This is a genomic window from Pseudomonas sp. V88_4, from assembly GCF_029967985.1.
GTDB lineage: Bacteria > Pseudomonadota > Gammaproteobacteria > Pseudomonadales > Pseudomonadaceae > Aquipseudomonas > Aquipseudomonas glycinae.
The window spans coordinates 1-56,129 of the sequence record NZ_JASCAF010000031.1 but is presented as its reverse complement, the minus strand read 5'-3'; the positions used below and the strand labels follow the sequence as shown (position 1 = coordinate 56,129).

The 56,129-nt window shown below is 60.6% G+C and carries 53 protein-coding genes and 1 pseudogene; 28 read left to right on the top strand and 26 right to left on the bottom strand.

The features are described from left to right. The first annotated feature begins 95 nt into the window (after positions 1-95). On the top strand, positions 96-521 hold the full coding sequence (locus QLG12_RS10040) for a nuclear transport factor 2 family protein (protein WP_197871091.1): 426 nt from the start codon (positions 96-98) through the stop codon (positions 519-521). 40 nt (positions 522-561) lie between these two features. Here QLG12_RS10040 and QLG12_RS10035 read toward each other — a convergent pair whose 3' ends face one another. Beyond that, positions 562-2,175: a methyl-accepting chemotaxis protein gene (locus tag QLG12_RS10035; protein WP_282474410.1), complete on the bottom strand. Its 1,614-nt coding sequence runs from the start codon at positions 2,173-2,175 to the stop codon at positions 562-564. Positions 2,176-2,423: 248 nt separating this feature from the next. Here QLG12_RS10035 and QLG12_RS10030 point away from each other — a divergent pair, with 248 nt between their 5' ends. Both QLG12_RS10030 and QLG12_RS10025 read left to right on the top strand, forming a co-directional pair. Next, complete coding sequence (locus QLG12_RS10030; RefSeq protein WP_039770957.1) at positions 2,424-2,738, top strand: DUF2388 domain-containing protein; 315 nt, start codon at positions 2,424-2,426, stop codon at positions 2,736-2,738. A 114-nt stretch (positions 2,739-2,852) separates the two neighbouring features. Beyond that, positions 2,853-3,257, top strand: coding sequence for a hypothetical protein (locus QLG12_RS10025; RefSeq protein WP_181457918.1), 405 nt, complete (start codon positions 2,853-2,855; stop codon positions 3,255-3,257). Here the strand turns inward: QLG12_RS10025 and ligD are convergent, their stop codons facing one another. The 4 genes from ligD to QLG12_RS10005 all read right to left on the bottom strand — a co-directional run bounded on the left by ligD (position 3,258) and on the right by QLG12_RS10005 (position 9,053). Beyond that, positions 3,258-5,804: a DNA ligase D gene (ligD, locus tag QLG12_RS10020; protein WP_282474409.1), complete on the bottom strand. Its 2,547-nt coding sequence runs from the start codon at positions 5,802-5,804 to the stop codon at positions 3,258-3,260. Positions 5,805-5,821: 17 nt separating this feature from the next. Beyond that, entirely contained in the window at positions 5,822-6,775 is a 954-nt protein-coding gene (locus QLG12_RS10015; protein ID WP_282474408.1) for a methyltransferase, read from the bottom strand. An 11-nt stretch (positions 6,776-6,786) separates the two neighbouring features. After that, entirely contained in the window at positions 6,787-8,163 is a 1,377-nt protein-coding gene (locus QLG12_RS10010) for an iron-containing redox enzyme family protein (protein WP_197871083.1), read from the bottom strand. Positions 8,164-8,330: 167 nt separating this feature from the next. Beyond that, positions 8,331-9,053 (bottom strand): tellurite resistance TerB family protein, encoded by a 723-nt coding sequence (locus QLG12_RS10005; protein WP_197871081.1) that lies wholly within the window; start codon positions 9,051-9,053, stop codon positions 8,331-8,333. Positions 9,054-9,313: 260 nt separating this feature from the next. On the opposite strand from QLG12_RS10005, the gene pcsA reads away from it, so the two are divergent. Next, positions 9,314-10,036 carry a phosphatidylcholine synthase gene (gene pcsA / locus QLG12_RS10000; RefSeq protein WP_197871079.1) on the top strand — a complete coding sequence of 241 codons (723 nt, stop codon included), beginning with the start codon at positions 9,314-9,316 and terminating at the stop codon, positions 10,034-10,036. Positions 10,037-10,088: 52 nt separating this feature from the next. Here the strand turns inward: pcsA and QLG12_RS09995 are convergent, their stop codons facing one another. The 5 genes from QLG12_RS09995 to QLG12_RS09975 all read right to left on the bottom strand — a co-directional run bounded on the left by QLG12_RS09995 (position 10,089) and on the right by QLG12_RS09975 (position 13,354). Then, on the bottom strand, positions 10,089-10,901 hold the full coding sequence (locus tag QLG12_RS09995; RefSeq protein ID WP_197871077.1) for a class I SAM-dependent methyltransferase: 813 nt from the start codon (positions 10,899-10,901) through the stop codon (positions 10,089-10,091). 32 nt (positions 10,902-10,933) lie between these two features. Beyond that, positions 10,934-11,206: a DUF4242 domain-containing protein gene (locus tag QLG12_RS09990; protein WP_197871075.1), complete on the bottom strand. Its 273-nt coding sequence runs from the start codon at positions 11,204-11,206 to the stop codon at positions 10,934-10,936. Positions 11,207-11,424: 218 nt separating this feature from the next. Then, a complete protein-coding gene (locus QLG12_RS09985) occupies positions 11,425-12,639 on the bottom strand; it encodes a cytochrome c biogenesis protein DipZ (protein WP_236194532.1) in 1,215 nt (404 codons plus the stop codon). A gap of 77 nt (positions 12,640-12,716) precedes the next feature. Then, entirely contained in the window at positions 12,717-13,055 is a 339-nt protein-coding gene (locus QLG12_RS09980) for a hypothetical protein (protein ID WP_236194531.1), read from the bottom strand. 29 nt (positions 13,056-13,084) lie between these two features. Beyond that, a complete protein-coding gene (locus QLG12_RS09975) occupies positions 13,085-13,354 on the bottom strand; it encodes a DUF2790 domain-containing protein (RefSeq protein WP_282474407.1) in 270 nt (89 codons plus the stop codon). A gap of 306 nt (positions 13,355-13,660) precedes the next feature. On the opposite strand from QLG12_RS09975, the gene QLG12_RS09970 reads away from it, so the two are divergent. From QLG12_RS09970 to QLG12_RS09950, 5 genes and pseudogenes are all read left to right on the top strand, one after another. Continuing rightward, complete coding sequence (locus QLG12_RS09970) at positions 13,661-14,401, top strand: response regulator (RefSeq protein WP_007956289.1); 741 nt, start codon at positions 13,661-13,663, stop codon at positions 14,399-14,401. Beyond that, entirely contained in the window at positions 14,398-15,702 is a 1,305-nt protein-coding gene (locus QLG12_RS09965; RefSeq protein WP_197871069.1) for a HAMP domain-containing sensor histidine kinase, read from the top strand. Before QLG12_RS09970 ends, QLG12_RS09965 begins: the two co-directional genes overlap by 4 nt. Before the next feature lie 92 nt (positions 15,703-15,794). Next, complete coding sequence (locus QLG12_RS09960; protein WP_282474406.1) at positions 15,795-17,975, top strand: hypothetical protein; 2,181 nt, start codon at positions 15,795-15,797, stop codon at positions 17,973-17,975. Continuing rightward, a pseudogene (locus tag QLG12_RS09955) lies at positions 17,941-18,063 on the top strand (FAD-dependent oxidoreductase); the annotation flags it as partial. The gene QLG12_RS09960 and the pseudogene QLG12_RS09955, both read left to right, overlap by 35 nt. Positions 18,064-18,163: 100 nt before the next feature. Beyond that, positions 18,164-18,871 carry a tryptophan 7-halogenase gene (locus QLG12_RS09950; RefSeq protein WP_282474405.1) on the top strand — a complete coding sequence of 236 codons (708 nt, stop codon included), beginning with the start codon at positions 18,164-18,166 and terminating at the stop codon, positions 18,869-18,871. A 1-nt stretch (position 18,872) separates the two neighbouring features. On the opposite strand, the gene QLG12_RS09945 is transcribed toward QLG12_RS09950, so the two are convergent. From QLG12_RS09945 to QLG12_RS09935, 3 genes are all read right to left on the bottom strand, one after another. Then, a complete protein-coding gene (locus QLG12_RS09945) occupies positions 18,873-19,622 on the bottom strand; it encodes a putative DNA-binding domain-containing protein (RefSeq protein ID WP_197871063.1) in 750 nt (249 codons plus the stop codon). After that, on the bottom strand, positions 19,615-20,454 hold the full coding sequence (locus QLG12_RS09940; RefSeq protein WP_197871055.1) for a DUF692 domain-containing protein: 840 nt from the start codon (positions 20,452-20,454) through the stop codon (positions 19,615-19,617). Before QLG12_RS09940 ends, QLG12_RS09945 begins: the two co-directional genes overlap by 8 nt. 359 nt (positions 20,455-20,813) lie before the next feature. After that, a complete protein-coding gene (locus QLG12_RS09935; RefSeq protein WP_282474404.1) occupies positions 20,814-21,347 on the bottom strand; it encodes a hypothetical protein in 534 nt (177 codons plus the stop codon). 448 nt (positions 21,348-21,795) lie between these two features. On the opposite strand from QLG12_RS09935, the gene QLG12_RS09930 reads away from it, so the two are divergent. Both QLG12_RS09930 and QLG12_RS09925 read left to right on the top strand, forming a co-directional pair. After that, complete coding sequence (locus QLG12_RS09930) at positions 21,796-22,842, top strand: class I SAM-dependent methyltransferase (protein ID WP_197871051.1); 1,047 nt, start codon at positions 21,796-21,798, stop codon at positions 22,840-22,842. Positions 22,843-22,924: 82 nt separating this feature from the next. After that, on the top strand, positions 22,925-23,767 hold the full coding sequence (locus tag QLG12_RS09925) for an NAD-dependent protein deacetylase (RefSeq protein ID WP_282474403.1): 843 nt from the start codon (positions 22,925-22,927) through the stop codon (positions 23,765-23,767). 10 nt (positions 23,768-23,777) lie between these two features. Here the strand turns inward: QLG12_RS09925 and QLG12_RS09920 are convergent, their stop codons facing one another. After that, positions 23,778-24,656 (bottom strand): LysR family transcriptional regulator, encoded by an 879-nt coding sequence (locus QLG12_RS09920; RefSeq protein ID WP_197871046.1) that lies wholly within the window; start codon positions 24,654-24,656, stop codon positions 23,778-23,780. Positions 24,657-24,829: 173 nt separating this feature from the next. Here QLG12_RS09920 and QLG12_RS09915 point away from each other — a divergent pair, with 173 nt between their 5' ends. Genes QLG12_RS09915 through QLG12_RS09905 form a run of 3 tightly spaced genes read left to right on the top strand, consistent with a single transcriptional unit; the run spans position 24,830 to position 27,411 of the window. Next, on the top strand, positions 24,830-25,528 hold the full coding sequence (locus QLG12_RS09915) for a CoA transferase subunit A (RefSeq protein ID WP_007956274.1): 699 nt from the start codon (positions 24,830-24,832) through the stop codon (positions 25,526-25,528). Between the two features lie 24 nt (positions 25,529-25,552). Continuing rightward, complete coding sequence (locus QLG12_RS09910; protein WP_011333516.1) at positions 25,553-26,218, top strand: CoA transferase subunit B; 666 nt, start codon at positions 25,553-25,555, stop codon at positions 26,216-26,218. Positions 26,219-26,229: 11 nt separating this feature from the next. Then, positions 26,230-27,411, top strand: a complete 1,182-nt coding sequence (locus tag QLG12_RS09905; RefSeq protein WP_197871042.1) for an acetyl-CoA C-acetyltransferase — start codon at positions 26,230-26,232, stop codon at positions 27,409-27,411. Between the two features lie 250 nt (positions 27,412-27,661). Here the strand turns inward: QLG12_RS09905 and QLG12_RS09900 are convergent, their stop codons facing one another. Continuing rightward, the gene (locus QLG12_RS09900; protein WP_282474402.1) at positions 27,662-28,981 is read right to left on the bottom strand and encodes an Nramp family divalent metal transporter; all 1,320 of its coding nucleotides are present in this window, start codon (positions 28,979-28,981) and stop codon (positions 27,662-27,664) included. Positions 28,982-29,057: 76 nt separating this feature from the next. Further along, a complete protein-coding gene (locus QLG12_RS09895; RefSeq protein ID WP_064382372.1) occupies positions 29,058-29,597 on the bottom strand; it encodes a chalcone isomerase family protein in 540 nt (179 codons plus the stop codon). A 147-nt stretch (positions 29,598-29,744) separates the two neighbouring features. Between QLG12_RS09895 and QLG12_RS09890 the strand changes: the two genes are divergently transcribed. Continuing rightward, the gene (locus QLG12_RS09890; protein ID WP_197871038.1) at positions 29,745-30,512 is read left to right on the top strand and encodes a hypothetical protein; all 768 of its coding nucleotides are present in this window, start codon (positions 29,745-29,747) and stop codon (positions 30,510-30,512) included. Positions 30,513-30,598: 86 nt separating this feature from the next. Further along, complete coding sequence (locus tag QLG12_RS09885) at positions 30,599-31,165, top strand: hypothetical protein (RefSeq protein ID WP_064384130.1); 567 nt, start codon at positions 30,599-30,601, stop codon at positions 31,163-31,165. A gap of 3 nt (positions 31,166-31,168) precedes the next feature. On the opposite strand, the gene QLG12_RS09880 is transcribed toward QLG12_RS09885, so the two are convergent. From QLG12_RS09880 to QLG12_RS09855, 6 genes are all read right to left on the bottom strand, one after another. Then, the gene (locus QLG12_RS09880; protein WP_197871036.1) at positions 31,169-31,885 is read right to left on the bottom strand and encodes a prolyl oligopeptidase family serine peptidase; all 717 of its coding nucleotides are present in this window, start codon (positions 31,883-31,885) and stop codon (positions 31,169-31,171) included. Between the two features lie 196 nt (positions 31,886-32,081). Beyond that, positions 32,082-33,194, bottom strand: a complete 1,113-nt coding sequence (locus QLG12_RS09875; protein ID WP_197871034.1) for a succinylglutamate desuccinylase/aspartoacylase family protein — start codon at positions 33,192-33,194, stop codon at positions 32,082-32,084. Positions 33,195-33,321: 127 nt separating this feature from the next. Then, a complete protein-coding gene (locus tag QLG12_RS09870; protein ID WP_197871032.1) occupies positions 33,322-34,101 on the bottom strand; it encodes an ABC transporter substrate-binding protein in 780 nt (259 codons plus the stop codon). Positions 34,102-34,769: 668 nt separating this feature from the next. Further along, on the bottom strand, positions 34,770-35,873 hold the full coding sequence (locus QLG12_RS09865; protein WP_282474401.1) for a BsuBI/PstI family type II restriction endonuclease: 1,104 nt from the start codon (positions 35,871-35,873) through the stop codon (positions 34,770-34,772). 2 nt (positions 35,874-35,875) lie between these two features. Continuing rightward, positions 35,876-37,666: an Eco57I restriction-modification methylase domain-containing protein gene (locus QLG12_RS09860; protein ID WP_282474400.1), complete on the bottom strand. Its 1,791-nt coding sequence runs from the start codon at positions 37,664-37,666 to the stop codon at positions 35,876-35,878. Positions 37,667-38,028: 362 nt separating this feature from the next. Then, on the bottom strand, positions 38,029-38,457 hold the full coding sequence (locus QLG12_RS09855) for a rhodanese-like domain-containing protein (protein WP_282474399.1): 429 nt from the start codon (positions 38,455-38,457) through the stop codon (positions 38,029-38,031). Between the two features lie 100 nt (positions 38,458-38,557). Here QLG12_RS09855 and ftrA point away from each other — a divergent pair, with 100 nt between their 5' ends. Next, entirely contained in the window at positions 38,558-39,547 is a 990-nt protein-coding gene (gene ftrA / locus QLG12_RS09850) for a transcriptional regulator FtrA (RefSeq protein ID WP_197871028.1), read from the top strand. Here ftrA and cobF read toward each other — a convergent pair. Then, positions 39,516-40,271: a precorrin-6A synthase (deacetylating) gene (gene cobF / locus QLG12_RS09845; protein ID WP_282474398.1), complete on the bottom strand. Its 756-nt coding sequence runs from the start codon at positions 40,269-40,271 to the stop codon at positions 39,516-39,518. The two genes, ftrA and cobF, sit on opposite strands and share 32 nt — an antisense overlap. Continuing rightward, positions 40,268-40,840 carry a phosphoglycerate mutase family protein gene (locus QLG12_RS09840; RefSeq protein ID WP_282474397.1) on the bottom strand — a complete coding sequence of 191 codons (573 nt, stop codon included), beginning with the start codon at positions 40,838-40,840 and terminating at the stop codon, positions 40,268-40,270. The genes cobF and QLG12_RS09840 overlap by 4 nt, the downstream gene beginning before the upstream one ends. 320 nt (positions 40,841-41,160) lie before the next feature. On the opposite strand from QLG12_RS09840, the gene QLG12_RS09835 reads away from it, so the two are divergent. The 8 genes from QLG12_RS09835 (at position 41,161) to QLG12_RS09800 (ending at position 49,418) form a co-directional block, all read left to right on the top strand. Further along, on the top strand, positions 41,161-42,015 hold the full coding sequence (locus QLG12_RS09835) for a MurR/RpiR family transcriptional regulator (RefSeq protein ID WP_197871022.1): 855 nt from the start codon (positions 41,161-41,163) through the stop codon (positions 42,013-42,015). Between the two features lie 2 nt (positions 42,016-42,017). After that, positions 42,018-42,662, top strand: a complete 645-nt coding sequence (locus QLG12_RS09830) for an isochorismatase family cysteine hydrolase (protein ID WP_197871020.1) — start codon at positions 42,018-42,020, stop codon at positions 42,660-42,662. Further along, positions 42,659-43,990, top strand: coding sequence for a glutamine synthetase (locus QLG12_RS09825; RefSeq protein WP_282474396.1), 1,332 nt, complete (start codon positions 42,659-42,661; stop codon positions 43,988-43,990). The genes QLG12_RS09830 and QLG12_RS09825 overlap by 4 nt, the downstream gene beginning before the upstream one ends. Then, complete coding sequence (locus tag QLG12_RS09820) at positions 43,974-44,726, top strand: N-formylglutamate amidohydrolase (RefSeq protein WP_282474395.1); 753 nt, start codon at positions 43,974-43,976, stop codon at positions 44,724-44,726. Before QLG12_RS09825 ends, QLG12_RS09820 begins: the two co-directional genes overlap by 17 nt. An 87-nt stretch (positions 44,727-44,813) precedes the next feature. Continuing rightward, positions 44,814-46,163 (top strand): APC family permease, encoded by a 1,350-nt coding sequence (locus QLG12_RS09815; RefSeq protein ID WP_085686274.1) that lies wholly within the window; start codon positions 44,814-44,816, stop codon positions 46,161-46,163. A 118-nt stretch (positions 46,164-46,281) separates the two neighbouring features. Next, positions 46,282-47,298 carry an arginine N-succinyltransferase gene (locus QLG12_RS09810; protein ID WP_282474394.1) on the top strand — a complete coding sequence of 339 codons (1,017 nt, stop codon included), beginning with the start codon at positions 46,282-46,284 and terminating at the stop codon, positions 47,296-47,298. A gap of 55 nt (positions 47,299-47,353) precedes the next feature. Continuing rightward, the gene (gene astA / locus QLG12_RS09805) at positions 47,354-48,388 is read left to right on the top strand and encodes an arginine N-succinyltransferase (RefSeq protein WP_197871012.1); all 1,035 of its coding nucleotides are present in this window, start codon (positions 47,354-47,356) and stop codon (positions 48,386-48,388) included. 160 nt (positions 48,389-48,548) lie between these two features. Beyond that, positions 48,549-49,418, top strand: coding sequence for an oxaloacetate decarboxylase (locus QLG12_RS09800; protein WP_007956238.1), 870 nt, complete (start codon positions 48,549-48,551; stop codon positions 49,416-49,418). Positions 49,419-49,506: 88 nt separating this feature from the next. Here QLG12_RS09800 and QLG12_RS09795 read toward each other — a convergent pair whose 3' ends face one another. Together QLG12_RS09795 and QLG12_RS09790 are read right to left on the bottom strand one after the other, a co-directional pair. Beyond that, positions 49,507-50,733, bottom strand: a complete 1,227-nt coding sequence (locus QLG12_RS09795; RefSeq protein ID WP_282474393.1) for a M20/M25/M40 family metallo-hydrolase — start codon at positions 50,731-50,733, stop codon at positions 49,507-49,509. An 84-nt stretch (positions 50,734-50,817) separates the two neighbouring features. After that, positions 50,818-51,891: a diguanylate cyclase gene (locus tag QLG12_RS09790; RefSeq protein ID WP_282474392.1), complete on the bottom strand. Its 1,074-nt coding sequence runs from the start codon at positions 51,889-51,891 to the stop codon at positions 50,818-50,820. A 190-nt stretch (positions 51,892-52,081) separates the two neighbouring features. Between QLG12_RS09790 and QLG12_RS09785 the strand changes: the two genes are divergently transcribed. From QLG12_RS09785 to QLG12_RS09775, 3 genes are all read left to right on the top strand, one after another. Beyond that, entirely contained in the window at positions 52,082-53,536 is a 1,455-nt protein-coding gene (locus QLG12_RS09785; RefSeq protein ID WP_282474391.1) for an NAD(P)/FAD-dependent oxidoreductase, read from the top strand. A 16-nt stretch (positions 53,537-53,552) separates the two neighbouring features. Beyond that, on the top strand, positions 53,553-54,491 hold the full coding sequence (locus QLG12_RS09780) for an alpha/beta fold hydrolase (protein ID WP_011333489.1): 939 nt from the start codon (positions 53,553-53,555) through the stop codon (positions 54,489-54,491). Between the two features lie 111 nt (positions 54,492-54,602). Next, complete coding sequence (locus tag QLG12_RS09775; RefSeq protein WP_282474390.1) at positions 54,603-55,988, top strand: VOC family protein; 1,386 nt, start codon at positions 54,603-54,605, stop codon at positions 55,986-55,988. The last annotated feature ends 141 nt before the right edge of the window (positions 55,989-56,129 follow it).

Below are 56,129 nucleotides of genomic sequence, written 5' to 3'. Positions count from 1 at the left end.
CAAGCGCTTTCAAACGCCGTCCTGTTCCTGACAAGTTGTACGACGACTGACAAATACTCCAGTCGTTCCGAAACCTACAACAACAAGGAATCCTCATGAACAAAAGCAAAGTGCTGCTCGGTCTTTTCTGTGTTTTCAGTGGTTATGTCGCCGCCGCCCCGGCGGAACAGGACGTCGCCCAGGCCGTTGACCATCTGACCCAGGCGATGCTGCACAAGGACATCGCCGAGCTGAACGCCCTGACCGCCGACAACCTGACCTACGGCCACTCCAGCGGCAAGATCCAGGACAAGAAAGCCTTCATTGCCGATATTGAAACCGGCAAGAGCGCATTCAAGACGCTGGAGATGCAGAACCAGACCATCACAATGTCCGGGGACACCGCGCTGGTGCGCCATCACTTCTCGGCGCAGGCACTGAAAGGCACCGAGGTCGTGCCGACGGAAATTGAGAATTTCCAGATCTGGCAGAAGCAGTCCGGCAAATGGCTGCTGGTGGGGCGTCAGGCGTACAAGTTCTGAAGCATGAGCTCTGCCGCTGACAAGGCGGCAGAGCCTGCTCTCACAACCTGAACCGATCCACCGACTGCGCCAGCCGCCCCGCCAGACTCGACAGTTCGTCCGTGGTATTGGCCGTCTGGCCGATGACCTTGCTGTTGCCCTCCGACATGCCCGCGATCATCTCCACCTGATGGGCAATCTCGTTGCTCGCATGGCTCTGTTCGCCGATGGTGCGGGTGATGTCGTTGACCAATTGCGTAGTGCTCAGGGTGGCCTCAAGGATTTCGCGGATCGCGCGTTCGACGTCGGCGGTGACCGCCATGCCCTTGTCGACCTGGGCGACACCGGCTTCCATGCTGCTGACGGCCTCGCGGGTGCTGTTCTGGATGCGCGCGACCATCGCGGCGATTTCCTGGGTCGAGGCGCTGGTGCGCGCAGCCAGGTTGCGCACCTCATCGGCCACCACCGCAAAGCCCCTGCCCTGCTCGCCCGCCCGGGCGGCCTCGATGGCTGCGTTGAGCGCCAGCAGGTTGGTCTGATCGGCGATGCTTTTGATCACCTGAATGATATTGAAGATGCCTTCGGATTCCTGATCCAGGGTGCGGATCACCTGTGCCGATTGCTGGGCGGAACGGGCGATGTCGTCCATATCACTGACTACTTGATGGATCACCTGCCCGCCGTTTTTCGCCAGTGACTCGGCCTGGCTGGCCATGTTCAACGCGCGCTCGGCGTGACGGGTGATTTCCTCGATGCTGGCGGTCATCTGGCTTGCGGCAGCCGCCATGGTGCCGGCGGCGGTGCTTTGCTGCTGACTGCTGTCGGCCACCTGATGGCAGCCGTGGCTCAGTTGTTCGCTCATGCCGCTGACGCCGTGGGCGTTGCTTCGCACCACACCGATCATGTCTCGCAGGTCGCGCTGCATGGTTGCCAGCGTGCGGATCAGCGCACTGGCTTCGTCCTTGCCGGACGGTTCGGCGATCGGTTCGCTGAGGTTGCCGTGGGCGATGCTTTCAGCGATGCGACTGGCGGACTTCAGCGGCCCCATGATGCTCAGGATCACCCAGCGGCCCTGAACCAACAGCAGCAACAGGCTGGCAATGAGGACAATACCAAGTGCGACATTGGCATTGTGGATCGCCGCTTCGGTGCCCTCGCTGGTCTGCCGGGCATTGGTTTCGATCAGCTCGCTGAGGGCGGCCATCTGTTCTTCGAGCTGGCTGAACGCCGTACTGAAGGTGCCGAGATGCTGCTGGGCGCTGTCCGGGTTTTCCAGTGCAAGACCGACGATCTGCTCGCCGGCGCTGATGTAGGTGTCGAGGCTGGGCTTGATCTGCTCGAGCGCGGACTTGATCGTCGGATTCACCGGCAACTTGAGATTCTCACCCAATACCTCGCGAAAATGCGCCGCATGCTCTTCGACGGAGCTGCGCACCTCGTCCGCCGAACTGGTGCTTTTGCCCAGCCCCACCAGCATTGCCGAATACACATCGGCACGCAGGGCGTCATGCATCATGTCGGCTTCCATGTGATTGCGCAGCGCGCTCATGCTGACCGCGTTGTCACTGACCGCCGAAGCCATCCGCTGATTGCCGACGTAACTGACCAGACTCACGATCAACGCCGTCAGCAGGCTGGTTGCAATCAGCAACACCAAACGCAGTTTGATCGACACCGTGATTTCCTCCCAGGCTGCGCCACGCGGCGCCGTTCAACGCTTCAGTTAAGCCTATTTACGTGAATCCGCCGCTTTAGAGCGTCGCAGGGTGTGTCGTTACATTCGGTAAAAACGCGGACTGTGCGACGGTTCTCGTTCTACGGCCACTACCGCCCGGCATGGCGCATGGAACTCCCAGGCTGTCCGGCACCTCTCACATTATGTGGTAATTCCTTTTCGCTTCACGCTGCTGGAGGAACACCGTCATGCGCCGTTTATTACTCGTTTCGTCTCTTATGCTGTGCCTGCCTTTCGGTTCGGCATTCGCCCGCGTGGATGCGGGAGATGTGGCTACTTCAGCGGGGGTTTCCGCGTCGCTGTACTCGACTTTCAAGGATCACAAAATGGTGATTCCGGCCCGTGACGACTTGTCCGCATTCGTCGCCAGCGGCGGAACGATCCGTGGCGTGTACCTGGAATCGGTGCTGCAACAGGTGCGTCAGGACAATCCCGGCCTGAACGCCAGCGATGAAGAGCTGGCCAATGCCATTCTGGTTCACTACGAAGGTCTGTCGCAGTAACCACGGCACGTTCGATGATGGTGGCTGACGGACTTGCCACCGTTACGCCCCGCCGATGGACGGCTGGCAGACGACCATGGGCAAAACCGTCGAACGGCCTCTATGATGGAGGCCATGACGATTTCCGCCTCGCTTCGCTCCCCTTGCCCGCCGGGTCTGTGCATCTGCGGGCGTGATCCGCTGCTGGATACGCCCGGCGCGGATGTGCGCATCCTGCTGCTGACCCGCGAGGAAGAGAAGCGACTGCTTGAACGTCTGGAAAACCTGAAAGACCTCGCCGACCTCGAGCGTTTGCAAGGCAGGATGTTCGATCAGCTCGGGATTCGCGTGCTGATCGCCCCAAAGTTCGGTGAGGTGCGGACGGTGCGCGGAGGCATCGAAATCGAAGTCCAAGAGCTCCCGGGGCTCTGTCGAAAAACCCGAAAAACCATCCCCGCCGCCATCCGCCGAGGCCTGGAAAACAATCCGCAAGTCGCCTTCGATCTGCTCAACGCCCACGATTTGTTGCGCGGCACCTGATCATTTCTTCATGCCCACCCGCTTGCGCATCTCGGCCGTGATGCTCTGTCGGGTTTTCTTGATGTCCGCCCAGGGTTCATCGCCCACCTCCGCCAACCGTTCGTGAACGTTGCGCACGTTCCATTGATCGGCGCCCTTGATCTCGCCGACTTCTTCCCGAAACAGCGGCACCGACACCGGCAGCCCTTCGCGGGTGCGCGCTGCGTAGGCGCAAATGGTGGTGGCACCCAGGCCGTTGCGCAGGTAATCGATGAAGATCCGCCCCACACGGTTTTTCGGCCCGGATACCGCAGAAAAACGCTCCGGCAACAATTTCGCCATGTGCGTGACGATGGCGTGGCTGAAATCCTTGACCTCGTCCCAGCCATGCTTGCGGGTCAGCGGCACCACCAGATGAATGCCCTTGCCACCGCTGGTCTTGAGAAACGCCTTGAGGCCCAACTCGTCCAGCACGGTCAGGGTCAGCGCCGTGGCTTCCACCATGCTTTTCCACGGCAGCGCCGGGTCCGGGTCGAGGTCGAGGACAAAGCGGTCGGGCTTGTCCAGATCCGTTGTGGTGGCGTTCCAGGTGTGCAATTCGACAGTGCTCATCTGCACCGCGCCGATCAAGGCTTCGGCATTGTTGATCAGCATCACCGGCTGGCCGGTCAGTTCCTTGTCCAGCGTGCGGATGCCGGGGATCGCCAGGTGTTCGGCGTTTTTCTGGAAGAACAGCTCACCGGCGATACCGTCCGGCGCGCGCACCAGCGCCACCGGGCGGTCCTTGAGCTGCGGCAGAATCCATTCGGCGACGCTGGCGTAATACTCGGCCAGCTGCATTTTGGTAGTGCCACTGCTGGCGTCGATCACCCGGTCGGGATGGGTGATCCGCACTTTGCCGTCAGCCAGGCCGGATTGGGACGGAGCGGTAGCTTCGGTCTTTGAAGGTTTCATGGGTCTGGCGCGCTCCTCGGTGATGTCCTTGGCCGGTTTGTCATCGCGCAGGCCGTGGAACACGGCATGGCGCACCGAGCCGTCCCGGGTCATTTCGGCAAACGCTACTTCCGCCAGCAGACTCGGTTTAAGCCAGTGCACACCCTTGGCCTCGAAACCGCTGGGCGGATTGATCACCGCCGGCTTCTTCACCCGCAAGGGTTTGAGCTGCGCGAGGATGCTCTTGAGGGTGGATTCATTGAATCCCGTGCCGACCTTGCCGGCGTACCGCAACTCGCCGCTGTCACGCTCATGCAACCCCAGCAACAACGCGCCGAACGCACTGCGCGCGCCTTTCGGATCGGTATAGCCGACGATCACGAATTCCTGGCGATGCTTGCACTTGAGCTTGATCCAGTCGCTGCTGCGGCGCGACACGTAAGGCGAGCCGAGGCGTTTACCGATCAGGCCTTCCATGCGCATCTGGCAGGCGCTGTTAAGCAACGCCTGCGGGGTTTCGTCGAATGCCTCGGAAAAACGCAGCAGCGGACTTTCATGGCTTTTCAGTACCGTGGCCAGCGCTGCACGCCGCTCCTCCACCGGCACCTCGCGCAGGTCGACACCGTTCAAATACGGCAGATCGAACAGGTAATAGACGACGTTTTCGCTGCGTCCCGAATCGAATGCGTTTTGCAGGGCCTGAAAGTCCGGCACACCGTCGGCGTCAGCTACCACCATCTCACCGTCAAGCCATGCCGATTCCAAGCCCAGCGCCGCGAGGGCTTGCGCCTGTTTCGGCAACTTGTGCGTCCAGTCATGACCATTGCGGGTGAACAACTGCACCTCGTCCTGATCGATACGCGCCATGATCCGATAGCCGTCGAACTTGATTTCGTATTGCCAATCCCCTTCCGGCGCGCTCTCCACCAAGGTGGCGAGTTGAGGTTTGAGCTGCGCGGGAATTTTGGCCTTGTGCGCTCCGGTGAGTTTGCCCGAAGCCGGCTTGCGCGGTGCTTTCGCCGGGCTTTTCAGTGGTTTGACCTGCTTGGCACTGAGCCGGGGTTTGTCGACGATCGTGCGCTCGCTGAGCACACTGTCGGGCTCGGCGACCAGCACGTCGTAATCGCTCTGCGGGCGTGCGGCGCTGTCCTGATGCTTGATCAGAAACCACTGCTCTTTCTTGCCCGGCATGTGGGTGCGCACCAGGTTCCACACCCCGGCGAGTTTCTCGCCTTGCAGTTCGAATTTGAGCTTGCCCTTGGCGTAGGCCTTCTCCGGGTCTTCCAGCGGAATCCACACGCCGCGATCCCAGACGATCACATCGCCGGCACCGTAATGCCCTTCGGGAATGCTGCCCTCGAACGTCGCGTAGTCCAGCGGATGGTCTTCGACATGCACCGCCAGCCGCTTGACCTTGGGATCCAGCGACGGGCCCTTGGGCACCGCCCAGCTCTTGAGCGCGCCGTCGAGTTCCAGGCGAAAGTCGTAATGCAGGTGCGAGGCATCGTGCTTTTGAATGCAGAACTGCAGGGCATGGTCGCCGGCGGATTTCTTGCCCCGGCGGTGGTCAGCCGACGGTTCAGAGGTCGCCGAAAAGTCGCGCATCCGGTTGTAGTCGTCGAGATTCCTGCTCATCCTGCACCTGCCTTGTTTCAGCCTGTTCGAGTCACCGTCAGCGCGACCACGGCTATCCGGTCGACGCGCTGATAGCCCGGGTTCAGCAACTCTTCGCCGAACACATCGGGATCGAGTTCGCGGTAGATCCAGCCGAAGCGTTTTTCATCCAGCCGCGGCAATACGGTGTCGAGGAAAGGATCGCGGCCATCGACCATCGCCACACCGGTGTACAGCAGCAGCGAGCCGCCGGGGGTCAGGTGATTGAGCGCCTGTTCGACGATCCGCAGGGACAGGCCCGCCCCCAACGTCCCGCCACCGTGGCGGTAAGCTCGTCCGGCCGGATCGGCCATGTACGGCGGGTTGGCGACGATCAGGTCGAATTCACCATCCACGCCTTGCAGTACATCACTGGCGCGCACCTCGACGTTGGCCACTTCGGCCAGCGCCGCGTTGATCGTGGTCAGGCGCAGCGCGGCGGGGTTGATATCCACCGCCAGCACTTGCGCTTCGCGCCGGGCACGGCCAATCAGGATCGCGCCGACTCCGGCGCCACAACCGATGTCCACCGCCCGGTGAATGGGCGCAAAGTTCTGCTGCAAATGGCTGTGAATCAGTTGGGCAAAGCGATAGGTGTCCGGGCCGAAGAACACCGAATCGGCGGCATCGGTGGGAAACCCCGAATGCACGAACAGCAAATCATCCAGGCTCGACCAGCGCACCCGGCTCTTCAAGCGCCCGTCGAACGCATCGATCACCTGGGCGTCCTGCAATTGCCGCTGTTCGTCGGCAGAAAGCAGGCCCGGTTCGAAAGGACGCGACCATCCGAACACATCCCGCAGGCTATCGGCGGCCTGCCCTTCGTCGCGCTGGTTGACCCGTTGATGGGTCAGAGGCGTCGGGGTGATGAAACGATAGCCGTCGGCCTGCAAGCGCCGCCCCAGTTGCAGCAGCACCAGATCGTTGGCAGACAGTTGTTCTTCCTGATTCATTGAATATTTCCTTAACGCAGGCCGGATTTGAGTTGGATGAATCGGCGAGTGGCAAGCAGCCCGGCCGGATGCGCGTGCCGGGCCGGCGCGAGCCAGGGGATCAACGTTGCGAACCTGGTGTGTGCGTCCTGCCCTTGCAGCGCCGCATTCAGGCGCTGCACATCAGGGTCCTGTTCGGGCACCTCGATCGGCGCGGGAACCGAGGGGCGGCGGCGGAACGCGACGGGTTTGTCCGCAGAAATCCAGTCACCGGCAATCCAGTCGTGCACCAGTTGTTTTTCATAGGCGCTGAACACGCCGAACATCGCTGCACCATCGCCATCGATCAATTGCCAGAAGCGGCTGCCTTGGGGATCTTCGTGGCGCTTGATCCAGCCCTTGACCTGCATGGCTTTCAGGAACCCGGACAACTGCTGCGGATCGGCCAGCCACTGATTGACGGTCTTGCCTTCGAAGCGGCAATAATCGGAGTGCATGTGCTGAGCGAACGGACACTTGCGTTCGAGCATCGCCAACAACTCGCGCTCCAGGTCGAAGCCCTCGATGATTGCGCGGCTGCCCTGCCCCAGATCATTAAGTCGATAGCCCAGCGAGACCCGACGCAGAAAATCGCTGCGATCGGCTTCCAGTGGCAACAGATCAAGAACGGCCTGAACGGCTTTTTGCGCATGGCCGGTGCTGGCGTTGTCGATGGTCACGTGCAGGGTGAAATAGTACGGATCAATCCCCAGTTCGCTGAGCTCGTAACTGCTGATCAGCAGGTGCAAGGGCAACTGTTCGTAGCCAAGGTTGTAACCGATCACCTCCGGGAGAAAATCCATACCGCAGGCACCCAGGGCCAATTGCAGCGCGCCTTGCAGGTAGCGTTCGTCGGGCAGAGGATTGCTGGGTTCGAGGCCTTGTTCGGCGAGCAACTGACGGTAGATCACCACGTGATTCTGCGCCGGATTGCCATCACCCAGCTCTTCCAGATAGGTGCTGAGCAGGCTGCTGAAGCGCGGATCGCGCCACTGTCCGAGCAAGCCGTAGAGCCAGGCGCCATCGACCAGTTTGGTCGGCGCCACCGCTTGGAGGAAATACAGCGCATGAGCCTTGCAACTGAAGAACCGTCGCGCGCCCCCAGCCTTGCGTTGTTGCAGGTAGTCGGCATATTGCCGGGCGACTTCGGCACAGTGCTCGGCCACCCAGGCATGCCACTGCGCGGGGTCCGATGGCAACTCATCCTTCAACTGCGCGGCTTGCAGCAGTTGATCTTCCAGAAAGGCGCGCGCCAGCGGCTGCGGATGTTCGTCGGCTAAAAGCGCTTCATGGATACGCCGCAACTCACCCGAAGAGTCGAGCGGTCGCGATTGGGCGGGGGCAGCTTGCAGGTGAGTCAGGACAGTCATGGCAATGTTCTCGATCGATTGGCAGGACGCTCAGTCACTCGCCTCTAGTGCAGCAGAGAGGCTTGGCGCGTCAAAAATTCAATCGGCTTGAAAATTGCCCTGACGGACGGAGCCTTCGGCTCGCTCCTTGCTTGAGCAGAGCGGTCGAAGGCTGTGGGATGAGAGGGTCAGGTTGTGCCCTTGGCCTGCTGCTCCAGGTGGACCTGCAACTCGGGGTCGATCTGCAACGCCGCCGCCAGTTCATCCAGATAATTGCGCTCGGCGTCCTGCTGATCGTCCACCAGCATCACGCTGGCCAGATACATTTCGGCGGCCATCGCCGGATCGTTCTGCGCCGCCTGGGCGACTTCGGTGGGATCCAGCGGTTTGGCGACTTCGTCGTCGAGCCATTGCTGCAGGTTCGGGTCGTCAGTGTGCTTGCCGATTTCGCTGCTGATCAGGTGTTTTTCCGACTCGTCGATCCGCCCGTCAGCCTTGGCTGCCGCGATCAGCGCCCGCAGAACGGCGTGGCTGTGTTCTTCGACTTGCGGGCCGGACAGCAGGTCCGCAGTTTGCGGCGCCTGCTGCGGCGCGGCGGACGCCTGGCTGCGTTGCCAGGCCTGATACGCCTGGAACGCCATCATGCCCAGCGAGGCCAGTGCCGCGTAGTTGGTACCGCCAGAACGACGCTGCGTGCCACCACCCAGCGCGCCGCCACCGCCGAGCAATCCGCCGAGCAGCCCGCCCAGGCCACCCAGTCCGCCAGCCGGAGATCCACCCCCGGAAACATCGCCACCGCCCAGCAAACCACCGAGCAGCCCGCCCAGTCCCCCGCCGGCCGACGCGCCACCTGGTTGTCCGGCCGAGGCCTGGCCTCGCAGCAGTTGTTCGAGCAGATCGCTGGTGTTCATGACGTCGTCCTCAGGCAAAGGGGTATGACTGCGTCAGGCAACGATAGCCCTCCTGATGTGATGTGCCAGCACCGTTGGGCTGACGTGGCCATGGGCAAGTGATTCTCCAGAGAAATTTTTTCCCGGCCAGCTAATCTTCACGCATGGGTGAACCTTGACCCGGCCCGACCGGTCGATAACTGCAACCCCGACCCGGTTGGTCGCCGCCCTTGCTGCCCGAGGGTTTACGCGGCTTGCTGCACTTTCTGGAGAACGCCTTCGTGATATCGACCGTCCACATCGCCAGGCTCAAGGCCTGGGGCGCCCATGGTTTCACCGCGACCGGCGTGGTCACCGCCTTCCTGGCCACCCTTGCCCTGCTGGAAAACCAGCCAATCCACTGCCTGATGTGGCTGGGCGTGGCGCTGATCGTCGACGGCCTCGACGGGGCGCTGGCGCGCAAGGTCAACGTGCAGTCGGTGCTGCCGAGTTTCGACGGATCGATCCTCGATCTGGTGATCGATTACCTGACCTACGTGTTCATTCCGGCGCTGTTCATCTATCGCTACATTCCCCTGCCCGACTACACCCTGCTGCTGACCGTGTCGCTGATTCTGGTGTCGTCGCTGTTCTGCTTCTGCAACGTCAATATGAAGAGCAAGGACAACTACTTCGTCGGTTTCCCCGCTGCGTGGAACGTGGTTGCCTTGTGCCTGTACATCATCGATCCGGGGCCATGGATCACGTTCCTGACGGTGATTGGCCTGGCGCTGCTGACCGTGACCCGGATGAAGTTTTTGCACCCGTTCCGGGTACGCCGGTTCATGCCGATCAACATTGCCGTGACGGCGATCTGGCTACTGTGCAGTCTGTCGCTGGTGCTGAACCACCCGGTAATCAACCCGCTGGTGATGGGCTTGTGGCTGCTGGCGTCGGCGTACTTTCTCGGCATCTGCATCTGGCGCACGGCGCTGGAGTGGTTTGACGGTGCGCATCTGAAATAGAAGCTTTGCAGGGATCCCTGTGGGAGCGAGCAAGCTCGCTCCCACAATGGTTTCAGCGCTTGGTGATGACGACCTCCAGATATTCACTCGGCACCACCATCGATTCCGCTCCCGCCCGGTTCAACCCGTCGATCAGTAAAGCAAGATCTGTCTCCAGCGCCTGACCGCTCTCCGGCGGCAACGCCACGAACGCCTTGTGCACCGGGCCGTACCAGTGGCGAAACACATCAATGAAATGCGCCGCCGAGCGGTAGCGAAAGTTGAAGTGGCGGCGGGTCACCTGGACCTGGAACTGGCGATCATCGAAGTTCGAATGCAGCCAGGCTTCCGCGCCCCAGTTCGAGGGCGGTTGCGCACCGGGTGGCGGTGGCAGATAGCGCCCGAGGGTCTTGAACATCTGGCCGACGAAGCCTTCCGGCGTCCAGTTGGCCAGGCCGATCCGTCCGCCCCGGCGACAGACCCGCGCCAGCTCCTTGGCCGCTTTCGCCTGATCCGGGGCGAACATCACGCCGAAGGTCGACAGCACTGCGTCAAAACTGGAATCGGCAAACGGCAGCGCTTCGGCATCGGCGACCTGAAAGGTCACGTCCAGATGCTCGGCGCGCGCCCGGTCCTGGCCGCGTTCCAGCAGCGCCGCGACATAGTCGGTGGACGTCACCAGACAACCCCGGCGCGCCGCCGCCAGCGTGGCATTGCCGTTACCGGCAGCAACGTCCAGCACCTCTTCATCGCAGCGCAGGTCGCAGGCTTCGGCGAGGGTTTCACCGACAATCTGCAGCGTGGTGCCGATCAAGGCATAGTCGCCACTGGCCCAGGCGACTTTCTGGCGTTCCTTCAGGGCAGTGAGATCAATGGGGGTACTCATGAATGGGGGCTCCACGGCAGAAGGGTCAAGCGTCACTCGGCGGTCGTCGGGTCGATGATGCTCGTCACCCGGGACACGCTGTTGGCCGGAAATCCCCCACGCCTGGCGTGTTCGCGCACCAGTTCCTCGTTGGGTGCGATGTACACGCAATAGATCTTGTCGGCAGTCACATAACTCTGCAGCCACTGCACCTGCGGCCCGAGTTCACGCAGCACGTTGCAGGACGTTTGCGATACGGCCTTGAGTTCTTGCTCCGATAGCTTTCCGGCTCCTGGAATCTCGCGTTCAATCACGAACTTCGGCATGGCAACCTCGCTTTCTTTTTATCAGTGACAAGGCCGGCATCGACCCTGCTTCGCCACTATCGCGCGGGCGCTGGCCGGCGTCCCTGTCAATCGTCCGGAGAGCCCATAAAACCGGGCGTTGGCCGATGAATGGCGGGATTTTGTAAAGGCCTCGAAACAGATACGGGAAAAGCGAAACGGCCCGGGAAGATTAACCCCGGACCGTTCGCTTTCATTGATCAGGCCGCAGGCGCCTTGGCCTCTTTGAGCAGTTGCTGAATCATCTGCTCCTGCGCCTGATAACTGCCCTCGCCAAAGTGGGTGTAACGCACCTGCCCCTTGGCGTCGACCAGGTAATGCGCCGGCCAGTACTGGTTATCGAAGTTGCGCCAGATCGCGTAGTTATTGTCGATGGCCACCGGGTAGGTGATGCCGAGCTTGTGCACCTGATCCTTGACGTTGTCGATGATCCGCTCGTAGCCGTATTCCGGGGTGTGCACGCCGATCACCACCAGGCCGTCCTTGCCGTACTTCTTCTCCCACTCTTTAACGTACGGCAGGGTGTGCTGGCAGTTGATGCAGTCGTAGGTCCAGAAGTCCACCAGCACCACTTTGCCGCGCAGGGATTCAGCGGTCAGTTCCGGCGAATTCAACCATTGCACTGCGCCGGACAGCGACGGCATCGCGCCTTTGCTCGCCTCGTCTTCGGTCGAGTCTGCACGGACTTTGCTGACAAAGTAGTCCACCACTTTCGGCACGTTCTCCAGCACGCTTTTCTCGACCGATGCCACGCCTTGGGACGAGGTGTTGGCCAGCAGCAGGTTGTCGGCACCGGTGGCGATCACCGCCGCCGTCGCCAGCACCGCAACACCCGCACCACGGCGGAACCAGCCGGTGAACGGAATCGACGGCTTCAGCCGATTGACCAGGCCACGACCGGCGAAGATCAGCGTCCCCAGCGACAGCGCACTGCCCAACCCGTAGGCCAGCAGCAACAGGCTGGTCTGGGCATTGGCGCCTTGCAGCATGGCGCCGGTGAGGATCACACCGAGGATCGGACCGGCGCACGGCGCCCACAGCAGACCGGTGGCGACACCGATCATGATCGAGGCCATGGGTCCGGTCTTTTTCCGGGCGTCGGGGTCGAGGCGATTGCCCAGCAGCACGAAGGGCCGCGCCAGCCAGTCACCGATACGGGCGGAAATCAGCGACAGCGCAAACAGCACCATCACCGCCAGCGCAATGTGGCGACCGGTGTTGCTGGCCTGAATCACCCACTCGCTGCTGACCACCGCCAGGCTGGAGATCAGGGCAAAGGTCAGGGCCATGCCGCCGAGGGTCAGCAGGATCGAAGAACGGGTGCGGTCGGCACCGGCGAACAGAAACGGCACCACCGGCAGGATGCACGGACTGAGGACAGTCAACAGACCGCCCAGGAAAGCGATGAGAAACATGAGGTTCACCTTTTGAATGAGGGGTGGTCTGTTGAGTGGTTCGGGGGGCGCCCGTTACGGGCAGCCCCCTTCAATCCTCAAGCCGTCTGGCTGTCCAGCCATTGGCTTTGTGGCGTACGGCTGGCACCGTTTTCAGCCAGCGTCTGGCCTTGCGGCGTACGGCTGGAGCCGTCGGCGGCCAGTGTTTGGCCTTGTGGCGTGCGGCTGGAGCCGTCGGCAGCCAGTGTCTGGCCTTGTGGCGTACGGCTGGAGCCGTCGGCGGCGATCAGGCCGTCGCTGCCCGGCTTGGCCACCGGGGCCAGTTGGAAGCAGGTGCTGCTGCCACAGCTGTTCTGTTCGACGGCAGCGTTGGCGTGGGCCGCGACACCGGCGAGGGAGAAGGCAACAGCGGTCAGATAGCGCGATACGTTGTTCATGGCGATGTTCCTTTTATAGAGGTGGTTAATCAGTTGTCTTCGTTGCAGCCGTCGGCGAATTTGCGGTAGTCGAGCACCTGGGTCTTGCCGGCCGAGTCGAGGTAGGTCAGGCGAGCGTCGACGATGCCGCAGGTCATCGAGTTGTCCTGTTTCAGCGACACCACTTTCTGGATGTCCAGGTGGCTGCCGTAGGAGTAGGTTTGCGGGGGGACATCGGCTTCGGCGCGGGCCGACAGAGTGCAAATGTTCAAAGCGGCAAACAGGCAAGCGGCAGCGATCGATTTGGTCTTGGCGTTCATGGCGTTTTCCTCGGGGCTTCAATGGTTGAATCGTTGATTGGGCCGAGGCGTTCTGTGTGTGCCTCGATGGAGCCCATTTAAAGCTCGCGAGGTATCGCGCATGTGTCGGCAAATGCCGTGTATAAATCGCTACGTATCCGCACGCGCCCGGGATACACAGCGATACAAAACCCTGTAAAAATCCGCTTTTTGCGTCGGCGTGTATCCGTCACAGCGCTGGATACACTGCAATACAAAGGCAGGCAGGCGGCCTCGCGCAGGCTCGATAGACTGCCCGGCAATCCCCTTTGATTGAGGTTTGGCCCCATGGAACATGTCGATCACATCCTGATCGTCGACGACGACCGCGAGATTCGCGAACTGGTCGGCAATTACCTGAAGAAGAACGGCCTGCGCACCACGGTGGTTGCCGATGGCCGGCAGATGCGAAGCTTTCTGGAAGCCAACACCGTCGACCTGATCGTGCTCGACATCATGATGCCCGGCGACGATGGCCTGCTGCTGTGCCGAGAGTTGCGCTCGGGCAAACACAGGGCCACGCCGATCCTGATGCTCACTGCGCGCAACGATGAAACCGACCGCATCCTTGGTCTGGAAATGGGCGCTGACGATTACCTGACCAAACCGTTCGCCGCCCGCGAACTGCTGGCGCGGATCAATGCCGTGCTGCGCCGCACCCGGATGCTGCCGCCGAACCTGGTGGTCACCGAAAGCGGTCGGCTGCTGGCGTTCGGTCGCTGGCAGCTCGACACATCGGCTCGGCATCTGCTGGACAAGGACGGCACCATGGTCGCGCTGAGTGGCGCGGAATACCGTCTGCTGCGCGTGTTCCTCGACCATCCGCAACGGGTGTTGAGCCGTGATCAATTGCTGAATCTGACCCAGGGCCGCGACGCCGATCTGTTCGACCGCTCCATCGATCTGCTGGTCAGCCGTCTGCGCCAGCGCCTGCTGGATGACGCCCGTGAACCGGCCTACATCAAGACCGTGCGCAGCGAAGGCTATGTGTTCTCGCTGCCGGTCGAAGTCCTCGGAGCCCCCGCATGAATGTCGCCCTGCGCTGGCCGCGCACCCTCGCCTCCCGCTTGTCGCTGATTTTCCTGATCGGGCTGATCCTCGCTCAGGCGCTGTCGTTCGGCGCGCAATATTACGAGCGCTACGAAAGCGCGAAAAACACCATGCTCGGCAACCTCGAAACCGACGTCTCGACCTCGATTGCCATTCTTGATCGTCTGCCCGCCGAAGAACGCCCGATGTGGCTCAAACGTCTGGCGCGCAAGAACTACGGTTATCTGCTGAGCGAAGGCGAACCGGGCACGCCGCTGGACCCGCAGGACGTACCGATTGCCGTCACCTCGATTACCGACGCAATTGGCGAGGCCTATCCGCTGACGTTCACCGATATTCCCGGCCCGATAAAACACTTTCAAGGCCACCTGCGCCTGAGCGACGGCAGCCCGGTGACCATCGATGTGCGCCCGTCGATGGTGCCGCTGTCGCCGTGGCTGCCGGTGGTGTTACTCGGGCAACTGGCGCTGATGCTCGCCTGCACCTGGCTGGCGGTGCGCATCGCCATCCGCCCCCTCACCCGCCTCGCCAACGCGGTGGAAACCCTCGATCCCAACGCCCACCCGATCAACCTCGACGAAAAAGGCCCGAACGAAGTGGCTTACGCCGCCCGCGCTTTCAACTCGATGCAGGCGCGCATCGCCGCGTACCTCAAAGAACGCATGCAATTGCTGGCGGCGATCTCCCACGACCTGCAAACCCCGATCACCCGCATGAAACTGCGGGCGGAGTTCATGGACGATTCGGCCGAGAAAGACAAACTGTGGAACGACCTCGGCGAGATGGAACATCTGGTGCGCGAAGGCGTGGCCTACGCCCGCAGCATCCACGGCTCGACCGAAGAAAGCCGGCGCACCAATCTGGATTCGTTCCTCGACAGCCTGGTGTTCGACTATCAGGACATGGGCAAGGAAGTGCAGTTGAGCGGCAAGAGTGACGCGGTCATCGACACCCGCCCCCACGCGTTGCGCCGGGTGCTGGTCAACCTGACCGACAACGCGCTGAAGTTCGCCGGCGCTGCCGAGTTGCTGATTCAACGCGACAGGAACGAACTGTCGATCAAGGTCATGGATCGCGGCCCGGGCATCGCCGAAGAAGAACTGGCCCAGGTGATGGAGCCGTTCTACCGCGTGGAAAACTCTCGCAACCGCAGTACCGGCGGCACCGGGCTCGGGCTGGCGATCGCCCAGCAACTGGCGTTGGCGCTGGGCGGTTCGCTGACGCTGAGCAATCGCGACGGTGGCGGGTTGTGTGCGGAGCTGAAACTGCCATTGAGCTGAGCACCAGCGGTCGCTACTGTCAGATCTGACAGTAGCCGGCCAGGCAGAATTATTGTGGGATGACACCTCGCTCAGCCGTCGCGTGGTGAACCATGTCCCTGCTCGATTCTGTCACTCAAGCCTGTCGGCGGCTCGCGCCGGGCGGCTGGCACTCGCTGATGCTGGCTCATGGTCTGGATATTCTCGCCGTACCGCTCAAGGACGAACTGCTCAAACCATTGCGTATCGACCGGTCGCTTCCCGGTTTTGAAGACTTTTGCCCGGCCGGCAATCGGGCGATCGAACCTGTCCGGCCTGCTCAAAGCCTGCTCTTCCATGCGCTGGCGTCGCCGAGGGTCACGCGCGATGCAAGTGGTCAGCCCCTGCAAACCTATCCAACCCCTGTCGAGATCCGGGCTGTTCTGAACTACGTCTTCGGCGTCCTTCCACCCTCGCTCAAGGATTTGCAGCGAAAGGCCCAGGGCGAACCGCTGGCCGTGGCAGTGTTTGCCAGCGAGTACCGTTGCGCCCCCGACACGGTTCATGGTGAGCACGCCGATCTGTGTTACTCGCGCAGCGGTATTGCTCGTGTGGGCAATACCAGCGCCCTGTACGCCCCCGAGCTGCGCTGCTTCTTGCCGTTCGTTCAGGACGACCCCTACGGCATTCGCATAATGCCGGTGCATTACAGCGCCTATATCGCCGTGCAACGCCAAGGAAATCACGAACAGTTCGGCCCGATGGATGCTCAGCCGGACGTCGATCCCGCACTGAAATTCTGGGTGCCGATGCACAAGCTGTTCGATGGCAAGGAATGCCTTGCGGGACTGGATCTGGAGGTGAAATTCAAAGCTTTTCATATCAATGAAAAGATTCGCCACATCCATCTGCGTCACAGCGACACCGGCTGGCAAGAACCGGATATTTCCCAATCCCCCTTTGTCATCACCGATGGCCTGGCAACGCTGGAGGTGGAGCGCGGATCGGGGTCGAGTCTACTGCTGCCCCGGCCCAGACCCCGGCTCGCCGAGCAGGCCTGTTACCGGGGCCAGTTGTTGTCATTCACGATGCCCAGGGACTCGGGGGGCATGATCCATGGTCGGTCAATGCTGCACGACAATGGCACCATCGAAGATCTGAACCACCGCGAGGGTGTCGCCGAGCTGGTGAGGCAAGGCGGCTATCGCGCCCTGCACTATCGGGACGGCACGGCCGACGGTTATATCCGTGCGCGCTGCCCGTCGCTTGGGCACCTGCAATCGATACCTGCCTATTCGATCATTGCCTCCCCGTGTTTCTTTCCGTTTTGCCACCCGCGCCGCCTGATGCACTGGGCCAGTCAGGTGCCAGTCTTTAACGACCCGAACATCTGGCATGCCCGACTGCAGGCGTTATCGAATGTGCGCTATTGCGCCAACCTGACACTCGCGGGTCAGCCATTCTCCCCGGAGGATCAGGGAGTCACCGCGATTGTCGGCTTGCCGCGCAAGCCGGTCTCAAGGCCGCTGACCGGCGCGCACCCTGTCGGCATCGACCGTCCGTCCACATTGCCGGACGGCGAAGCCGGACTTTTCGCCCCGGGTTGGGGGGTAGGCCGAGTGCGTGAGCAAAGCCCGGACGGTAGCTGGATCGACCATCTCGCCGGTTACCAGATGGCCAGTCCTTTTCCCGAAGACGCCAGAATCTGCGCAGCACTGGGCTCTTTCTGGCCAGGCCTGGCCCCCGACTCTGCGAGCACTTTCGAGCCCCGCTCCAGCCTGCACACCATTATCCCTTTGACCAATAGGGAAACCGGAAGAGGCGCCGTCGCCTGGGACAACCAGCCATCCCCGCAACTGATCCAGGATCAGGGACGGACGTTCGTCCGTTACCACGCCTACGAATACAGTGATTACACGCAGGTCACGCTTGAAAACCGATTCTCCCTGCAGCAGACCGGCGCAATCACCCAGCAGGAATATCAAGACCGGGTGCTCTCGATGTACCGCGTGTACAACGTACTCGGCGCGGGAACCGACAAGGCCTTGCGTAATACGTGGCCGTTGCTGTCCTTCATCCGTGTGGAGCGACCCGATCCGGAATTGGAATCGGCGCAACAGCAGGTCGGTATCGTGTTGCGCGGTTGGGTCTATCGCTTCCTGATGTACGAACGCGGCGTCATGAGCATCCCTGCCGAAGACTTCAAATGGAGGGATGTGCAGGTCAAACAACAAGTGCGACTGTTCGTCAGCGCCGAAACGATACTGGTCAAATACGAAAATGCTGCGTGGCAACTCGCCCTTGAAGCGCTTTGATGTCGTGGTGATCGGTGGCGGTCCGGCGGGATCGGCGGCAGCGATCGGTTGCGCACAACGCGGTCTGCACGTGGCATTGATCGAGCGTCAGGAATTCCCGCGATTTCGCCCCGGTGAGAGCCTGCATCCAGGACAAGGGTTCATGGCGAGGCTTTCAGATTCCACGGGCAACGCTGGACACAGCGTTATTGCAGCACGCCGCAGCGCTGGGGGTGATGGTGCTCCAGCCGTGTCGCGCACTCGCCGTCCTCAGCGTGAAAAATCGTGTGACGGGTGTCAGAACCGATTCAGGCCCGTTGAGCGCCGACTATGTAATCGATGCCAGCGGCTCGTCAGCCTGGCTGCATCGACAGCTGGGACTGACCATGCGCCGCTGTTCGCCACGTCTGATTGCCCGTTACGGTTACGTCCGGGGTTGTCCATTCGCTTATCGGCACGCACCGCACTTGTCAGCGGTTCCCGGTGGATGGACGTGGATCGCAAACGTGCAGGCGCAATTGACGCACTGGACGCATCTGGCCTTCGACGCGCCGAACCTGCGCCGACCGGCGGTTCCAGAGCAGCTGCAACACTGGCCCGCGCAAGGCGCCATCCACGGCGCCGATGTTACGTGGCGCATCAGCACCGCAGTCGCCGGTAGCGGCTACTTCATGGTCGGTGACGCCTGCAGTCAGCTTGACCCGGCGTCTTCCCATGGCGTGCTCAAGGCCTTGATGACCGGCATGCAGGCCGCGCAGGTGGTGTCCGACTGCATCGGGCAACCCTCTGTGCAATCGTCGGCTCAGAGGCAATACAGTCAATGGCTGGGCGACTGGTTCGAGAAAGACATGGCACAACTGCGTCGCTTCTATCGCCTTCATCCTGATCCGCCACGCTGGCTGCAACCTCATGTCTGACTCAGACAACGCCGATCACACCGTCCTCGTGCAGTTGCTGCAACAGCGCCAGTCCGCTGTCCATGAATGACACTGTTTCCAGCAACCCCGCCTCCAACGCCAACCCTTGCAGTTGCTCGCGACCGCTCAACAACGGGAACTCCTCGATCCGCTGCAACAACCGCCAGGCCAATGGGCTCAGCTCGGAAAACTTCACACTCCAGTCCGTCGTACGCCGCACCAGCAAAAGCGTCGGCTGGACAGATGGCGTGGCCGGTTGATGATCCGGCCCCAGCATCTGCACCGGCCAAGTGTACGCCAAGGGCCAAGCCAGTGCCGAAACCTGCAACGGCCGATCCAGCAAGTGCGCCGGATCACTCGCCGGCAAGGGTTCGGCATCGGACTGCTGCAACACCATTTCCACCCATTCGTAATGCGCCAGCTCCACGAGAAACGCAGGCCATTTTCCGTCGTTTAATACGGCAGGTTCCGACGCGAGGTAACCGACAAACTCTTCGGCGATCTCGCCGAATTTCGGCGTCTGCGCGCGGTAGTCCCGCAGGAAGCCACGAATCAATATGCGCCAGCGTTCCTGGCCGATGATCCGGATCAGCACCGGAAACGTACCGCCCAACAGTTGCGAGACGTTGTTGAACACCAGATCGCGATAGACATTGACCCGCGCCGCGTTCATATCGGCGGGCGGCGCTTCATGGCCCGGATCGCGCAAATAGCGGGTCAGGGCCTGTTGTTGCAGCAGAAGATTATCCACGCGGGCCTCCTTCGGTTTGCAGACGGCGAATGGTTTGCAGCTCGGCCACCAGTTCAGAAAACGCCGGGAAATTGAAATCCCGCTCCAGCAAGGTCGGCTGCGCGCCGAATCGGGCATAAGCGTCGGCCAGCAACGACCAGACCACCGGTTTGACCGAGGCGCCGTGGGTGTCGATCTTCAGCGTGTCGGACTCGTCGAAGTGCCCGGCCACGTGCATGCCGACCACCCGGCCCGGCTCGATGGCGGCCAGAAAGGTCTGCGGATCGAAACCGTGGTTGATCGAGTTGACGTAGACGTTGTTGACGTCCAGCAGCAGATCACAATCGGCCTCGCGCAGCACGGCGTTGGTGAAGGTCACTTCGTCCATGTCCTGCCGAGGCGCGGCGTAGTAGGAAACGTTTTCCACCGCCAGTCGCCGGCCGAGAATGTCCTGGGCCTGGCGTATCCGCGTGGCGACGTGGTGCACCGCTTCTTCGGTGAACGGCAACGGCAGCAGGTCATAGAGGTGACCGTCGTCGCTGCAATAGCTCAGGTGTTCGCTGTACAGCGGCACTTTGTGATGATCGAGAAAAGTCCGCACTTCGCGGAGGAAACCAACGTCCAGCGGCGCCGAGCCACCAAGCGACAACGACAGCCCGTGGCAGGACAACGGATATCGCTCGGCCAGCCCGCGCAGCGCGGCGCCATGGGCACCGCCGACGCCGATCCAGTTTTCCGGCGCCACTTCCAGAAAGTCGAAATCGCCGGTGCGCGCGGCTTGCAGGTCTTTCATCAGGCCGCGACGCAGGCCGAGTCCGACGCTGGCCTGCAAGGTGAGGTGGGGAGTCTGCATGGGCTAGATCTCTGCTGAGGAGCCGCCGGGCGTGGCGACTGACAGGACCAGTTAAACGGACGGGTGTATCGCGGCTGTGTGGGTAATGCGCGGAAAGTGGCGGGTTTTGTATCGGTGGTGAGCCTGTACACAATGGGATACAGAACCGCTGCCCTCTTCGTGAACGGCGAGTTACGAATTCATTGACGTATTCGCCGGTTTTCGTTAGCTTTGCCCCCATCGAAGCGACTGACCAGATGAGATTGAGCGCTTCCCAGCAGCGAGAGCTGTAACCGCGCAAGGCGGTTCGCAAGTGGTGTCTGGATCTGCTTTACCGAATCGAAAAAAGGCGCCTTTGGCGCCTTTTTTCGTTTCTGGGGTCAGCGTTTGGTAGAGGTCGGTTGACGAAGGTAGACCTTACCGCACAGCAGCATAAATCCCATTTTCCCGAATAGCCTGGGCGGCTTTTCAGTCTGGTGGTAGGCGCTTTCCACGACCAGATTGAGATCTTGCGGCTTCCCTTCTGCAGCGCGGCGTAACTCAAAAAAGACATGGTAGGGCCCGCTCGGATCCTCAATCATGATGGAGTACGCCCAGTTTCGCATCGCCGCCGTTTCACGGACTTTAGCCTGTGGATGATTCAACCCCTTGATCACTGGTGGCAGTGACAGTGAAAGGCGGTAGCGGATCATGCAAAAGGTACGCTGGCGCTGGGCATGGTCGAGCAGGATTGGCTCTTCAGCCGGATGTAAGGTTTGATCGTAACCCTTGCTGAAACAATGATTCTTAAAAGTGACATGCACGCGTAAATCACGCCTCGCCAATTGGCTCTGAATCGTGAATGTAAAGGGTTCTAGATGAGAAAGGTTGTACGTCAATCCGCCTATGCACAGCGGTGGAAAGTAGGCGGTCAATTCGCTCTCCGTTGCATCCAATGCATTAATTTATTGCTGCGATTCGGCTCGCGTTCACCATCGGTGAGTAACTCGGCAAGACGACAGAGCTCATACCTTGTAGCGGGGATGGATCTCGGCGGATGCAATCAGTCTGTGCGAGGAAGTGGCTTCGGACTTCACAGATAAACAAAGACTTCAGCACTCAAAAGTCCTTGTCTCGACCGAGTCGATTCAGAATATGGGATAGCGTCACGTCGAAGTTGTAGGCAAAATCTGCGTGTTGCGTAAGGAAGTGCGCCTAGCGTGCTTTCGCCGGCAAGAAGACCGGCTAGACTCAATCAGTACCCAGTCGAGGGGGACGCAGGACAGCAGTGTCGCCCTGCCCGTTTCCACGACCACCGCCCGGTGGTGAATGCCTCGACCCCCAACGCCACCGGACTGTGATCCTGTTAAAGGAGCACATGAAATGGACGAGGCCAGACTCAACGAATTCATGGGCAAACTGGTCAACGACATGGGCGGCGCGGCGATGCTGGCCAATGTCATCGTCGGCGAAGAACTCGGCCTTTACCGGGCGATGGCCGACAGTCAGCCGATCAGCCCCGAAACCCTTGCCGAAAAAACCACCTGCAACCCGCGACTGGTGCGCGAATGGCTGAGCGCCCACGCGGCGTCCGGCTACATGGAACACCACGACGGCAAGTTTCGTTTGCCGGAAGAACAGGCGCAGGCCCTGGCCAAGGAAGACTCGCCGGTGTACGTGGCCGGCGGCCTCGGCGTGGTGGCGTCGTTTTTCCATGACAAGGACAAACTGGTCAAAGCCATGCGCGGCAACGGCGCCCTGCCCTGGGGCGATCACCATCCGTGCATGTTCACCGGCACCGAGCGCTTCTTCCGCCCCGGCTACAAGGGGCATTTGATCGCCGAATGGCTGCCGGCGCTGGACGGCGTGGTGGCCAAACTCGAAGCAGGCGCCAAGGTCGCCGATATCGGCTGCGGTCACGGTGCGTCCACGGTGATCATGGCCCAGGCCTATCCCAACTCGCGCTTTGTCGGCTTCGACTATCACGCGCCTTCAATCACCGTTGCCACCCAACGGGCCGAAGAAGGCGGCGTCAGCAGTCGCGCGCGGTTCTTCCAGGGCACGGCGAAAAGCTATCCCGGCGATGACTACGACCTGATCTGTTATTTCGACTGCCTGCACGACATGGGCGACCCGGTCGGCGCTGCCAAACACGCCTTCGAATCCCTGAAAGACGACGGTACGGTGCTGCTGGTCGAGCCGTTTGCCAATGACACCCTGGATGAAAACATCACGCCGGTCGGGCGCTTGTTCTACGCCGCGTCAACGTTCATCTGCACGCCAAATTCGCTGTCCCAGGAAGTGGGCCTCGGCCTCGGTGCGCAGGCAGGCGAGTCACGCTTGCGCAAGGTGTTTACCGAAGCCGGCTTCAAACACTTCCGGCGGGCGACGCAAACGCCGTTCAACCTGATTCTGGAGGCGCGCAAGTAAAAACCGGGCACAGGACGTGCCTGCCGGGGAGCGTCCGTCAGTGCTAACCTGCAAGGCACTTTTCGCCTGCGGAGCGCTGATCATGCTCGACCGTCCCCTCCCCGACCCGCTCGACTACCTGCAACAAGTCATGGCCGACGGCGACTTCATTGTGCTGACCGGCGCCGGCATCAGCACGCCGTCGGGCATCCCGGACTACCGCGACACCGACGGCGTGCGCCGTGGCCGGCAGCCGATGATGTACCAGGAATTCCTCGCCGCCCCGGAATCGCGCCGCCGCTATTGGGCCCGGGCCATGCTCGGCTGGCCGCGCGTGCGCCAGGCACGGCCGAACGCTGCCCATGAGGCTTTGGCCAGTCTGCAAAGCCACGGGCGGATCGGCGGTTTGATTACTCAGAATGTCGATACCTTGCACGATCAGGCCGGTAGTCACGACGTCATCGAACTGCACGGCAGCCTGCACCGGGTGCTGTGTCTGGATTGCGGTCAGCGCAGCGAGCGGGATTCGATTCAGCAATTGATGGAAACGCAGAACCCGTATCTGGCCGGCGTCGATGCCGTGCAGGCGCCGGACGGCGACACTCTGCTCGATCCGGCCTTCGAGGCGCGCTTCCAGGTGCCGCACTGCCCGCATTGCGCAGGCGAACGAATGAAACCGGACGTGGTGTTTTTTGGTGAGAACGTGGCGCAGCCAACGGCGGCGCGGGCCATGGCGCTGGCGGAAAATGCCGCCGGGATGCTGGTGGTGGGTTCGTCGCTGATGGCGTATTCGGCGTTTCGCCTGTGCCGGGTGATTGCGGACCGGGGCAAGCCGCTGATCGCGATCAATCTGGGGAAAACGCGGGCGGATGAGTTGCTGGATTTGAAGATTGAAGCGTCCTGCGAACAGCTATTACCGTTGCTGACACAACGCCTGATTTCATGACCTGCCCAGGTCAGTGTTCAGCCTTGAGAATGTCAAAAAGCGCCTGCGCCGCCGCCGACAGTTCATTCCCCGGATCCGTCAGCACGCCAATCGCCCGCTCCACCACCGGCTCGTGCAAGTTCAGGCAATGCGCACCCAACTCGCGCATCTGCCCGGCACACAACGCCGGAACTGCACTCACTCCCAGCCCGCTCGCCACCATCCGCCCGACGGTCGCCAGTTGATGGCTTTCAAATTCCACCGGCAGCTTCATGCCCCGGGCCTGCAAGTGTTCTTCCAGCATCACCCGCACCGTGGACGGTCGTTGCAGGGTAATGAACGGTTCCTGCAGCAAGGTCTGCCAATCGATGTCACTACGGTTGGCCAGCGGCGAATCCTGCGGTACCACGGCGACGAAGCGATCCCGGTAAAGCGGTGTGAACATCAGCGAGGTGTTCTGCATCGGCTCGAAGGCCACGCCGAGTTCGACCTGACGATCGCGAACCATTTCCAGCACTTGCTCGTTGATCACGTCGTTGACCGTGACATTGACGTTCGGATAACGCGCGCGGAAGGTCTTGAGGATCGGTGGCAACAGGTTACCGGCAAACGACGGCATCGCCGCCAGTGTCACCCGCCCGCGCTGAAGACTGAAGCGCTGGCGCATTTCGTCTTCCGCGTTGTCCCAGTCGGCGATCAGGCGCCGGGCCAGCGGCAGCAGCGATTCCCCTTCCGGGGTCAGCGCCACGTTGCGCGTGTTGCGGCTGAACAGGCGCCCGCCGAGGCCCTCTTCCAGCGCCTTGATGGTCAGGCTCAGCGCCGATTGCGACAGGTGCAGGCGCTCGCAGGCCACGGCAAAGCTCAGGCTCTGGGCGACGGCGAGAAAGGCGCGGATCTGCTTGATGGTCATGGTCGTTTCACTTGAAGGGCTAAGCTGAACGTCCGTCCGCCAACAAGGGAGGACATTTAATGAGCTTTATCAATCAATCAACCTTAAAAATCAACTTAACAAATATATCCTTCAGCGCGACACTCCAGTCATTCGGCTAGCCAGCCGCCCGACAAACAATAAAAGAGGTGCATATGGCAGGTTTCGACAAGCGCGTGTATTCCTACGAGGAAGCCATGGCAGGTCTTGAAGACGGCATGACCGTAATCGCCGGCGGCTTCGGCCTGTGCGGCATCCCGGAAAACCTGATCGCCGAGATCAAGCGCAAGGGCACCCGCGACCTCACCGTCGTCTCCAACAACTGCGGCGTTGATGGCTTCGGCCTCGGCGTGCTGCTGACCGACCGCCAGATCAGCAAGGTGGTCGCCTCTTACGTCGGCGAAAACAAGCTGTTCGAAGAGCAATTGCTCAAAGGCGACATCGAAGTCGTACTGACCCCGCAAGGCACCCTCGCCGAGAAAATGCGCGCAGGCGGCGCCGGCATCCCGGCGTTCTTCACGGCTACTGGCGTCGGCACCCCGGTCGCCGAAGGCAAGGAAGTACGTGAATTCCACGGTCGCAAGTACCTGATGGAAGAGTCCATCACCGGTGACTTCGCCATCGTCAAAGGCTGGAAAGCCGACCACTTCGGCAACGTCATCTACCGCCACACCGCCCAGAACTTCAACCCGCTGGCCGCTACCGCCGGCAAGATCACCGTGGTCGAAGTCGAAGAAATCGTCGAACCCGGCGAGCTGGATCCGGCACACATCCACACGCCCGGCATCTACGTCGACCGGGTCATTTGCGGCACGTTCGAAAAACGCATCGAACAACGCACCATCCGCAAATAATCCAGGCTGACGGAGAACAAGAACATGGCACTTACCCGCGAACAAATGGCTCAACGCGTCGCCCGCGAAATGCAGGACGGCTACTACGTAAACCTCGGTATCGGCATTCCAACCCTGGTCGCCAACTACATCCCCGAAGGCATGGAAGTCATGCTGCAATCGGAAAACGGCCTGCTCGGCATGGGCCCTTTCCCGACTGAAGACACCATCGACGCCGACATGATCAACGCCGGCAAACAGACCGTAACCGCGCGCATCGGCGCATCGATTTTCAACTCCGCCGAGTCCTTTGCCATGATCCGCGGCGGTCACGTCGACCTGACCGTGCTGGGCGCGTTCGAAGTGGACGTGCAAGGCAACATCGCCTCGTGGATGATCCCGGGCAAACTGGTCAAGGGCATGGGCGGCGCGATGGACCTGGTGGCCGGCGCCGACAACATCATCGTCATCATGACCCACGCGTCCAAGGACGGTGAGTCCAAGTTGCTGAGCCAGTGCAGCCTGCCGCTGACCGGCGCCGGTTGCATCAAGCGCGTGCTGACTGACCTTGCGTACCTGGAAATCGAAAATGGCGCTTTTGTCCTCAAGGAACGCGCACCTGGCGTCAGCGTCGAGGAAATCGTCGCCAAAACCGCTGGTAAGCTGATCGTCCCGGATCACGTACCAGAAATGCAGTTCGCTGCCGAGTGAGGAATTCGAAAATGCAAGACGTCGTCATTGTTGCCGCCACGCGTACCGCGATCGGCAGTTTCCAGGGTTCGCTGGCCAGCGTCTCCGCCGTGGATCTGGGCGCAGCGGTCATCCGCCAGTTGCTTGAGCAGACCGGTCTGGACGGTGCCCAGGTCGATGAAGTGATCATGGGCCAGGTGCTGACCGCCGGCGCCGGCCAGAACCCGGCGCGCCAGTCGGCGATCAAGGCCGGTCTGCCACACGCCGTGCCGGCCATGACCCTGAACAAGGTGTGCGGCTCGGGCCTCAAGGCCCTGCACCTCGGTGCACAGGCGATCCGTTGCGGCGACGCTGACGTGATCATCGCCGGCGGCCAGGAAAACATGAGCCTGGCCAACTACGTCATGCCCGGCGCGCGCACCGGTCTGCGCATGGGCCACGCACAAATCGTCGACACCATGATCAGCGATGGCCTGTGGGATGCGTTCAACGATTACCACATGGGTATCACCGCCGAGAACCTGGTCGAGAAATACGAGATCAGCCGCGAGCAGCAAGACGCCTTCGCCGCTGCGTCGCAACAGAAAGCCGCCGCAGCCATCGAGGCCGGTCGTTTTGTCGATGAAATCACTCCGATCCTGATCCCGCAGCGCAAAGGCGATCCGGTGGCGTTCAAGATTGACGAGCAGCCACGCGGCGACACCACCGCCGAATCCCTGGCCAAGCTGCGTCCGGCCTTCAAGAAGGACGGTAGCGTCACTGCCGGCAACGCTTCGTCACTGAACGACGGCGCGGCTGCGGTCATTCTGATGAGCGCCGAAAAAGCCAAGGCCCTGGGCCTGCCGGTGCTGGCGAAAATCGCCGCCTACGCCAACGCAGGCGTCGACCCGGCGATCATGGGCATCGGCCCGGTGTCCGCCACTCGCCGCTGCCTGGACAAGGCTGGCTGGAACATCGACCAACTGGATCTGATCGAAGCGAACGAAGCCTTCGCCGCGCAATCGCTGGCAGTGGCCAAGGATCTGCAATGGGATCTGGACAAAGTCAACGTCAACGGCGGCGCCATCGCCCTCGGTCACCCGATCGGTGCATCGGGCTGCCGTGTGCTGGTGACCCTGCTGCACGAAATGATCAAGCGTGATGCGAAAAAGGGTCTGGCGACCCTGTGCATCGGCGGCGGTCAGGGCGTGGCCCTGGCGCTGGAACGCGCGTAAGCGCAAAGAGGTTCAACAGCGGGCAGTGGATCCACGACATCCATGGCCCGTTGGCAACAAACCCGGTACGACTCACGTCGCACCGGGTATTTTTTTGCCTGATTTTCATGTCGGGCTTTCTCGCCCCATCGCTGGCAAGCCAGCTCCCACAGGGTCAGGGGGTGCTCAAAGAAGTTGAATCCACCCTCACCCACTGTGGGAGCTGGCTTGCCAGCGATGGGGCCGGTTCAGTCAACACAAAAACATCTGCTCACACTGCCAACTGCAGAATCAACCACGCATTCGCCCCACTGATCAGCACAAACAATCCCCACGCCAGCACCTGCGTCGGTAACCGATTCACAAACGGCCCCATCAGCTGTTTGTCGTTGGTCATGCGAATCAGCGGATACAGCGCAAACGGCAATTGCAGGCTCAACACCACCTGGCTCAGCACCAGCAACTTGCCCACCGCGCCATCGCCCATCAGCCACACGCCGATGAATGCCGGGATCAGCGCCAGCCCACGGGTGATCAGACGCCGCTGCCAGCAAGGGATTCGCAGGTTCAGATAGCCTTCCATGATCACTTGCCCGGCGATGGTGCCGGTGAAGGTCGAACTCTGCCCCGACGCCAGCAGCGCCACGCCGAACAGCACGCTGGCCAGCGCGCCGCCCACCAGTGGGTCGAGCAAATGATAGGCGTCCTGGATGTCGACCACGTCGGTGTGTCCGGACTGATGAAAGGCTGCTGCCGCGAGTATCAGGATCGCCGCGTTGACCAGCAACGCCAGCGCCAGTGAACCAATGGTGTCGATGCGCGCCAGCTTCACTGCGTCCTGCTTGCTGGCCAGATCCTTGCCGATCAGCCGCGTCTGCACGATCGAAGTGTGCAAGTACAGGTTGTGCGGCATCACCGTGGCACCGAGGATGCCGATAGCCAGGTACAACGGCGCAGCATCGCTGATCGCCGACAGCGACGGTTTGAAGCCTAGGGCGACGTCCGGCCAGTACGGTTTGATCAACAGCAATTCAACAAAGAAGCACGCGCCGATGGTCCCGACCAGCACCAGCATGATCGCTTCCAGCCGGCGGAAACCACGATTTTGCAGGGCCAGCACCAGCAACGTATCGAATGCGGTCAGAGCGATACCGAACGTCAGCGAACAACCGAGCAGCAAGTGAAACGCCAGCGCGCAGCCGAGCACTTCTGCCAGGTCAGTGGCGATGATCGAGATTTCCGCCAGCACCCATTGCAGCCGCGCCGTCGGAGTGCTGTAGCGTTCGCGGGAAAGCTGCGCCAGATCGCGCCCGGTGGCGATGCCCAGCCGCGAGCACAGGCATTGCACGACCATGCCCGCCAGACTCGCCAGCAACACCACGAACAACAGGCTGTAACCGAAACGCGAACCGGCCTCGATGGCAGTGGCCCAGTTGCCCGGATCCATGTAGCCGATCGACACCAGCAAACCGGGGCCGGCAAAGCGCAGCACGCGTTTGAAGAACGAGGCGTTGGGATCGACCGGGACACTGCCGGCCACTTCCGGCGGGCAGAACGGCGCCGTGGCGATCTTGGGCAAACTGAATTTCACGAACACATCCAGAAACAAGTCGAAAGGCGCAGCTTAGACGTTTCAGTCGGCGCGCCCAAGAGCAGATGTGATGGACTCAGGGTTTGGCGTCGCCCAGCAATTGCTGGCGCAGCTCGGGACTGCGCGTGCGCGGGTCAAGCCAGATGTCAAAAAATGCCCGGGCAAACTGCGGATCATTAATTTCATGCTGCAACTGCTGCCCGACAAAGAACCGCGCGCCTTGGCCCGGCAAATACACTCCGGTGATCCGCGTACCGGCCTGCACATCGACAAATGATTGCTGCATCTGGGTTTGCCACACGGCCAATTTCACCGGGCTGAGGGAGGAACCGGCCAGACGCTTGATCTCGTCGACGCTGGCCTTCACCAGATCGTCGCGGGAAATGGAGCGTCGGTAGATCAGCTCAAGGGCAAAGGGTTGGCCGTCGGCCAGCGGTCGCGCCGCGCTCCACAACCGGGCGTTGTAGACGTCGAAGCCGAACACGCTGAAATCGCCGGTGCCGATGATTTGCGCGCCGGGGACTGCGTCCTGCCAGCTGGCCCAGGTAGGTGTCAGCAGCAAGGCCCACAAGCCGATACCGCAGCATCCACGCAACAACTTCGGTGTATTGCTCATCGCGCTATCGACTCCGGTAAACCCTGACACTCATAGCATAGTCCGCTATCACGCCTGTTATTTTGTATACATGTTTTGCATGCACACGCAGCAATCCGCCAATGACAATGCTAACGTGGCCCCACTGCCCCCGACGGAGACACCTGCGTGCTGATCCTTAAACTGCTGCTGATTCCTGGCTTCCTGCTGCTGATTTCCCTCGCGGGCAAGCGTTGGGGCCCAAGTGTCGCCGGGTGGCTGTCGGGGTTGCCGGTGGTGGTCGGGCCGATTCTGTTTTTCCTCGCCATTGAGCAGGGCCCGGCGTTTGCCGCGCAATCGGCGGTGGCGGCGCTGTCGGCCATGTTTGCGATGATCGCGTTTTGCATCACTTATGCGCAGGTGGCGCAGCGGGCGAACTGGCCGTTGGCGCTGGTGGTTTCCTTATCGGTCTGGGCCGTGCTGGCGCTGATTCTGTCGCTGATTCCTGCGTCATTGCCTTTCTCGGTCGCTGCCGCCGCAACCGCCCTCCTCGCCGCGCCGCATCTGTTTCCCAAGGTGCAACCGGTGGTCAGCGGCCCGGCGCCGAAATCGGACAAACTGGTCTGGCGGATGATCGCCGGAGCCGCATTGACGCTGGTGGTAACCATGCTGGCCAGCACCGTCGGCGAGCGCTGGAGTGGTCTGCTCGCGGTGTTCCCGGTGCTCGGCAGCGTGATGGCGGTGTTTTCCCAGCAGACCCGTGGCCCGGCGTTTACCGCCGCGTTGTTGCGGGCGACGGCCACGGGGATGTATTCGTTTTCGGCGTTCTGTCTGGTGCTGGCGCTGACGGTTCCAGGCCTGGGCTTCGCCGGCTTCGGCGTGGCAGTGGCCGTTTCGGTGGCGATGCTGGGCGTCACCCGACAACTGCTGGCCAAACCGGTGCCGGCGCCGAACTGACCCCGGCCGGACAAACCGCGCTGGAGTGCCGGGCACGCTCCATGGGATGATCGCCGCCCAAGCGCGACCATCCCTCGGAGATTCAAATGTCATTGCTTAGCAAGAAAGCCGTTGTCCTGTTGTTGGCGGCGGTGGCCGGTTTCGGCGCCATGAATGCTCAGGCAGCCAAGGCCAAAGAGAAGGCTGTCACCGAGAAAGTCTCGATGCTGGAAGGCAAATTCAGTTTCGTCCTGCCCAAGGGCTTTGTCGGCGACCCGCTGCCGGCCGGTCCGACCGGCGCCAAGGGCACCATGTACAGCAATGACGCCACCAAGACTGTAGTCATCGTCGCCGAAAACCAGATTCCCGAAGGCAAAAACGTCAAGGACAACGACAGTGCGTTTCTGGACGGCACCGTCTCCGATTTCATCGACGCCCAACGCAAGGCCCTGCCGGACTTCAACAAGCTCAGTGAAAAGAGCCTGACCCGCAAAGGCAATGGCCTGGGTCTGCGTCAGGTCGACAGCACCGCCACCCAGGGCGGCGGCCAGACCCTCAACACCACGTTGCTGGCCGGTTCCGGCACGCGCATGGCGCTGGTCCAGGTGATTTCCCGGGCCAGCGACAAGAGCGGTCACGAGGCACTGGTGAAAACCATCCTCAAGGAAAAGTGATGCTCAGGGATTGAGTTGCTGCAACCAGTCGTTCAAATCCCGAAGCTCGGCCGCACTGATGCTGTGGCCGACGCCGGGATAGGCATGAAATTGCGGTTTGTACGACAGCTTCTGCAACAACGCATCGGCTTCGGTGCCACCGCTGTACGGCACCCGGTCATCCGCCGTGCCGTGGCCGATGAAGATGTCCAGCGGCGGATGCTGTTGCTCTGACTTCAGCTCGCTCTTGAGCACCGGCAACACCCGCCCGCTCAACGCCGCAATGCCCCCCACCGCCGCCGGCTGCCGCAGCCCGACCTCGTAGGTCATCATCGCGCCCTGACTGAAACCGATCAGGTACACCTTCTCCGGTCGCGCGTGATATTTCTGCGCCGCAGCGGCGATAAAGGCCCGCAGTTTCTGGCTGCTGGCCTTCAGATCATCAGTCTCACCGTTGTAGGCACCTTCGCCTTTCTTGCGAAACCACTGGAAACGTCCTTCGCCCAACGCCATCGGTGCCTGCACCGACAGGTAGTTGTAATGCTTGGGCAGCTGAAATTTCATACCGATCAAGTCTGCTTCGTTGCTGCCATAGCCATGCAGGAAAATCACCAGCGGACGCTGTTCGGCGTCCGGGTGCACCTGGGCCAGGTAGTTGAGCGGCAGATCGTTTTGCAGCGAGGTCTGAGCCTGAACGGCAGTGGACGCGAGCAGCGTCAACAGCGCAAACACCTTCAACATAAGCCTTCCTTCACACAGTGCAGGGTTCGGGGCAGAGCCTAACACTGTCTGTCCAGCTATTGCGGTGCCGCTGACATCGCCATCGCGGGCAAGCCCGCTCCCACAGTGATTGTGCGTACACCTCGAAACCTGTGGGAGCTGCGGTTCGACGTTTCGACTTGCCCGCGAAAAGGCCATCAAATTCAGCAAAGATCCTTCAATCGTTAATCAGCTTCCCGACTCGAATCGGCTTACGCCCCGCCACCTTCGCCTGCCAGATTCCGGGCTGGGTATAGCGACCGCGATCGATGGCGAACAGCACGCCGCTGGTGCCGGCGCGCACGGTGGTCACGCGGTCGTTCAGCGGATCGACCACTTCGAACAGCGCATCGCCACGCTCGACCCACTCACCGGCATCGCGCAGGAAACTCACCACGCCGTGGTGCGGTGCAAACAGATATTCAGTGCCTTCGAACGGCATGCCTTCGCAGCATGCTTCCGGCGCTGTTGGCCATTCACCGCTGATGAAGCCCTGTTCGGCGAGAAAGCCCAGGATCGCCTCGCAGTTGGCCTGAGCCTGATCGACGCGGGTGTCGCCCATGCTGCCCAGCTCCAGGGTGGTGGCGAGGTTGGCCGGTGGAATCGCCGCGTTCGGAAAGGCCCGGGCCAGGCGCAACCACGGCGAGGAGCAGGATTCATCGAACGAACTGCCGCCGGAGTCTTCACACAACAGCGCCACGCCAGCCTTCAGGCGTGCGGCGAGGGATTGCCACTGCGGCCAGTGTTGCGGCAGTGCGTAAATATGAATCGCGGCGTCGAAATCGCAATGCAGATCAAGGGTGATATCGGCCTCACAGGCGTGGCGCAGCAACAGACGATGCAGTGCTTCCAGTTGCGAGGCCGGGGCCGGCAGTTCATCGAGCACCTGGCCCATGGCCTGGCGGATCAGCGCGATGTTGGCTTGGGCATCACCGCCCAACTGACTCCCGATGCGCTCGGCCACCGGCGCACTGAGTTCAACGAAGGAGCGGTTGAAGTTCTTGCCGCTGCCCAGTTCGAAACGGCCCATGTGACTGCCTTGCAGATGCTGATCGAGGCCGATCGGGTTGGCCACCGGCACCAGTTCGATCACGCCTTGCAACTGACCGTTGCTTTCCAGCTCGGCCAGGCGTTTTTTCAGTTCCCACGCGGTGCGCATGCCCGGCAGTTCATCGGCGTGCAGGCTGGCCTGGATGTAGACCTTGCGCGGGCCGGCGCCGTAACGGAACACGCTCAGGGAACGTTCGCTGCCCAAGTGGCTCCAGGGCAGAAGATGATCGATGCGTTGCATGGGGAACTCCGGAAATTCTGTGGTCGCTGCTACCCAGCGACCGCATTGAAAATGTGCTGACAGGATAAATCACGGGCGAAAAAAAAGTGGCCACCGCATCAACGGGGCCACTTTTTTCTACAGCGTATTAAAGGCCGTATACGTCAAAGTCGAAGTACTTGTCCTGCACTTGCTTGTACTTGCCGTTGGCGCGGATTTCGTTGATGGCGGCGTTGAATTTCTCTGCCAGCTCGGTATCGCCTTTACGCACGGCGATACCGGCGCCGCCGCCGAAGTACTTGGCGTCTTCGTAGGTCGGGCCGACGAATTCGAAGCCTTTGCCGGCGTCGGTTTTCAGGAAGCCGTCGCTCAGGTTGACCGAGTCGGCCAGCATCGCGTCGATACGACCGGACACCATGTCCAGGTTGGCTTCCTGCTGCGAGCCGTAACGCACCAGCTCGATGCCGGCCGGCACCAGTACTTCGGTGGCGTAGCGGTCGTGGGTACTGGCGCGCAGCACGCCGACTTTCTTGCCTTTGAGTTCGGTCAGCGGGTCTTTCACGCCGGAGCCTGCCTTCATCACGAAGCGCGCCGGGGTGTGGTAGTACTTGATGGTGAAATCGACGTTTTTCTTGCGGTCGTCAGTGATGGTCATCGAGGACAGGATCGCGTCGATCTTCTTCACTTTCAGCGCCGGGATCAGGCCGTCGAACTCTTGCTCGACCCAGGTGCATTTGACTTTCATCTGCTCACACAGCGCATCGCCGATGTCCACGTCGAAACCGGCCAGTTTGCCGTCAGGGGTTTTCATCGAGAATGGCGGGTAACCGGCTTCGATACCGATACGGATCGGCTTGGCGTCTTCGGCCACGGCGGTCAGGGACAACATCGACAGTGCCAGGGCACCGAACATAACCAGCTTTTTCATTTATTACTCCCGTGTGCGGAGGCTTTTATTGGCAGCTTTCGATTATCAGGTTCGGCCTTGGGCTGTACAGCGCAAAAAAACCGAAGTGGCCGGCAGTCTATGGCGGCGCGCACGGGGCAAATTGTTTTTAAGCGACAAATACTTACAGAAAATCGGCGAGTGCCATCACCTGGGAAAAGTGTGCGCCAGAGCGATGCAAGGGTTGTAGGACAAAGCTGGGTTTCTGAAGGATGGGAGTGCCTGTATTCGATCAAGAGCGACCCGCATTTTTAATCAATACGGATCTATCAATGAATGCGTACGCAAAAAACCTGCCGAAAAATTTACTAGCCCAGACAGCTAGAATTGACCGGCTATCGGGAGGCTCCTCCGTCGATCATCTAGCGCTTATTGAAAAATCAATGACTCCCAGATAGTAACGTCCGTACCATGACTTTCAGGCTGCGTAGTAGGTTGAACTCGTCCTGTCTTTTTAATAAGCCCTTCCCTACGAGCTCTACTCATAACCCCCCCTAATGCACGTGCCTCCGCAGGTTTAGGAAGCCCAGTCGCCCATACGTCATCCGGCGTAAATTCCCGTTGATTTTGTGCAACTTGCTTCACTGCTTTATACGCTAACTCTGTCCAATTACCATCCGCCATAAATCCCTCTCACATACCGATTGAATTCAAAGAAAACTGTTACTTCCTGTCTCGCCGACCAAACAGTTTACGAATAAACTGTCCCGAAGCTCAATAATATTATCTGGCTCCGATACACACCATGCATAAGACCCCCAAGCCAGCTCTGCAATACTTTTTCTGAACGGTCCGCTTGCTCGATCCATAAATGCGGTCAAAAACAATAGCTGCTGCTCAACAAATCCAGCTTCCAGAGCTAAGCGGGTTAATGCAGTCTTCCTTTCACGGTTAATAGGACCATCGGTGGCAACGACTTCAGTGAATACCACCTTCATGTCAGCACCGCCAATATCCGAACCTAAATCCACTAAAATGACATCAGGTAAAGCCTTCGATGCGTCAATTTTTAAACCAAGTGCATTCGCGAGTGCTTCGTCTCTCGCCACCACTTTGTTACCCGACTCTGAAAGCCAAAGTATAGCTGGATGCTTTAGAAAGCGTGGAGCAAAGACTTCGATTACCGCTTTGGCAATAGCACTCGATGCCCCTGGAGCCAGAGAACGAAATTCACCATTTGGAAAATTAACTTTCACCGCGTCGACTGCGAGGGTAGCACCGTGCTTAACAAGTCGAAATCTCGAAATCGCTGCTTTGGACAAGTGCGATTCTTGCCATAGGGTAATCATCCTCTCTAGATCTGAACCTACCAGGTTGGGGTCGAATAGACCTGCAAATTCCTTCTCTAAAGCGTACTTTGGCTTAGATGAGGTGGTAGGTACGCCCGGTCGCTCTACAACAGCTCGAAGCGCTACTAAGCCATTACGCAATGTCTCGTCTCGAACTGGTTCGCGGCTGTTTTCTGCATACCACGCAGAAGATGTGCGCCAATTTTTTTGTTCCAAAGACATGGTAACCCAAGCAGCACGACTCCCCTCGTCCACTAAAACCGCCTGCTCATCAGACATTCCAGTGACTTGACTTGGCCTGATCCAGCGCTCAGCCCCGTCAATAGCACCAGTGTAAAACATTACGAAGATAGCTCGCGCTGCCATTTCTCGGACCACATAGTTCCGATTCTCTGTACCCTCAGGAAAAATTTCAGGTAATCGTTCGTAGATAAGTGCTACAGAAGGTATGAGAGATTGAAACAAAACTAAACCATCCCGTAAAAAGAGGACACCAAACGCTCGACAGCTGGTTTCTTGTTTGACCCGAGGGTCAGTAGTTTTTCTAAGCTAAGCAACTGTTCCACTGAAGGTAGAGGTAAGGCGTTCATTTCATAGGCGGAAACCGCCACACTTCCGCTGATACAACGAAAAACACGATCTACGACCTCCGTATTCAATAGCGCAGATATAGCAGCGACGGAGATTTGCGCATCTGACGGGGTGCGGGGATATACCATATTGAGGTGATTTTCTACGATCGCTCCGCCGTACTGGTCCAAAAAATCCTGTGGTAAAACGGCGGCAACCAGCCGACGACCCTGTTCTTTCGAAGTAGTACGCTGAACCAACACACAGCTGGCTTTAGTTACTAAGTGCGGTTGGGACTCCTCCGGGGCGAAGAACGGAACATGGTTACGTCGCTCTGCCTTAAATGCAAAATTCTCTGACGTGACAGACTCTGCCCATATCAACGGCAATGTAGTACGGTCAATTTGAGTACGGAGCTGTTCGCGGTGGCGATTCCATACTAGAGGCCCGGTGGAAACAGAATATCCAAGATCTGAAAGGCGTGTAGGCATATGATCGATTGCGCGCAATATCGCTGCATCCATCGAGGTTCGCGGTAATAGCCATGGTTCTCCACCTCGACCAACGCACATGGTGCCTAAAGACTCAACACGAGCAGCATTAAGTCCTTGGGGAACAAGCGACGAAATTTCTGCCGGCGTATGTCGAACTTCTCGGACGTACGTTGTTAACATTGTCTCCTGCAGCACGTCGTCGAATACATCGTCACGATCCGACACAAAATCGAATCCGATCGGCGTTGCCTCTTTAGTAAGCAATTGACGCAATGCTTTGAAGTATTGCCCACCTAAAAAAGAGGTAGGCGTGAGGTAGGCAACAACTCCGCCTGGTTTGACCATGCGCAGAGCCAAGTCGGTAAAAAGACCGTAGAGATTGGCATGCCCGAAGAGTGAACGAGCGTAATATTTACGCATCGGCTCATCCAAGGACAAACGCCCATAGGGTGGATTCCCAATCACTAAGCCAAATTTTTTGGGCTGCTCACATGGTCGTAAGGCATTATCGACGGTCACTATTTCAGGCAGTCGTCGGCCGGCAGCAATGCAAAGAGGCATTAAAGCGGCCTCCACCAAAACTTGAGCCATCCATGCTGCGAAAGGGTCAATCTCAATGCCCCTCAAGCGCACGCCCAACTGACGGACAATCCATCCAGGTTCCGCGGGACGCGCGCGATCAAGCATTCGCAATGCTATCGGAACAAGGAAAGCACCTCCCCCACATGCGGGATCAATAGCCGTATCGAAAGAGAAGTCAAAACCGGCAGCTTCAGCCATATCAAGCAGACGAGCGACAAGGGGGGGCGGCGTATAATATGCCCCCATCGCGGAACGCTGTGCGTCGGGTAGCATTACCGTATAAATGCTGCCAATCAGATAACCAGCATCTTCGACAGGGAATTCCGCAATCAATCGCCCTATGCCATCTGCAACAAATTGAACATCGACAACCAGCACTGGTAATGAATCCCGCATTGGCCTCGAGGCCATATTCACACGATGGCGCTTGCAGACCTCAGCCCAATAGGAGCTAACGATTGCCGCGCAAAAGGCTTTAGCATGGTCCAAACGCGCGTCATCCGTTTTTTTGGCAGCAGCATATCCACGGGCCATGGCCTTGCAAGCTTGGTAACGATGGATTGGCTCGGCCGATGGATCTATCCAAGTCGCGTTCGCGGAGAGGTTGTTCATGAATATCCTTTGGCTGCGTAGAGGTACTCTTTTGGAAGGCATCAGAACGACTTCGTTTGTGTGGGAGTATCCCATCGAAGCCTTGGTACCTTCAAAGACCTGGTGCTATCAATTTAGCTACGATGCCCCCAACGCTCCATCAAAATGCGGCTTCTGTCGGAGCTTTAAAAATCTGCGCGAACGTTATCACAACGTTGGAAAAAACAATAAGTTAGCAGATCAACGTGCTTCTTGGGCCGTCTTCCAAAACCTGAATCTGTAATTTTTCAGGGTAGCGCGCTGAATGCCAGACCAGTTGCACTCCAGAGTGTGTCTTTGAAACTTCGGAGTCATCTCTTGACAAATCAAGAGGGGCCTGAGCGCTAGCATTGACAACTTAAGGAATCGCTGGAGTTTAGCCACACACTCAACTCAAAGCCTTCATCCAGCCAACCGGTCACCCCGCCGATCATCTCTTTGACCGGATAACCCAACGCCGCCAGCTTCACCGCGGCCTTGTTGGCGCCATTGCAGTGGGGACCGGCGCAATAAACCACGAACAGTGTGTTTTTCGGGTAGTTCGCCAGCCCTTCCGCCGTCAGCAAACGCCCCGGAATATTGATCGCTCCCGGCACATGGCCGCGCTCGAAGGCCAGCGGCCCGCGCACGTCCACCAGCACAAAGTCGACTTCGCCGGCTTCCTGGCTGCTGAAGACGTCGGAACAATCGGTTTCAAAGGTCAGACGGTTGCTGAAATGCATCAGGGCAATGGCCGAAGGCGCTGCAGGGATTTCGCGAACCAGGCTGGTCATGTTGAATCACTCCTTTGTCGGTGGGGATGAACAGACTTTATCGGGCCGTCGCTTGCCGCTACAGTGGCGCACAAGACACTCACCGGGAATTTTCCGCCAAATGCCTGATTCACCTGGGTTGGTCGCCATTCTGGCCTACGACGGCCTCTGCACCTTCGAGTTCGGCATCGCCGTGGAGATCTTCGGCCTGGCCCGGCCGGAGTTCGATTTCCCGTGGTACGAGCACTGCATCGCCGCCGTCGATCAAGGGCCGATGCGCGCCATGGGCGGGATTCAGGTGCTGGCGGACGGTGGTCTGGAATTGTTGGCGGATGCGCGCACCATCATCATTCCCGGCTGGCGCGACCGCAGTGCGCCGATGCCGGAAGCCTTGCTGGAAGCATTGCGTGATGCCCACTCACGCGGCGCCCGGTTGCTGTCGATCTGTTCGGGCGTGTTTGTGCTGGCCGCCAGCGGCCTGCTCGACGGTCACGGTGCCACCACCCACTGGCGCTACACCTCGGAGTTGGCCGAGCGCTTCCCGGCCATTGATGTCGATCCGGACGTGCTTTACGTCGATTCCGGCCAATTGATTACTTCAGCCGGCAGCGCAGCCGGGATCGATGCCTGCCTGCATCTGGTAGCGCGGGACTTCGGCACGCAGATCGCCAACGCGGTGGCGCGACGGCTGGTGATGTCGCCGCAGCGCACCGGCGGTCAGGCGCAGTTCATTCCGACACCGGTCAGCCCGACACCGCGCAGCGACCTGTCACGCGTGATGCAGTGGGCCCGCGAGCGCCTGCACGAACCGCTGGAAGTGCGCGATCTGGCCAGCGAAGCGGCGATGAGCGAACGCACCTTCCTGCGCAAATTCACGGAGGCCAGCGGCCAGTCACCCAAAGCGTGGCTGCAACACGAGCGTCTGGCCCGGGCCCGGGAATTGCTGGAAAGCACGCCGCAGAACACCGAACAGATCGCCCTGCGCTGTGGCTATCGTTCAGTGGAAAGCTTTCGTGTGGCGTTTCGCAGCGTAGTCGGGGTGCCGCCGTCGGTGTATCGCGAGCGCTTTGGTCGTGAGGTCAAGGCTTGCGCAACAGGTAGGTGTCCATGATCCAGCCATGCTCGGCCCGCGCGGCTTTGCGTACCCGTTCGATCTCATCGGCAACGTCGCCGAGCTTGCCATGGATGAGGATTTCATCCGGCGTGCCGAGGTAGGCGCCCCAGTAAATCTCTGTCTCCTGATCTGCCACTTGGTGGTAGGAATCTTCGGCATCAAGCATCACCACCAGGCTGTCGGCGTCGCTCACCTGCCCCGCCGCGAGGCGTCGGCCGGTGGTGATCTCAATCGAGCGGCCGATGCTGTTCAACGGCACCTTGTGTTGCGCCGCCAAGGCCTGAACGCTGGTGATGCCGGGAATGACTTCGAATTCAAACTCGCATCGCCCAGAAGCCAGAATCGCCTTCAGGATGCGGATTGTGCTGTCGTACAACGCCGGATCGCCCCACACCAGAAAACCGCCGCACTGCCCGTCAGCCAATTCGTCATTGATCAGGCGTTCGAAGGTTTGCTGCTTGGCGCGGTTCAGATCATCGACGCTGGCGCTGTAGTCCAACTCGCCGCGCTCGCGTTCCGGGCTGTGGGCCTCGGCGAAGCGGTAGGTACGATCGGTGATGTAGCGCTCGCAGATTTCCCGCCGCAGCTCGATCAGCTTGTCCTTGCTCTGGCCCTTGTCCATCAGGAAAAACACGTCCACCCGGTTCAGCGCCTTCACCGCCTGCATCGTGATGTAATCCGGGTTGCCGGCACCGATGCCGATCACCAGCAATCGCTTCATGGCTCTGCTCCTTCCACACTCATGCCGGACAAGCGTAGCCGCCAGCGCCCGGCAAACCGCAGATCGACCGCCGCCAGCGGCTCGACATCAAGGCTGTGAAACGCCTCGCCCTGCACAACCTGCATCAATGCAGCGCGAATCACGAACGGATGGGTGACTGCCACCACGTGCCCCGGCGTGGCTTGCAGTGAAACCAGCCACGCCACCACCCGCTCACGCAGTTGCGCCACCGACTCACCTCCATGGGGTGCGGCGTGTGGGTCTTCAAGCCAGGCCTGCAATGCTTCGGGTTCGTTCTGTTGCAGTGCCTTGATCGACTGACCTTGCCAGCCTCCCCAGTCGCAATCACGCAGAGCCTGATCGATGCGCGCTTCACGGCCAAACCACGCCGCCGTCTGACGAGTACGCAGTTCAGGGCCACAAATCAGACGGAATGATGTGTCGAAACGCGAAGCCAGCGAGCAGGACGCCAACGCCGTTTCTTCAACAGCTTCGTTCGTAGGAAAACACGCCAATTTTTGTGCGACGGTTCTGGCATGGCAGATCAATGTCAAACGGGTGGTCTGCACGGGGAGTCACTCGGCTGGAAGACAGGACGGTCATCGGCAAATTCGCGGATGTAACGGTGATTGTGCCGTAAACCGGGAGGCCCTGGGCAAGTCGATTAGATGTCTTGAGTGTGTGAAAGCGGCAATGTCTGACACCGCAACGGGCAATGGACTACAAGACTGATCGACATCCATGTAACCCTTACGTTACGGGCATCCCGCGCCATTTTGGGGCTTGGTTTAAACGCGGAAAAATTCACTAGACATGTAGCGTCAGTTACATAAATACTGTTTTAACGAATTGTGAAGCGAATTCAACACCCCATCCAGCAGGAGCCCGGATGCCACCTCTCAGAGAACTGATCACCGACCCCGGCCTTGACCTGACGCCGTCGGAGCGCAAAGTCGTTCGCGCCTTGCTCGATCAGTATCCACGCAACGGGCTTGGCCCGATGGCGCGCCTGGCCGAACATGCCGGCGTCAGCGATCCGACCATCGTGCGGCTGGTGAAAAAACTCGGCTTCGGTGGTTACGCCGAATTCCAGGACGCCCTGCTCAGCGACATGGACCATCGCCTGCGCTCGCCGCGTACCCTGTTGCAGCCGCGCTCGCATCAGAACAAGGACGACGCCTGGAGCCATTATCTGGCTCATAGCCACAACCTGCTGGCCGAAACCCAGGCCCTGACCCAACCGGAAGATGTACGAATTCTGGCCGACTGGCTGCTCGACACCCGGCATCAGGTCTACTGCTTCGGCGGGCGCTTCAGCAGCCTGATGGCGACTTACCTGCTCAACCACTTGCGCCTGCTTCGCCCCGGTTGCTTTGCGCTGGAAGACAACGCGCAACTGCCCGATCGCCTGTTCGATCTGCAACGCCAGGACGTGGTGCTGGTGTTCGACTATCGCCGCTATCAGACCCAGGCCCTGCGCGTGGCCAGCGCAGCGAAGAACAGCAACGCGCGTGTCGTGCTGTTCACCGACATCTACGCCTCGCCGCTGCGCGAACTGGCCGACATGATCATCAGCGCACCGGTGGAGTCGGCTTCGCCGTTCGACACCATGGTCCCGGCGCTGGCCCAGGTCGAGGCATTGATTGCTTGCCTGACCCTGCGCAGCCCGGACCTGGCCGATCGCCTGGAAGGCATCGATGCCCTGCGCAACGACTTCGACACCCATTTGCTGGAGGATAAATAAGGATGTTCAGCCTTCCCCATCGTTCGCCACGGGACCTGCCGTTTGTCACCGACCACACTGCCCTGTTGCTGGTGGACATGCAGCGCGCCTGGCTCGAGCCACAGTTCGACCCGCACCTCGAAGGCCCGGACGCAGCGTATTTCCTCAACCGCACGCGCTCGCAAGTGGTGCCCAATCAAGTCCGACTGCTCAACGCCTTCCGCGACGCACGGCAGAACGTGCTGCACACCCTGATCGAAAGCCTGACCGCCGACGGCCGCGATCGCTCGCTGGATCACAAACTGTCGGACATGCACCTGCCCAAGGGTAGCCCGCAGGCCCAGGTCATCGCCGAACTGACGCCGGCGGAAAACGAAATCGTGCTGCCCAAGACCTCGTCCGGGGTCTTCAACTCGACCAACATCGACTATGTGCTGCGCAATCTGCAAACCCGTCACCTGATCATCGCCGGGATCGTCACCGACCAGTGCGTGGACATGGCCGTGCGCGATGCCGCCGATCGTGGCTACCTCGTCACCCTGGTGGCGGACGCCTGCGCGACGTACACCGAAGCACGCCACGACGCCTGCCTGAACGCGATCAAGGGCTACTGCTGGATCACCGACACCGACACCGTGCTCGGCCGGTTGCAGGAGATGCAGCCATGAGCGAACGCCTGTCGCCGTTGCCGATGACCACCATCGTCACTACCGACCTGATCGGCGTCACCCGTGGCCGCTCGTTTCCCAGCGATGAGCTGGAGCACTATCAGGCCGCCGGTTGTGGCTGGGTGCCCGCCAACAGCGCGCTGACGCCGCAGGACATCATCGCCTCGACCAGTCCGTGGGGCGCTTATGGTGATCTGCGGCTGATTCCCGATCTGGCCAGCCGCGTCACGGTCGGCAACGGCCCGGACGCCGCAGCGCCAGCGCTGGATTTCATCCACGGCGACATCCGCGAAACCGATGGCCGACCATGGGCAGCCTGCCCGCGCACCCTGCTGCGCAATGAGGTCGAGCGCTATCGCGATGAGCTCGGCTTGCAGGTCAACGCCGCGTTCGAACACGAATTCAACCTGCACGCCGGGTTTGCCGAACATCTGGCCTTCTCGCTGGAAGCCCAGCGCCAGGGCGCCGAATTCGGTGGCTGGCTGCTCAGTGCGCTGCGCGCCGGAGGCGTCGAGCCGGAAATGTTTCTGCCCGAATACGGCAAGCACCAATACGAAATCACCTGCCGCCCGACCCTTGGCGTGGCGGCGGCGGATCGCGCGGTCAACGTGCGCGAGATCACCCGCGAAATCGCCCGGCAGATGGGCCTGGACTTGAGCTTCGCACCGAAGACTGCCGCCGACGCGGTGTGCAACGGCGTACACCTGCACGTCAGCCTGCTCGATCTGGCGGGTCAGCCGATGCTTTACGACGCCGGCACCAGCAATGGTCTGTCGACCCTCGGTCAGCACTGGGCGGCGGGCGTGCTGCATTACTTGCCGGCACTGTGCGCGTTCACCGCACCGACGCCGGTGTCGTATGAACGTCTGCAACCGCATCACTGGAGCGCGTCCTACGCCTGTCTGGGCCAGCAGAATCGCGAAGCGGCGCTGCGCATCTGCCCGACCGTGAGCCTGGGCAACAAACCCGTGGCGAAGCAATACAACCTGGAATTCCGCGCGATGGATGCCACCGCCTCGCCGCATCTGGCGATGGCCGTGCTGTTGATTGCCGGGCGTCTGGGCATTGAGCAGCGTCTGGCGCTAAACGCCATCACTGATGAAATACCCGATTCACTCAACGACGAACAACGCAAGGCCCGAGGCATCGTCGCCCTGCCCGCCTCCCTGGCCCAGGCACTGGATTGCCTGCGTCGCAGTGAAGCGTTGGTCGAAGCGCTGCCAAGCGCGTTGCTCGACACTTATTTCGCCCTTAAAACCGAGGAACTGGCGCTGACGGAACAGCTCTCGCCCGCTGATCTTTGTGAGCACTATGCACGCCTGTACTGAATCCGCCGAGCTTGGGTTGTACACCCGACCGGTCTACAACCTGAGCCGTGAAGATTCGACGCACCCGCTGATTCTGGTGTGCGAACACGCCAGTCGCTACATCCCCGAGGCCCTGAACAATCTGGGCCTGGATGACACTGCGGCGCGCGAACACATTGCCTGGGACATCGGCGCCCTGGCGCTGGCCGAGCAATTGTCGGAGCAACTGGGCGCCACGCTGTTGAGCGCCAACTATTCGCGCCTGCTGATCGACCTCAACCGCCCTCGGCATGCGCTCGACAGCATTCCGGCGCAGAGCGAGATCTATCAGGTGCCGGGCAACCGTGAGCTTGACGAGGCCACCCGCGAATACCGTCGCCAGAGCCTGTTCAAGCCGTTTCATACGCGACTGCAGCAATTGATCGATGCACGTCTGGCCGAAGGTCGACCGGTGCGGGTGGTGGGGATTCACAGCTTCACCCCGGTGTACTACGGCCAGGCGCGGGAGCTGGAAGTCGGCGTGTTGTTCGGTCAGGCCAGGGCCTATGCCCAGCGGATGCTCGACGGTCTGGAGCGACATCCGCTGAAAGTCGCCGGCAACCAGCCCTACAGGATCGACCCGCTGGGCGACATGACCGTGCCGGTGCACGGCGATGCCCGGGGCCTGGAGTCGGTGTTGATCGAGGTGCGCAACGACCTGCTGCGCAGCCCGGAAGCGGTTTCTCGCTGGGCGGATTATCTGGCTCCATTGTTGTAAGGATTGTTGTAACCACTGCTGACGCTGTAAACGACGGACCGATATAACAACTAAAACGACCGATTGGCTGACAAGGAGTTGCGCTTCATGGAAATAGAAGAGTTTGGCTACAAACAGGAGTTGAAACGTAGCCTGACACTGACCGATCTGGTGGTGTACGGGATGATCTTCATGATCCCCATCGCCCCGTTCGGCGTGTATGGCTACGTCAATGCCGAGGCACCGGGGATGGTGCCTTTGGCGTACATCATCGGCATGGTGGCGATGGTCTTCACCGCGCTGAGCTACGGCAGCATGGCGCGAGCCTTTCCGATTGCCGGATCGGTGTATTCCTACGCGCAACGGGGCCTGAATCAACATGTCGGCTTCATCGCCGGCTGGCTGATGCTGCTCGATTACCTGCTGATTCCGCCGCTGCTGTACGTGTACGCGGCGATGGCGCTCAACCACTTGTATCCGGACATCCCAAAGGTCGGCTTCATTCTGGCATTCCTGGTCAGCGCGACTTTCGTCAACCTGCGCGGCATCACCTTTACCGCCCGCATGAACATCCTGTTCCTGCTGGCGCAGCTGGTGGTACTGGGGATTTTCCTGTTCTACGCCTGGAACGCCCTGCACAACGGTGGCGGCAACGGCCAGTTGACCCTGGCGCCGCTGTATCACCCGGAAACCTTCAACTTCGCTCTGCTGATGCAAGCGGTTTCGATTGCGGTGCTGTCGTTCCTCGGCTTCGATGCGATCTCCACCCTCGCCGAAGAGATCAAAGGCGATCCGGGCCGCAGCGTCGGCAAAGCGGCGTTGATCACTCTGGTGGTGATGGGTGTGATTTTCGTCGCACAAACCTGGATCGCCACCGATCTGGCAGCCGGCATGGGCTTCAAGTCCGCTGACACCGCGTTCTATGAAATCGCCGAAATCGCTGCCGGCAGCTGGCTGGCGACCCTGACCGGTGTCGCTACCGCTTTGGCCTGGGGCGTGGCGGTAGCGATCACCTCGCAAGCGGCGGTCTCGCGCCTGCTGTTCGGCATGGCCCGCGACGGCAAGCTGCCGAAAGTGCTGGCCAAGGTGCATCCGAAACACAACACACCGTACCTGAGCATCTATCTGGTAGCCGTGCTGTCGCTGGTGATCTGCTACCTGTTCATCAATTCGGTGGACACCCTGACCTCGCTGGTCAACTTCGGCGCCCTGAGCGGCTTCATGCTGCTGCACCTGACCGTAATCAATTACTACTGGCGCCGGCAGAAATCCGGCCAGGTGATCCGTCACCTGATCTGCCCGGTGATCGGCTTCATCATCGTCGCGGCCATCATGTACAACATGGGCGTCGATGCACAAAAACTCGGCCTGATCTGGATCGCATTGGGTCTGGTGTACCTGTTCTTCCTGAACAAGCTCGGCGCCAGTACCGCGCTGCCTGACCCGAGCAATGGCTGACAAGAAAAAGAGCGGCGTCTGACAAAAAATCAGGCGACCGCCGATTTAACGCGTGGAAACCGACAGTGATAGTCAGGTTCGGCGAATGGGCCGAACCTTTTGATACAGGAGTGCATCCATGCTGGTCTTACGTCCAGTCGAGCCAAACGACCTGCCTCAATTGCAACAACTGGCGCGCGACAGCCTGGTGGGCGTCACGTCCCTGCCGGACGACAGCGAACGCCTGAGCGAAAAAATCGCCGCGTCCTGCGCTTCGTTCGACAGTGATGTCGCGGCTCAGGGCCCGGAGAATTACTTCTTCGTGCTCCAAGACCTGGACACCCGCCGACTGGTCGGCTGCTCGGAGATCCTCGCCACCGCAGGTTTCAACGAGCCGTTCTACAGCCTGCGCAACCGCCACTTCACCAGCGCTTCGCGGGAGCTGAACATCGAGCACGGCGTGCCGGCGCTGTCGCTGTGCCACGACCTGAGCGGACACACACTGCTGCGCGGTTTCCACATCGACGCGGCACTGGTGCGCACGCCGTTTTCCGAATTGCTGTCGCGGGCAAGGCTGCTGTTCATCGCCGCCCATGCGTCACGTTTTGCCGAAGCAGTGATCACTGAAATCGTCGGCTACAGCGACGAGCAAGGCCATTCACCGTTCTGGGATGCGCTGGGCAAACATTTCTTCGACCTGCCCTACGTCGAGGCCGAGCGACTGTGCGGCTTGCAGAGCCGTACGTTTCTCGCCGAACTGATGCCGCAATATCCGATCTACGTGCCGATGCTGCCGCAGGCGGCGCAGGACTGCATCGGCCGCATCCACCCGGACGGCCAGGAAGCTTTCGACATCCTCGAGCGCGAGGGTTTTGAAACCAACAGCTACATCGATCTGTTCGATGCCGGCCCGACCTTATATGCACGCACCGCCAATATTCGTTCGATCGCCCTTAGCCAGACAGCCAAGGTTCAGGAGGAACCCCTGATCGATGCTCGCGGTCGCTATCTGGTGAGCAACGATGCTCTGCATGGTTTTCGGGCCGTGGTCGCCGAGCTGGATTATCAGCCCGGTCAGCCCCTGGCGCTTGACCCGGCCCTGTGCGCGGCGCTCAACGTCCGCGCTGGCGGCACGATCCGGGTAATTGCCCTGTGAACCGCGCCCCTACCCAACGACAGTGCCCGAACTGGCGCGCAAAAGGAGTTGCAGCATGATTGTCCGTCCGGTCCAAGTCAGCGACCTGCCAGCGTTGATGACGCTGGTGCAACAGGCCGGGCCGGGGTTCACCACCCTGCCCGCCAATGAAGATCGCCTGGCCCACCGGGTACGCTGGGCGCAACGGGCGTTCGCCGAACAGGTCGAGCGGGCCGATGCCGATTATCTGTTCGTGCTTGAAGACGACGAGCAGCGAGTGGTCGGGGTCAGCGCCCTGGCCGGCGCCGTCGGCTTGCGCGAGCCCTGGTACAACTACCGGGTCGGGCTGACCGTCAGTTCGGCACCGGATCTTGGCATCCAGCGGCAGATCCCGACCCTGTTTCTCAACAATGAACTGACCGGCCAATCGGAACTGTGCTCGCTGTTCCTGCGCCACGATCAGCGCCACGGCAGCAATGGACGTCTGCTGTCGCTGGGGCGTTTGCTGTTTGTCGCTGAGTTCCCGCACCTGTTCGGCGAAAAGATGATTGCCGAACTGCGTGGCAGCGCCGACGAACAAGGCTGTTCGCCGTTCTGGGACAGTCTGGGCCGACACTTCTTCCAGATGGATTTCAGTCACGCCGACCACTTGTCCGGGCTGGGCAACAAGGCGTTCATCGCCGAACTGATGCCACGCCAGCCGCTGTACACCTGCCTGCTCACCGAACAGGCCCAGGCCGTGATCGGCCAGGCCCACCCCAACACCGAGCCGGCACTGAAGATTCTCCAGGCCGAGGGTTTCGCCCATAAGGGCTACATCGACATTTTTGACGGCGGCCCGGTCATCGAGGCGCCGATCCGCAGCATCCGCACGGTGCGCGACAGCCTGGAACTGACCCTGAGCATTGGCACGCCGGACGATCAGGCGCCGCTGTGGCTGATCCACAACCGACGCCTGGAAAACTGCCGCATTACCGTCGCGGCGGGACGCCGGGTAGGCAGCAGTCTGGTGATCGACCGTCTCACTGCCAAACGCCTGCAATTGCAACCGGGTAATTCGGTGCGGGCGGTGCCGTTACCCAATCAACAGCAGCAGGCGGTGGCGGCCTGAGCGCCTCTGCCTGCAGCAAGAAAGCCTGAACAGGTTTTTCCTGGTTAACGTCCTCGTTAATTCGTCATGATTCTTGACCCATTCGCGTGATAGCCTTTTCACCTTCGGCGTTGACACCTTTGCTCAAGCCTTTCCATTCCTTTGTATTGGTGGAACTCGTATGACCAGGCTTTCTCATCAAGATTTGCGCCGTAACTTCCGTCAGCTGCTGGCTTCCGACACCTGCTATCACACAGCCTCGGTGTTCGATCCGATGTCCGCCCGCATTGCCGCTGACCTGGGTTTTGAAGTTGGGATTCTCGGCGGCTCGGTCGCCTCGTTGCAGGTTCTGGGCGCTCCGGACTTTGCCCTGATCACCCTCAGCGAATTCGCTGAACAGGCCACCCGCATCGGCCGTGTCGCCCAATTGCCGGTGATCGCCGACGCCGACCACGGCTACGGCAACGCCCTGAACGTAATGCGCACCATCGTCGAACTGGAACGCGCCGGTGTCGCCGCGCTGACCATCGAAGATACCCTGCTGCCGGCCCAGTTCGGCCGTAAATCCACCGACCTGATCACCGTCGCCGAAGGCGTCGGCAAGATCCGCGCAGCACTGGAAGCCCGGGTCGATTCGGAAATGGCGATCATCGCGCGGACCAACGCCGGGATCCTGCCGAACCAGGAAATCATCAGCCGCACCAAGCAATACCAGGCCGCAGGCGCCGACGGTATCTGCATGGTTGGCATCCAGGACTTCGACCAACTCGAGCAAATCGCCGAACACCTGACCGTCCCGCTGATGCTGGTGACCTACGGCAACCCGGCGCTGCGCGACGACAAACGCCTGGCCGAACTGGGCGTGCGCGTCACCATCGACGGCCACGGTGCTTACTTCGCGGCGATCAAGGCGACTTACGACAGCCTGCGCGAACAGCGCCAGATCTTCACCCAGGCCTCGGACCTGAGCGCCACCGAACTGACCCACACCTACACCCAGCCTGAGGAATACATCCTCTGGGCCAAGGAATACATGAGCGTCAAAGAGTAACCTCGCACCACGCTACAAAGAGGCAGAGCGGCCCGACGCCATCACGAGTTCACTCGCATGGCGCCCGCCGCGAAACCGCTGCCTGCCGTTACCGTTTAGCCAACTCCATAATCATCCGCGACAACAGATAAATCCGCGGCGCCACGCTCTCCACCTCCGCGTATTCCTCCGGCGTATGAATGTTGCCGCCGACAATCCCGAACCCGTCCAGCGTCGGCGTCCCCACCCCGGCCGACAGGCTCGCATCCGCCGCCCCGCCACTACCTTCCTCGGTCAACTTGCGGCCAATTTCGCCGTAAATCCCTTGCGCCATCGCCATCAAGCGATCCGACTCCGGCGTCTGCGGCATTGGCGGCAAGCCGCGTTGCAATGAAGTCTTCACCTCGGTGTCAGGAATCAGCTTGTCCTGGGACACCCGCGCCAGATCCTTCTCGATCCGGTCGAACTCTTCCGGCACCGCTGCACGCACGTCAGCCTTGGCCGTGGCCTGATCCGGGATCACGTTGGTGCGGTCGCCAGCCTTGAGCACGGTGAAGTTGATGGTGGTTTTCTTGGCTTCGTCGCCGAGCTTGCCCAGTTGCAGGATCTGGTGCGCCGCTTCCATCGCCGCGTTGCGCCCCAGTTCCGGTGCGACGCCGGCGTGAGCGGCCTTGCCCTTGACCTCCACCAGCGCGGTGGCGCTGCCCTTGCGCCAAACCACCAGACCATCAGCCGGACGGCCCGGCTCGAGGTTGAGGGTGACGTCGTGCAGCTTGGCGGTTTTCTTGATCAGGTCGGTGGCGACGTCCGAGCCGGTTTCTTCGCTGGCATCGAGCAGGAAAGTGATTTGCGCGTAGTCCTTGAAGTCGAGGTTTTTGAGGATTTTCAGCGCATAGATGCCGGCGACGATCCCGCCCTTGTCGTCCATCACGCCCGGCCCGTAGGCGCGGCCGTCCTTGATGTGGAACGGTCGCTCGGCGGCGGAGCCTTCCTTGAACACCGTGTCCATGTGCGCCATCAGCAGTATTTTCGCCTTGCCGGTGCCTTTGAGCGTGGCGAGCACGTGGTTGGTTTTTTCTGGGGTGTTGGGCACCAGTTCGATGGTGGCGCCGAGCTTTTTCAGCTCATCGATGGCGATGTCGCTGACTTGCTTGAGCCCCGGTTCATAGCCGGAACCGGAGTCGATATTGACCAGGCGCTCGAGCAGTTTCAGGGCTTCGGGTTGGTATTGCTCGGCGTCGGCCAGCACCTGTTTGTGCGGTTCGGCAAAGACACAGGAGGCTGCAAAAGTGAGGGACAGGCCGGCCAGCAGAGAACGACGGAATTTGAACGTCATGAATCAATCCTTGTTTCGTGTCGGGTACTGAACCGTACCTGACATCCGCCCAAGGCTCTATCCCCGATGCGACACCCGATCTGTTCAAACCGAATCGAATACCTCGCGTCGCGGGTTGTTATCGCTGCAGCAAATCACCCGGTTACGTCCGCCGGCCTTGGCTTCATACAGTGCCTGATCGGCGTCATCGAGCCAGCGCGTCGCGTCGCCGTGAGCCGGGTCGAGCGCCGCCAGACCAATGCTCAGGCTGACTTTCAGCGCCGGATTCTGGTCATACACCAGAAAGGAAAAACGCTCACGCAACGCTTCCATCGCCTGCGCCGCATTGAACAGCGGCAAGTCCGGCAGGATCACGCAGAACTCGTCACCGCCGTATCGCCCCGCCACATCGGCCATGCGCAGGTTCTGCTTGAGCATCTTGCTCAACTGGCGCAGGACGATATCGCCGGCCACGTGGCCATAGGTGTCATTGATCGCCTTGAAGTGGTCGATGTCGATCAGCGCAATCGCGGCACCGGTCTGCTGACGCTTGCAGCGTTCGAACTGGATTTCCAGTTGATCCTTCCAGGCGCCGTGATTGAGCAGACCGGTGAGGCTGTCGGTGCGGCTCAGGGCCAGAAGTTCACGTTTATGCAAGCCGAGGGTGTAGGCCTGGCGAAAGCAGATCCAGCCCAGCGCCAGCGGATACAGCGTCAACAACGGCAGACAGGCATAAAGCTGTGCCGGTGTGGTCATCGGGACGAACGCCGGGGCAAACACCACCAGCCCGACACCCACGCCAAGCAACTGCGCCGCCGCCCCGGCCAGCAGAAAACGCAGGCCGCCGATGGCAACGTTGTTCATCGCCATCATCGAAATGGTCGTGGCGCTGGGCAAGGGATTGAAGTGCATGGCGGCGACCCAGAAGCCGCCGAGAAAGGCGTCGATCAACAGGTTGCGGTGTTCGGCGTGGTACGGAACCTTCGCCCGGCGGGCCCATTGATACGCAAGGTGCGGCCAGACCAGGCCGTTGAACAGCATCAGCGCCCAGACCCAGGCGGGGGGATCGAGCGGGTACATCGCGACGCTCACGCACAAAAGCCCCAGGACCAGCCCGAGGATTCGCGATGTATAGAGCCTCCTGGCCAGTGAAAGTCCCTTTCCTCCCGTTCTTCCCATAAGGGCCTCGACCACTCGACGGCACCGCGCAGACCGCAGACCGGATGTGCTGGGAGTCTATCAGGGCAACGTTAAATAGCCATCACCGGCCAGCGGGCCGAATACCCCGTCATCAGCACCACACGGCAGGCAAATGATTGGCTATACATGAAAGGGGGAAAATGGAAAAAAGACTCTAAGAAGGAGGCCCATGCAGACCTACCAAGTGTTGATTATCGGCAGCGGTTTTGGCGGCCAGTGCGCGGCGGTCAATCTGCTCAAGGCGGGTATCGACGACTTTCGCTTGCTGGAACGCCGCGACTTTTTCGGTGGCACCTGGTGCCAGAACACCTACCCCGGCGCAGCGGTGGATGTGCCGTCGCCGCTGTATTCCTTGTCATTTGCGCCTTATCGCTGGACGCAGATGTTCGCCGAACAGGCCGAACTGCACCGCTACACCGACCATGTAATCGAACGCTTCGGCCTGCGCGACCGGGTGGAACTGAAGGCCAACGTCGAGCGCGTCGAATGGGACGACACCGAAAAACGCTGGGCCGTACACACTGGCACCAAAGGCATTTTTTATGCGCAGTTCCTGATCAATGCCACCGGGCCGTTGAGCCAACCGGTTATCCCACACTTCCCCGGTCAGGATCGCTTTCAGGGCAAGACTTTTCACACAAACCATTGGGATCACAGTTACGACTATCACGGTAAACGGGTAGCGATTGTCGGCAGCGGTGCCAGTGCGGCTCAGGTGATTCCGGCGATTGCACCGAAGGTCGCCCATTTGCATGTGTTTCAGCGCACCGCGCACTGGGTGCTGCCCCGGGCCGACCGTACATTCGGGCGGTTCCAGCGCTGGTTGCTGGGTCTGAAACCGGCCTACAAACTGCTGCGCTGGATGATCTATTGGCAATTCGAAACCCGGGTCATCGCCTTCAAATACTCGAAACCGGCGATTCACATGGTGCAGCGACACGCCCTGAAGTTTCTCAAACACCAGGTGGCTGACCCCGAGTTGCGGAAAAAACTCACACCGGACTTCACCATCGGCTGCAAACGGGTATTGGTCTCCAGCACCTACTATCCGGCGCTGACCCGGCCCAACGTCACGTTGCACAGCCGCGAACAGGGCATCGCCAGCCTCGACGAAACCGGGATCGTTACCACGGGCGGCCAGCACATCGACGTCGATCTGATCGTCTGGTCGACCGGTTACGACGCCACCGACGGCGTGATTTCCTACCCGGTCAGCGGAAAAAACGCCGTGCAACTGCGCGACGTGTGGGCGCAATACCCGCGCGCCTACCTCGGCACCAGCCTGCCGGACTTTCCCAACCTGTTTATCGTCACCGGGCCGAACACCGGCATCGGGCATACGTCGGCGCTGTTCATCATCGAATCGCAGATGAACTACATCCTCGACTGCATCCGCACGGTGCAGGCCAAAGGTCTGCGCAGCATCGAAGTTCGCCGCGAAGCAGAACGTACCTACACTCAGATGATTCACCGGGAAATGGAGCGCACGGTCTGGAAAACCGGCGGCTGCCACAGTTGGTATCAAAGCAGGAGCGGTCACGTGATCGCGATGTTCCCCGGCTTCAGTTTCAGCTACCACCGGTTGACCCGGGCGCTGAAACCGGCCGACCACATTCTGTCTTGAACAAGGAAGACCCACGATGCTTTTGCTGTTTGTCGCCCTCGCGGTTTTCGTGGCCTGGAGCTGGTTGAGTTACCCGGCGGTCGGCCACTGGCTCTACGATCTGAGCGCGGCCCTTGAGGCCAGGCTGTACCGGTTGCACAAGATCGAAGTGCCGATCGCCGAAATGACCGTGTCGACCTGGCAAGGCGGGCCTTACGAAGCGTCGAGCAGCATCTTGATGCTGCACGGCTACAGCGCCGAAAAGAACCTGTGGCTGCGCTTCGCCAGGCATTTTGTCGGGCAGTATCGGGTGATCATCCCGGACCTGGCCGGCCACGGTGAAACCGGCTTCAAGGCCGGCGGTGGCTACGATATTCCGGTGCAGGCCAAGCGCATGATCCAGTTGCTCGACGTCTGCGGCGTCGAGAAAGTCCACGTGATCGGCAACTCCATGGGCGGCTACATCGCCGCGTGGCTGGCGGCGACCTACCCGGATCGCATCGCTTCGGTAGCGCTGATCGACCCGGCGGGCGTCACTGCGCCCGAGCCCAGCGACATGGAGCGCCACCTGGCCCGTGGGCACAATCCGTTCCTGATCAATTCCCGGGAAGAATTCCGACGCTTCTATGCCATGACCATGGCCTCGCCACCGTGGGTGCCCGGCCTGGTGCTGGACGCCATCGCCCAGCGTTACGAACAATGCCGCGACGAACTGGAAGAGATCTTCCGGGATTTTCGCGCCAGCCCGCCGATGGAGCCGAAACTGCCGGACATCAAATGCCCGGCGCTGTTGCTCTGGGGCCGCAAGGACCGGTTGATCGACGTCAGCAGCGTGCCGGTGTGGAGCAAAGGCATCAGCAATCTGCGGGTCGATGTCTGGGATGGCGTCGGCCATATGCCGATGGTCGAGCAACCGTCGAACACGGCACGTCTGTATCGGGAGTTTCTGGGGGAGCATTCGCGTCAGGACAGGTAAACGGTCAGTCGTTGGCAGAATGAAGTCCGTAGGATTCTTCGTTTGCCCGCGTCAGCGAAGGCTGCGATCTTTTCCAACACCTTTTACGTGACCGTGCCAGGAATTTTTTTCATGACCGTGCAGCCTTTCGTCAGCCCCGACCTGATCCGCCAACGCTTCTCCAAAGCGATGTCCGACATGTACCGCGAAGAAGTGCCGCTGTACGGCGCGTTGATGGAGCTGGTGGAACAGACCAACCGCGACGTGCTGGCACGCGAGCCGCAGATCGCCAGCCAACTGCAAAGCACCGGTGAGATCGAACGGCTGGACATGGAGCGCCACGGCGCGATCCGCGTCGGCACCGCCGCCGAGCTCGCCACCCTCGCCCGTTTGTTCGCAGTGATGGGCATGCAACCGGTGGGCTATTACGACCTGACCCCTGCCGGGGTGCCGGTGCACTCCACGGCGTTTCGCGCGGTGCATGAAAATGCGCTGCAGGTCAGCCCGTTTCGGGTGTTCACTTCGTTGTTGCGACTGGAATTGATTGAAGACCCCGAGCTGCGGGCCTTCGCGCAATCGGTGCTGGATAAGCGTTCGATCTTTACGCCATCGGCGCTAAGGTTGATCGAACAGGCCGAAGCCGCTGGCGGGCTGACTGAATCCGAGGCCGGGGAATTTGTCCTGCAAGCGCTGGAGACTTTTCGCTGGCACCACAGCGCCACCGTCACCGCCGAGCAATACCAGACGCTCAGCGCCCAGCATCGCTTGATCGCCGATGTCGTCGCGTTCAAGGGCCCGCACATCAACCACTTGACCCCGCGCACGCTGGACATCGACATCGTCCAGGCACAGATGCCGCTGCATGGCATCACGCCCAAAGCGGTGATCGAAGGCCCGCCGCGCCGGCAGCATCCGATCCTGTTGCGTCAGACCAGTTTCAAGGCGCTGGACGAGCCGATCGCCTTCACCGACCAGACACAAACCCGCGGCAGCCACAGCGCCCGCTTCGGCGAAATCGAACAGCGTGGCGCAGCGCTGACCCCCAAGGGCCGTGCGTTATACGACCGACTGCTGAACGCGGCGCGCGATGAACTGGGCGATTTCCCCAACGAAGCCAACGCCTCACGTTACAACGCGCTGATGACCCAGCATTTCAGCGAATTCCCTGACAGCCTCGAGGGCATGCGCGAGCAGGAACTGGCGTACTTCCGTTATTTCCTGACAGACAAAGGGCTGGCGGCGGGTCGTCCCGCTGATGCCTCGCTGCAAGCATTGTTGCGCTACGGCTATGTGAAAGCCGAACCGCTGGTGTACGAAGATTTCCTGCCTGTGAGTGCGGCAGGGATTTTTCAGTCGAACCTGGGGGATGCAGCGCAGACGCACTATGGCGAACATTCCAACCGACAGGCGTTCGAGCTGGCCCTGGGGCGTTCGACCATTGATGAGTTGGGCCTGTATGCCGAAACCCAGCAACGCTCAATCGAGGAATGCCTCGCTGCAATTACCCGATCCGCGTAAAAAGCGGCGATTGGCCATACTGCGCAAGAAGTTGCGCACTTGTTTCGTAAAAATGCTCACCGATTCCGCTGGAGGCCATGTGTTTCAAGGCCTCCAGCCAAGTGCGCAAGAAGTTGCGCAGTACTGCGCAACTTCTTGCGC

What these genes read in the sequence shown, in the direction of transcription:
- QLG12_RS10040 (WP_197871091.1), top strand. Translation starts at nt 96, where the DNA reads ATGAACAAAAGCAAAGTGCTGCTCGGTCTTTTCTGTGTTTTCAGTGGT.
- QLG12_RS10030 (WP_039770957.1), top strand. Translation starts at nt 2,424, where the DNA reads ATGCGCCGTTTATTACTCGTTTCGTCTCTTATGCTGTGCCTGCCTTTC.
- QLG12_RS10025 (WP_181457918.1), top strand. Translation starts at nt 2,853, where the DNA reads ATGACGATTTCCGCCTCGCTTCGCTCCCCTTGCCCGCCGGGTCTGTGC.
- ligD (WP_282474409.1), bottom strand. Translation starts at nt 5,804, where the DNA reads ATGAGCAGGAATCTCGACGACTACAACCGGATGCGCGACTTTTCGGCG.
- QLG12_RS10015 (WP_282474408.1), bottom strand. Translation starts at nt 6,775, where the DNA reads ATGAATCAGGAAGAACAACTGTCTGCCAACGATCTGGTGCTGCTGCAA.
- QLG12_RS10010 (WP_197871083.1), bottom strand. Translation starts at nt 8,163, where the DNA reads ATGACTGTCCTGACTCACCTGCAAGCTGCCCCCGCCCAATCGCGACCG.
- QLG12_RS10005 (WP_197871081.1), bottom strand. Translation starts at nt 9,053, where the DNA reads ATGAACACCAGCGATCTGCTCGAACAACTGCTGCGAGGCCAGGCCTCG.
- QLG12_RS09995 (WP_197871077.1), bottom strand. Translation starts at nt 10,901, where the DNA reads ATGAGTACCCCCATTGATCTCACTGCCCTGAAGGAACGCCAGAAAGTC.
- QLG12_RS09990 (WP_197871075.1), bottom strand. Translation starts at nt 11,206, where the DNA reads ATGCCGAAGTTCGTGATTGAACGCGAGATTCCAGGAGCCGGAAAGCTA.
- QLG12_RS09985 (WP_236194532.1), bottom strand. Translation starts at nt 12,639, where the DNA reads ATGTTTCTCATCGCTTTCCTGGGCGGTCTGTTGACTGTCCTCAGTCCG.
- QLG12_RS09980 (WP_236194531.1), bottom strand. Translation starts at nt 13,055, where the DNA reads ATGAACAACGTATCGCGCTATCTGACCGCTGTTGCCTTCTCCCTCGCC.
- QLG12_RS09975 (WP_282474407.1), bottom strand. Translation starts at nt 13,354, where the DNA reads ATGAACGCCAAGACCAAATCGATCGCTGCCGCTTGCCTGTTTGCCGCT.
- QLG12_RS09970 (WP_007956289.1), top strand. Translation starts at nt 13,661, where the DNA reads ATGGAACATGTCGATCACATCCTGATCGTCGACGACGACCGCGAGATT.
- QLG12_RS09965 (WP_197871069.1), top strand. Translation starts at nt 14,398, where the DNA reads ATGAATGTCGCCCTGCGCTGGCCGCGCACCCTCGCCTCCCGCTTGTCG.
- QLG12_RS09960 (WP_282474406.1), top strand. Translation starts at nt 15,795, where the DNA reads ATGTCCCTGCTCGATTCTGTCACTCAAGCCTGTCGGCGGCTCGCGCCG.
- QLG12_RS09940 (WP_197871055.1), bottom strand. Translation starts at nt 20,454, where the DNA reads ATGCAGACTCCCCACCTCACCTTGCAGGCCAGCGTCGGACTCGGCCTG.
- QLG12_RS09930 (WP_197871051.1), top strand. Translation starts at nt 21,796, where the DNA reads ATGGACGAGGCCAGACTCAACGAATTCATGGGCAAACTGGTCAACGAC.
- QLG12_RS09925 (WP_282474403.1), top strand. Translation starts at nt 22,925, where the DNA reads ATGCTCGACCGTCCCCTCCCCGACCCGCTCGACTACCTGCAACAAGTC.
- QLG12_RS09920 (WP_197871046.1), bottom strand. Translation starts at nt 24,656, where the DNA reads ATGACCATCAAGCAGATCCGCGCCTTTCTCGCCGTCGCCCAGAGCCTG.
- QLG12_RS09915 (WP_007956274.1), top strand. Translation starts at nt 24,830, where the DNA reads ATGGCAGGTTTCGACAAGCGCGTGTATTCCTACGAGGAAGCCATGGCA.
- QLG12_RS09910 (WP_011333516.1), top strand. Translation starts at nt 25,553, where the DNA reads ATGGCACTTACCCGCGAACAAATGGCTCAACGCGTCGCCCGCGAAATG.
- QLG12_RS09905 (WP_197871042.1), top strand. Translation starts at nt 26,230, where the DNA reads ATGCAAGACGTCGTCATTGTTGCCGCCACGCGTACCGCGATCGGCAGT.
- QLG12_RS09895 (WP_064382372.1), bottom strand. Translation starts at nt 29,597, where the DNA reads ATGAGCAATACACCGAAGTTGTTGCGTGGATGCTGCGGTATCGGCTTG.
- QLG12_RS09885 (WP_064384130.1), top strand. Translation starts at nt 30,599, where the DNA reads ATGTCATTGCTTAGCAAGAAAGCCGTTGTCCTGTTGTTGGCGGCGGTG.
- QLG12_RS09880 (WP_197871036.1), bottom strand. Translation starts at nt 31,885, where the DNA reads ATGTTGAAGGTGTTTGCGCTGTTGACGCTGCTCGCGTCCACTGCCGTT.
- QLG12_RS09875 (WP_197871034.1), bottom strand. Translation starts at nt 33,194, where the DNA reads ATGCAACGCATCGATCATCTTCTGCCCTGGAGCCACTTGGGCAGCGAA.
- QLG12_RS09870 (WP_197871032.1), bottom strand. Translation starts at nt 34,101, where the DNA reads ATGAAAAAGCTGGTTATGTTCGGTGCCCTGGCACTGTCGATGTTGTCC.
- QLG12_RS09860 (WP_282474400.1), bottom strand. Translation starts at nt 37,666, where the DNA reads ATGAACAACCTCTCCGCGAACGCGACTTGGATAGATCCATCGGCCGAG.
- QLG12_RS09855 (WP_282474399.1), bottom strand. Translation starts at nt 38,457, where the DNA reads ATGACCAGCCTGGTTCGCGAAATCCCTGCAGCGCCTTCGGCCATTGCC.
- ftrA (WP_197871028.1), top strand. Translation starts at nt 38,558, where the DNA reads ATGCCTGATTCACCTGGGTTGGTCGCCATTCTGGCCTACGACGGCCTC.
- cobF (WP_282474398.1), bottom strand. Translation starts at nt 40,271, where the DNA reads ATGAAGCGATTGCTGGTGATCGGCATCGGTGCCGGCAACCCGGATTAC.
- QLG12_RS09835 (WP_197871022.1), top strand. Translation starts at nt 41,161, where the DNA reads ATGCCACCTCTCAGAGAACTGATCACCGACCCCGGCCTTGACCTGACG.
- QLG12_RS09830 (WP_197871020.1), top strand. Translation starts at nt 42,018, where the DNA reads ATGTTCAGCCTTCCCCATCGTTCGCCACGGGACCTGCCGTTTGTCACC.
- QLG12_RS09825 (WP_282474396.1), top strand. Translation starts at nt 42,659, where the DNA reads ATGAGCGAACGCCTGTCGCCGTTGCCGATGACCACCATCGTCACTACC.
- QLG12_RS09820 (WP_282474395.1), top strand. Translation starts at nt 43,974, where the DNA reads ATGCACGCCTGTACTGAATCCGCCGAGCTTGGGTTGTACACCCGACCG.
- QLG12_RS09815 (WP_085686274.1), top strand. Translation starts at nt 44,814, where the DNA reads ATGGAAATAGAAGAGTTTGGCTACAAACAGGAGTTGAAACGTAGCCTG.
- QLG12_RS09810 (WP_282474394.1), top strand. Translation starts at nt 46,282, where the DNA reads ATGCTGGTCTTACGTCCAGTCGAGCCAAACGACCTGCCTCAATTGCAA.
- astA (WP_197871012.1), top strand. Translation starts at nt 47,354, where the DNA reads ATGATTGTCCGTCCGGTCCAAGTCAGCGACCTGCCAGCGTTGATGACG.
- QLG12_RS09800 (WP_007956238.1), top strand. Translation starts at nt 48,549, where the DNA reads ATGACCAGGCTTTCTCATCAAGATTTGCGCCGTAACTTCCGTCAGCTG.
- QLG12_RS09795 (WP_282474393.1), bottom strand. Translation starts at nt 50,733, where the DNA reads ATGACGTTCAAATTCCGTCGTTCTCTGCTGGCCGGCCTGTCCCTCACT.
- QLG12_RS09790 (WP_282474392.1), bottom strand. Translation starts at nt 51,891, where the DNA reads ATGGGAAGAACGGGAGGAAAGGGACTTTCACTGGCCAGGAGGCTCTAT.
- QLG12_RS09785 (WP_282474391.1), top strand. Translation starts at nt 52,082, where the DNA reads ATGCAGACCTACCAAGTGTTGATTATCGGCAGCGGTTTTGGCGGCCAG.
- QLG12_RS09780 (WP_011333489.1), top strand. Translation starts at nt 53,553, where the DNA reads ATGCTTTTGCTGTTTGTCGCCCTCGCGGTTTTCGTGGCCTGGAGCTGG.
- QLG12_RS09775 (WP_282474390.1), top strand. Translation starts at nt 54,603, where the DNA reads ATGACCGTGCAGCCTTTCGTCAGCCCCGACCTGATCCGCCAACGCTTC.